The organism is Streptomyces sp. NPDC004658, from assembly GCF_040609555.1.
Taxonomy (GTDB): Bacteria; Actinomycetota; Actinomycetes; order Streptomycetales; family Streptomycetaceae; genus Streptomyces.
In genome coordinates this window covers 57,672-102,354 of the sequence record NZ_JBEXKG010000004.1, presented here as the reverse complement: position 1 = coordinate 102,354, position 44,683 = coordinate 57,672, and the positions used below count along the sequence as shown (strand labels likewise).

Below are 44,683 nucleotides of genomic sequence, written 5' to 3'. Positions count from 1 at the left end.
GTTTCCCCCCTGGGCGGCGGGACGCAATGGGGGCGCGTCGCTCATCCTCGGGTGGGGAGGAGTCGTCGCGGCATGTTGTCGGCCCCGGGCGGCGGGAAGCGGTGGCGGCACCTGGTTCCCCCCTGGGCGGCGGGACGCAATGGGGGCGCGTCGCTCATCCTCGGGTGGGGAGGAGTCGTCGCGGCATGTTGTCGGCCCCGGGCGGCGGGAGCGGTAGCGGCACCTGGTTCCCCCTGGACGGCGAGACGCATTGGCGGCGCGTCGCTCATCCTCGGGCGGCGAGAAGTCGTCGCCGCACGTCGCTTGCCCCCGGAGGTGAGAAGCCGTCGCGCCACGTCTGTCACCCCCGGACGCTGAACGGTGTTCGCCACACGCCTGTCACCCCTGAACGGCGAGGACCAGCGGCAGCACTCCGCGTGCCCCGGACGTCCGGAGCAGGCGCGCCGCGACCGCGAGCGTCCAGCCCGTCTCGGTGAAATCGTCGACCAGCAGCACCGGACCGTTCGCCTCGGCGAGCGCCGACGCCAGGTCGGGCGGCACTGTCAACGCGCCGTCGAGCGCTTTCAGCCGCTGCGCGCTGTTGCTGCGTGGCGACCGGGGAGCGTCCCCGGCGTACTCCACCGAGCCGAGCAGGGGGAGCCTGCCGACTTCGGCGATCCGGGTGCCCAGGGAGTGGATCAACCGGGGCCGGCTGCGCGAGGCCATGGTGACGACGCCCACCGGCCGGGGAGGGGTGTCGGACGCGCCGGATGCCCAGCCGCCAGGACCTCGCGACCAGTCGGCCAGGACGTCCACCACCGCTCGGGCCACGTCGTCCGGCACTGTCGTGTCCGGCGCCTGGGGCGTGAGCAGCGGACGCAGCCGGTTGCCCCAGCCGATGTCCGACAGGCGCCCCAGCGCCCGCCCGGGCGAGGCCTGCTGCCCGGCCGGGATGCGCCCCTTGAGGTCGATGCCGATGGCCGGCAGGCCGGTCGGCCACATGCGGCGGGGCTCCACTTCCACCCCGACGCGGTCCAGGTCGCTCCGTGCGGCGTCCAGAGCCGCCGGGGACAAATCGGAGACGAAGCGCGGTCCGGCGCAGTTGTCGCAGCGGCCACAGGGCTTGGCGCCCTCGTCGTCCAGCTGGCGCTGCAGGAACTCCATCCGGCACTCGGTGGTGGTCGCGTACTCGCGCATGGCCTGCTGTTCGGCCGCTCGCTGCCGGGCGACCCACGCGTAGCGCTCGGCGTCGTAGGACCACGGCTGTCCGGTCGCGATCCAGCCGCCCTTGACCCGGCGCACCGCTCCGTCGACGTCGAGGACCTTCAACATGGTCTCCAGGCGCGAGCGCCGCAGCTCGACCAGCGGTTCCAGGGCGGGCAGGGACAGGGGCCCGTCCGCACGGGCGAGGACGTCCAGGGTGCGGCGGACCAGGTCCTCGGACGGGAAGGCGAGCGAGGCGAAGTACTGCCAGATCGCCTCGTCCTCCTTGCCGGGCAGCAGCAGTACCTCCGCGTGGTCGACACCACGGCCGGCCCTGCCGACCTGCTGGTAGTAGGCGATGGGGGAGGAGGGCGAGCCGAGGTGGACCACGAAACCGAGATCCGGTTTGTCGAAGCCCATGCCGAGCGCGGAGGTGGCGACCAGTGCCTTGACACGGTTGGCGAGCAGATCGTCCTCGGCCTGCTGCCGTTCGACGTTCTCCGTCTTGCCCGTGTACGAGGCGACGGCGTGCCCGCGCTGCCGCAGGAAGGCGGTGACCTCCTCGGCGGCGGCCACGGTGAGCGTGTAGATGATGCCGGAGCCCGGCAGGTCGTCCAGGTGGTCGGCGAGCCAGGCCATTCGGTGCGCGGCGTCCGGGAGCCGCAGCACGCCGAGGCTCAGACTGTCCCGGTCCAGCGGCCCGCGCAGGACCAGCGCGTCGGACGTGCCGCCCGTGCCGAGTTGCTCGGCGACGTCCGCGGTCACTCGCGCGTTGGCCGTGGCCGTGGTGGCCAGCACGGGGACGCCGGGCGGGAGGTCGCCGAGCATGGTGCGCAGCCGGCGGTAGTCGGGGCGGAAGTCGTGGCCCCAGTCGGAGATGCAGTGGGCCTCGTCCACGACGAGCAGGCCGGTGGCCGCCGCCAGCTTGGGCAGCACCTGGTCGCGGAAGTCGGGGTTGTTCAGCCGCTCGGGCGAGACGAGCAACACGTCGACCTCTCCCGCGGCGATCTCGGCCTGGACGGTCTCCCACTCCTCGGTGTTGGCGGAGTTGATGGTCCGGGCGTGGATACCGGCCCGGCCGGCGGCGTCCACCTGGTTCCGCATGAGCGCGAGCAGCGGCGAGACGATCACCGTGGGCCCGCTTCCTCTGGCCCGCAGCAGCGAGGTCGCCACGAAGTACACCGCGGACTTGCCCCATCCCGTGCGCTGTACGACCAGGGCCCGGCGCCGGTCCGCGACCAGTGCCTCGATCGCCCGCCACTGGTCCTCCCGCAGCCGGGCCGCGCCCGTGGCATCCCCGACGAGCCGGGCGAGGACGGCGTCCGCCTGTGCCCGGAGATCCGCGTTGCTCGTGTGCTCCATGCGTCCCATACAACAGGACGGGACCGACAACCGGGCGGGCCCGGGGCGAGGGTGTGGACAACGTGAGCCGGCTTTGTCGTGTCCCTGATTCGAGTTATCCACAGGCTCAACCGGAATCTCAAGATCCGCGAGATCGTCGGCGCATGACGAATCACAGCGAAACCACCGGACCCTTCGAAGGCGACGACATCCCGGGGCAGGAGCCGCCGACCGGACCGGCCGACCACGCCACGCAGGTCACGCTGCGCACCCCGGCGGAGCTGGCGGACGCCCTGCCCTACCTCCTCGGCTACCGCCCCGAGGACAGCATGGTGCTCGTCGCCCTGCACGACCACGCGGGCCGCCGCGGCAGGTTCGGCGGCCGGGCCCGGCTCGGTATTCCCGCCAACGAGGAGGACTGGGAGGCCGCCGCCCGGCAGCTGGCCCGCGGTCTGGTCACGGGCAGCGAGCGGCGCGGCGCCCGTCCCGAGCGGATGGTGGCCTACGTCTGCCAGGAACCGGGTCCGGGGGAGTCCGGCCGGGACGTCAAACGACGGCTGGAGAGGCTGGCCCACCTGATGCGTACCGAGTGCGGCAACCTCGACGTGCCGGTCATCGAAGCCCTGTGCGTCTCCGACGGCCGTTTCTGGTCGTACTGCTGCCCGGTCGAGGACTGCTGCCCCGAGGACGGCTCACCGATGGGCCTCCCCGGGACCTCCGTGCTCGCCGCGGCAGCCACCTACGCCGGCATCCAGGTGCGTGGCACGCTGCGTGAGCTGCGCGCCAGGTTGCAGCCCTGGGAGACCACGGCGGCGCTGAAACAGGAGATCGCCCTGGATGCGGCCGGTATGAGCCTGGTGCCCCGCCTCCTGGACCAGACGGCCCGTCAGGAGGTTGCGGAGGAGACCCTGGACCTGGCCGAGCGGATCATCCGCCGCTACGCGACGTCGGCACCGGTCTCCGGCACCCACCCGGCCGACGCACGCGACGACAACCTTCTCTCGGACGACGAGGCGGCCACCCTGATCCTCGGGCTCCAGGACCGCACGACCCGCGACAAGGCCGCCGCCTGGATGGAGGGGGACGAGGCCGGTCCGGCGCTGCGGCTCTGGCGCGCCCTGGCCCGCCGCTGCGTCGGACCCTACGGCGAGCACGCCGCCGCGCCTTTGACTCTCGCGGGCTGGGTCGCCTGGTCCATGGGGGACGAACTGGAGGCGAGGGAAGCACTGGCCATGGCCCTGGCCGCCGATCCCGACTACCTCTTCGCACGCCTGCTGCACCAGGCCTGTAACGAGGGGCTCGACCCCGAAGCGGTCCGCCGCTGCCTGCGCACGGAGAGCGCGCGGCACACGCCGAAGGAGATCGCCGGGCGAACGGCCCCGGCGCCGCGGACCCCCGTCACCGAACCCCAGCAGGCCCCGGCCCCGGCACCCGAGGCCGGCAGCCAGGCGGACGACCCGAGCGCCGAGCCGGGCTCCCGGACGGGCAGGCAGCGACGGCGCCGTGCGCGCAACGCGGCCGGTGACGACGGGCGTCACACGACCCGCGCGAAGGAAGGCCGGCGGAGGCCGACCGACACCCGCCCGCGGCCGTCCGCCACCGACGCCTCCGGCCCCGGCGGCCCGATCACCACGCGCACGCGTGCGACGGAGACAGGCGACGCCACGACCACCGGCGCCCGCTCGGACACCGGGCGTCCGTATCCCGAGGAGAACGGATGAGCGCCGGCGGTGTGAGCCCAGCCAGGTACCGGCCCGGCCGGTGTGCGCCGAGCCGAGTACCGGCCCGCCGGGGAGAGGCCCCCGGTCCACCGCGCCGGAACAGAGGCATCTCCCGACACACCTGGCGCGCACTCCTGGCGAAGCCACGAGACCGACTGGTCACGGGTGCCCTGACGGCCACCCCGGCCGACCGGTCGCGCCCCCATTCGGTCGGCTTCATCCTGGCGAGCCGTGACCCGGACCAGTTCCCTTCCGTTCACCTGAGTGGCGGACAGCCCGGGCGGGCCCAGCCGCCGCACCTCTCCTGTCCTCCGGGGCGACCCACCGGCCGCCCAGCACGTCCGAGGCACACCGAGCGCAGAAGAAGCCAGCCCATGCACCAGCAGCCGACTCCGCCCTCCGCCGCCGGCCAACGTCCGCCCCGGAGCAGGCCCGAGCCGTTCCTGACGGACGGCGCAGGGCCCCGCACGCCGACGGCAGCCGCCTTCCGACCGGCCCCCTCGACGGATGTCCGTCGCCTCGCGCCGGCCGCCCAGGGCAGCCCCCTGTCCGCCGCCCCCGCCCGGCCACGCCGCCCCACCGTGGCCGGACCGCCCCGCACACCTCCTGTCAGCCGCCCGGTACCGGAGCTCCCGCCCACGCATACCGCGCTGATCTGCGTGGCCCTGCCCGGTCTCGCCATCTCCGGGGAGTCGGGGCAGTTGGACGGCCGGGGACTGGACGGGTTCTACCGAGGCGGCAGGCGGCTGCTCTCCCGGTGCCAGGTCCGTGTGGCAGGCCGGGAACCGCTGCCGGTGCAGGCCAGGATGACCGGAGCCGACAGCGCCCGCTTCGTGGCGACGCTGCGCACGTCACCGGCCGCCGGCCCCGACCCCGATGTCGTCGTCGAACGGACACGCCACGCCGACGGAAGCGAGACGATCACCTTCCGCAACGCGGTGCCGCGTCCGCTGCGCCTGCCCGTCGAGGTGGCCCTCGGCACCGACCTGGCGGAACTCGGCGCCATCGCCGCCGGGACGGCAGGCCCGGAACTCCCGGCCAGCGTCCACGACTCCGGTCTGCGCTGGGCCAAGGCCGACGCCGCCGCCGGCGTCACCGCGGACCCGCCGCCCGCCGACGCCCTGGCGTCCGCCGGACTGCTGCGCTGGGAGCTGGAACTGCCACCGGGCGGGACGGCAGCCCTGGAACTGCGGGTGCGGCCGGAGGGCGCCGGCCCCCTGCGGGCCGCCGGACACGCGGCCACCAGCCCTCTGGCCCGTGCCCGGGCGGCCGGCGACGACCCGAGGGTGGGCCCGCTGCTGCACTCGGCCGTCGCCGACCTCCACGCGCTGCTCCTGCGCGACCCCGCACACCCCTCCGACACCTACCTCGCGGCGGGCGCCCCATGGCGCTGCGGGATGGCCCCGGCCGAGGCGCTCGCCGCCGCCCGCATGACGCTGCCCCTGGGCACCCGCCTCGCCGCGGGCACCCTGCGCAGTCTTGCCCGTACCCAGCTCCGGGGCGCGGGCCCCCGGGCCGGCCTGATCCCCGGCCCCCGGCGCGACGCCGGCCCGCACCTCCCACCGAGCTGCACCGCAACGGAGGCCACCCTGCTCTTTCCCGTCCTGCTCGCCGAGGCCCGCCGCTGGGGGCTGCCCGAACAGGAGACACAGGAACTGCTCCCCACCGCCGAGCGCTGCCTGACCTGGTTGCGAACCACCGTCCGCGACGGCACCTATCTCGCCGACCCACACCCCGCGGGACCGGCCCGCTGCGAGACCCAGGCTCACGCGCATCGCGCCGCCCTGCTCGGTGCCGACCTTCTCGACGCCTTTCACAGACCGGGCGCCACGGAATTGCGCCAGTGGGCCGAGACACTGCGGTCGGCCTTCCGGGCCGACTTCTGGGTGGAGGACCGCGGCGGCGGACGCCCGGCCATGGCCCTGACGCCGGACGGCCGACCCGTGCCCCACCTGTCCGCCACCGCCGTCCACCTCCTCGACACCGGCCTGCTCGGCGCCGGGATGTTCGCCCCGGGCCTGCTCGACAAGGTGCACACCGCACAGCTCGCCCGGCTGCTCGGCACTCCCGTCATGGACGCGGGCTGGGGGCTGCGCGGTCTCGGCACCACGGAGGCGGGACACAATCCGTTCGGCCATCGGACCGGAGCCGTGCGCGTCCAGGAAACGGCACTCGCGGTCGCCGGGCTGGCGGCGGCCGGATACGAGAAGGAAGCGGCCGGACTGCTGTACGGGCTGCTGGAAGCGGCGGAACACTTCGGTCACCGCCTGCCCGAGATGTTCGGCGGCGAACAGCGTTCGGCCGGGACCGCGCCGCTCCCGCACCCCGCCGCCTGCCGTCCGGCGGCCACCGCCGCGGCCTCCGTGATCCTGCTGCTCACCGCCCTCGCCGGCATCCGTCCCGACGCCCCCGCCCGCACGGTCACCCTGCGTCCCCTGCGCAGCGCCCCGCTCGGCGAACTCGAACTCAGCGGACTGCGAGTGGCGGGCGCCGCTTTCGCCGTGCGGATCAGCCGACTGGGACTGGCCATGGTGGAAGAGGCGGCGGACGGCCTTCAACTGGGAGTGTGACACCCCAGGGACAGGGGTGACCTCGAACGACACCACGTGATCGACGAACGGAGAGCTGGTTCCGAGCCCGTGCCGGAACGCGGCGGAATCACCACCGGCGCCATCAGCGAAGGGAGTGTTTATCGTCAGGAAGACGACTATGATCGCGGCATGCCCTACGACCCGTCAGCCTTTCCGCCCTTCGCCGTCACCGTGGACCTGGTCGTGCTGACCGTGCGGCGCCATTCCCTGTGCGCGCTGGCGGTCCGCAGGGGCGAGCCCCCCTTCCAGGGGCGCTGGGCACTGCCCGGCGGCTTCGTACGGGCCGACGAGGATCTGTCCCAGGCGGCGGCGCGCGAGCTGGCCGAGGAGACCGGGCTGTGCGCCCACGACCCCTCTGCCCCGGCCCAGGACAACGGTGCCCACCTGGAGCAGCTCGCCACCTACGGTGACCCGAAGCGGGACCCGCGCATGCGGGTGGTCAGCGTCGCGCATCTGGCGCTCGCGCCCGACCTGCCCGCGCCGCGCGCCGGCGGTGACGCCAGCAACGCGCGCTGGGCGCCGGTCGAGGAACTGCTGCAGCAGGGTGGCTATGGCCGCGACGGCGAACCGGTGGCACCGCTCGCCTTCGACCACGCGCAGATCCTCGCCGACGGTGTGGAACGCGCCCGATCCAAGATCGAGTACTCGTCGCTGGCCACCGCCTTCTGCCCGCCCGAATTCACCGTCGGTGAGCTGCGCCGGGTGTACGAGGCCGTGTGGGGCGTGGCCCTGGATCCGCGCAACTTCCACCGCAAGGTCACGGGAACCCCCGGATTCCTCGTCCCCACGGGGGGTACGACCACACGCCAGGGCGGCAGGCCGGCCCAGCTCTTCCGAGCCGGCGGTGCCACCCTGCTCAACCCGCCGATGCTGCGCCCCGAGGTCTGATCCGAGGGGTGGCGGGACCGCCGGACGCACCGGCGGGCCCGCTGCCCGCACTGAGCCCCGGATCCATCGAACGGCGGACAAGATCGGGGCTAGACCACGCGGCATGTTTCCGCAACTCGCCTCATACCGGAAAAACGGGACATGTAGCGCTATCTTGCTGCAGGTGATCCAGGCCTTCGGACTGACCAGCAACCCCCGCAAGGCGCATCCGCCCGCCGTCGACGACGTTTCCTTCGAAGCGCGCGCCGGGCATGTCACCGCGCTCCTCGGGGCCGCGGGTGCGGGCAAGACGACGGCGCTCAAACTGATGCTTGAGCTCCAACCGGGGCGCGGCATCACCTACTTCAGGGGGCGGCCCCTGCATCGGATCGCGCATCCGTCGCGGGAAGTCGGCGTACTCCTCGGCGATGTCCCAGGCCACCCGTCCCGCTCGGTCCGAGGTCATCTGCGCATGCTGTGCGCGGCGGCGGGAGTTCCCGCCCGGCGGGCCGACGAGGTACTCGAAGTGGTCGGTCTCGTCAGTCTCCGCGAGGAGCGCCTCGGCACGCTCTCGCGTGGCATGGACCGCAGACTCGGCCTGGCCTGCGCCCTGCTGCCCGACCCGCACACGCTCGTCCTGGACGAACCCGCCGACGGCCTCTCCGCCCGCGAGGCCCAGTGGCTGCACAGCATGCTGCGGGCCCACGCCGCCCAGGGCGGCACGGTGCTCTTCACGACGGCCGACACCAAGGAGGCCGCGCGCAGCGCCGACAGGGTCGTCACCCTCGACGCCGGCAGAGTCGTCGCGGACCAGGAAGCAAGGGCGTTCGCCCGCACCCGGCTACGCCCCCGCGTGGCCGTCCGCAGCCCCCACGCCGTGCGCCTCGCGGCCCTGCTCACCAAAGACGCGCGTACCGCTCGCCGCTCCGTCGAGGTCGTACGCGAGGGCGGCAACCGCCTGTCGGTGTACGGCACCACGACCGCCGACGTCGGCGAGATCGCGTTCCGTCACGGCATCCTCGTTCATCAACTGGCCGACGAAGTCGGCGACATGGGGCCGGGAGCCGGTGCCGAGGGCGACGCGGCGGTGATCTCCACCGAGCCCCCGCAGGCCGTCCAGGACGCAGCGCCGGCGGACCGGAACACCTGGTCGGACCGCAGCCAAGCGGAACAGGAGCCGGCGGCGTCCGACGCCCCGTACGGGGAGCCGGAGCAGGCCTCGGCGGGTCCTTCGTGGGCGCGTCGCCGACGTACCGGGTCGGGCCGCGCGGCGCCGGAGTCCGCCCCGGGCTCGCCGCTGGGATCCGGCTCGGCCGCACTCGGAGGCTCACCGCAGAGCCCCAGCGACGCCAACGGCGAGTCGCCGACGGCGCCCGAACACGCGCGGCCGGTGTCCGAGGACATCACGACGCCTGCCCTTAACGCGGCGGACTCTCGCGCCGCGGAGCCGCCGGCGGAGTCACGCGTCCCGGCGACCGATCCGGCGACGGGCGAACCCCGCGCGACGGCCCCCGGTCGATCGGCACCCGCGCCGGACTCAGGGCCGCCGGAGCACTCCCCGCCCGACACGACCTGTGCCGGGCAGCCGTCGCGGCCCGGGGAACACGTCCTCGAGTCCTCGGCGCCGGCGCCCGAGCGGGCCACGGGAAGCCTCTCCCGGGCCGGTGAAGGGCGACGGGTCCCCGAACTTGCGGCGCGGGAACGCGGGGGAACCGCGGACGGGGAACGGACCGGGACCGGCGGCCGCGGTCCTGATCAAGGCAGCGCGGCAGAACGTCCGCTGATCGTCTCCAGCGCTACGACGCGCGACGCGCCGTCGGCCGGCGCAGCCGACGGCGGCACCCACGACGGAGTCACCGCATCCGGCGACAAGAAGACGGCCGGTCCTGACGCCGGTGATGCGCCCGCCAGGGCCGCCGACGGCCGGTCCACCCACGCGGCGGCCACCCCGGACACCGGCCTCGGTGAAATCGCCACGGTCTCCGAACCGCAGGCCGGACGTACCCGCACTCCCACAACGACCGTGGCCGGCCCCCGCACCCTCCTCCCCGGGGCCAGGAACCCCGCCGCCCGGCAGCAGCAGACCGGCCGCGCCGCCCTGCCCGACGGTGTCCGCGCCCTCCCCGCCCCCGCCCCTCTCCCGCCCCCCATCTCCGTCCGCCCCGCCCGCAGCCCCCTCCGCCCCCTGCGGTACGAGATCCGGCGCGCCGCCGGAATCGGCACCGGTTTCCTCACCTGCGGTGCCGTGCTGGTGGTGTCCGCGCTCACCGCCGTACTCCTGGCACGGCTCGGTCACACCCCGCAGGCGCGGCTGTTCGCTGCGTGGCCGCGGCAACTGCCGCTGCCGCCCGCGGCGCTCGCGGCGGGGCTGCTCGGTGCGCTGGCCTTCGGGGACGAGTTCCGCCACCCCGCCCTGGCGGCCGACCGTGGCACCGTCCCCCGCCGGCTGGGGCTGCTCACCGCGAAACTGCTCGTCTCCGGAGCCACCGCGGTGCTGCTCGCCTTCCTCACCGTGGGCTGCGACGCCGAAGTGCTCTACATCGTCTACGGACGGGAGCTGGCGCAGGTTCCCGCGGACTGGCTTTCGCTGACCGCGAGTTGGTTCGGGCTGGTCGTCGGTTGCGCCTGGGCCGGTGTGCTGGCGGCCGGTGTGTTCGGGTCCACCACGGCAGGACTGGCCGCCGTTCTCGCCGTACCCGTCCTCGTCGTGCCTGTCGTCCACAAGGCGCTGGAAGGCCCGGCCGTACGGATGGCGGCGGACTTCCCGGTGCGGATGCGGGAGGTCTTCCTGCTGCAGTGGCCCTTCGGAGGGGAGCGGTACCTGGTCGCGGCCGCGCGGATCCTCGCTCAACCTGTGGGGGGCGCGCTGGCGTTGTCGCTGGCGGCGCTGCTGTGTGCGTACCTGCTCACAGCGCTGCGCACCCGGTTCGGATGACAACCGTCCGCACGCTTCCGTTCTCGCTGTGTGCACAACTCCCCGAAGAAGGGCCATTTCTTTTCGATAAGGCGTCAATTGCGACGCCGTGAGCGATCACCCTTTCGTGTGCTTTTCACCAAAGACCTCAAGGGAGTTGAAGGCGGCGCCGACAAAGGATCCGTGAGTACCCTTGCGCACACCATGATGACCGCCGCCCGCTCCGCAGACTCAGGTCTGGCCGGCCCGGGCGAACTCGACCGCTACCCCTACGCCGAGGCCCCGGTGACCGACCGCGTCGGCGCTCCTGTCTGGGACGGCGGGGACCCCGAGCTGGGCCGTGTCAGCAGGCGGGCCTCGGGCAGCCGCGGACGCGGACTGCACGGCCAACTCGTCCAGCAGCTGGGACAGATGATCGTCTCCGGCGACCTGGGCGCCGACCGCCCGCTGGTGCCCGAGGAGATCGGCCAGCGCTTCGAGGTCTCCCGCACCGTCGTCCGCGAGTCCCTCCGCGTCCTCGAGGCCAAGGGCCTGGTCAGCGCCCGCCCGAACGTCGGCACGCGCGTGCGTCCCGTCAGCGACTGGAACCTGCTCGACCCGGACATCATCGAGTGGCGGGCCTTCGGGCCGCAGCGCGACGACCAGCGCCGGGAACTGAGCGAGCTGCGCTGGACGATCGAGCCGCTCGCCGCCCGTCTCGCCGCCGGGCACGGGCGCGAGGAGGTGCAGCAGCGTCTCTGCGACATGGTAGAGATCATGAGCCACGCGCTGGCCCAGGGCGACGCGCTCACCTACTCGCGCGCGGACACCGAGTTCCACACCCTGCTGATCCAGATCGCGGGCAACCGCATGCTGGAGCACCTGTCCGGCATCGTCTCGGCGGCGCTCCAGGTCTCCGGCGGCCCGGTCACCGGCTGCGACCGGCCGAACGAGGCGTCCCTCGCCCAGCACGCGCGGATCGTCGACGCGCTCGGCACCGGCGACGGCACGGCGGCGGAGACGGCCATGCGCCAGCTCCTCACCATCCACCCCGAGGTGGAGCGCGTGGTTCCCGCCCCGCGCGAGCACTGACCTCGCGAGGAACACGGTGCGGTCGCCGGTGTGCGGCGTTCTCTGGTACTCGCGGCGGCACCAGGCCCGGGTACCGGCCGCCGCCGGACCCGGCCGGACCATCCGCAGGTCCGGCCGGGTCCGGCGGTGACGGGAAACCCTGGTCGCGGGTGCGGCCGGTCCGAAGGCCAGCGATGATCTCATTTGCACATGTCTGACTGCCTTTGACCGCTTACGGGGTGTGACTCGGGCCACGCAGATTGGGCGTAACGCTCGTGGAGACAGCGCGATGACGTAAGAGGTGATAGCCGCGGAGGGAATACGGACGCCGAACGAGGCGCTGTGCATCTTCCCGGCCCCCGCCCGCGCCGTCGGCCCATCCCCAGGCCGGTGGTCGGCTCCTGTCCCCAGTGGACGGTGCCGGAAGCCGTTTTCCAACGTTCCGAGAGGTTGTTCGTGTCGGCCAGCACATCCCGTACGCTCCCGCCGGAGATCGCCGAGTCCGTCTCTGTCATGGCGCTCATTGAGCGGGGAAAGGCTGAGGGGCAGATCGCCGGCGACGATGTGCGTCGGGCCTTCGAAGCTGACCAGATTCCGGCCACTCAGTGGAAGAACGTACTGCGCAGCCTCAACCAGATCCTTGAGGAAGAGGGTGTGACGCTGATGGTCAGTGCCGCAGAGCCCAAGCGCACCCGCAAGAGCGTCGCAGCGAAGAGCCCCGCCAAGCGCACCGCCACCAAGACGGTCGCGGCGAAGACGGTGACCACCCGGAAGGCCACCGCGACCACGGCCGCCCCCGCGGCGGCGCCCGCCGCTCCGGCCGCAGCCGATTCCGCCGAAGAAGCCGCACCCGCCAAGAAGGCCGCCGCCAAGAAGGTAGCCGCCAAGAAGACGGTCGCCAAGAAGGCCGTCGCCAAGAAGACGGCCGCCAAGAAGACCACGGGCAAGAAGGACGACGTCGAGCTTCTCGAGGACGAGGTTCTCGAGGACACCAAGGTCGCCGACGAGCCCGAGGGCACCGAGAGCGCCGGCTTCGTCCTCTCCGACGAGGACGAGGACGACGCGCCCGCGCAGCAGGTCGCCGCGGCCGGCGCCACCGCCGACCCGGTCAAGGACTACCTGAAGCAGATCGGCAAGGTCCCCCTGCTCAACGCCGAGCAGGAGGTCGAGCTGGCCAAGCGCATCGAGGCGGGTCTGTTCGCCGAGGACAAGCTGGCGAACTCCGACAAGCTCGCCCCGAAGCTCAAGCGCGAGCTGGAGATCATCGCCGAGGACGGCCGACGCGCCAAGAACCACCTGCTGGAGGCCAACCTCCGACTGGTGGTCTCCCTGGCCAAGCGCTACACCGGCCGCGGCATGCTCTTCCTGGACCTCATCCAGGAGGGCAACCTCGGTCTGATCCGCGCGGTCGAGAAGTTCGACTACACCAAGGGCTACAAGTTCTCCACGTACGCCACCTGGTGGATCCGTCAGGCGATCACCCGCGCCATGGCCGACCAGGCCCGCACCATCCGCATCCCGGTGCACATGGTCGAGGTCATCAACAAGCTCGCGCGCGTGCAGCGCCAGATGCTCCAGGACCTGGGCCGCGAGCCCACCCCGGAGGAGCTGGCCAAGGAGCTCGACATGACCCCGGAGAAGGTCATCGAGGTCCAGAAGTACGGCCGCGAGCCCATCTCGCTGCACACCCCGCTGGGCGAGGACGGCGACAGCGAGTTCGGTGACCTCATCGAGGACTCCGAAGCCGTCGTCCCGGCCGACGCGGTCAGCTTCACGCTCCTGCAGGAGCAGCTGCACTCCGTCCTGGACACCCTGTCCGAGCGGGAGGCGGGCGTCGTCTCCATGCGCTTCGGTCTCACCGACGGTCAGCCGAAGACCCTCGACGAGATCGGCAAGGTGTACGGCGTGACGCGTGAGCGCATCCGCCAGATCGAGTCCAAGACCATGTCGAAGCTGCGTCACCCGTCGCGCTCCCAGGTGCTGCGCGACTACCTCGACTAGATCGCGGTCGTACGGCGGCGAAGGCCCGGCTCCCCCGTGGGAGCCGGGCCTTCGTGCTGCGCGCCCTCCCGGCGTGGATCACTCTGGGTGTCCCAGGAGGACCCAGAGTGAGGAGCATGCATGCGCCGTTCCGTTGTCCGGGCACTGGTCCGGCCGCTGGCCCTGGCGGCCACCGTGACCGCGATACCCCTGGTGAGCATGGCTCCCGCCGTCGCCGACAGCGTCGTGGTCGGAGGGTTCCCGATCGACGTCTCGCAGGCTCCGTGGACGGTGGCGCTGGCCAGCCGTGACCGATTCGGAGGTATGCGGGCGGGCCAGTTCTGCGGCGCCGTGGCCGTCGGGCGCACCACCGTGGTCACCGCGGCCCACTGTCTGTCCGAGGAGGTCCTCGGGACGCCGCCGAACCGTGTACGCGACCTCAAGGTCATCGCGGGCCGCACCGACCTGCTCTCGGAACAGGGGGAGGAGATCGCCGTACGGGAGGTCCGGATCAATCCCGCGTACGACGCCATGACCAATTCAGGAGACTTCGCGGTCCTCGGGCTCTCTGGGCCGCTGCCGCAGAGCGCCGTCGTCTCCATGGCGGCCACGGGCGATCCGGCGTACACGCCGGGCACGCAGGCCCTGGTGTCCGGTTGGGGGGACACGACCGGCGGAGGGGCCTACGCGCACCGGCTCCACGCCGCACGCGTACGCGTGCTGCCGGACGAGATGTGTGCCCGCGCCTTTCCGGGCGGCCCTGACGGCGCCTACCGGGCCGCCACCATGCTGTGCGCCGGTGAGCTCGCCGGAGGCCCCGACGCCTGCCAGGGGGACAGCGGCGGGCCTCTGGTGGCCGGGGGGCGGCTGATCGGCCTCGTGTCATGGGGGAGCGGCTGCGGTCGGCCGGGGCTCCCCGGCGTCTACACGCGCGTCTCCGAGATCGTACGAGCGCTGCGGCCGGCCACGGGGTCCCAGCCTTCCGGGGACTCGTGAGCACGCGTCCGCGGGCATGAGCACGGGCGGCCACTCCTGGCGAGGAGCGGCCGCCCGTTCACCGGCCTGTGCCGGGGCTGGCTCGTCGTGGTGCGAGATTCAGCGCTCTTCGTCGGAAGCGGTGTTCGGAACGGACGTCAGCCGCTCCGTCTCGTCCTGTATCTCAGCGGCGATCTTCTTGAGTTCCGGCTCGAACTTGCGACCGTGGTGGGCGCAGAAGAGCAGTTCTCCGCCGCTGAGCAGGACGACGCGCAGGTATGCCTGGGCGCCGCAGCGGTCGCAGCGATCGGCGGCCGTCAGGGGGCTCGCGGGGGTCAGAACAGTAGTCACGTCGCCTCTTCTCTAGCTCGACGAGCTGTCGTACCAGGGTCAACATCCAACCAGCCCGAAAACGTTCCCGCTCGTGGCTTTTCCTCGAAAAAATCTTTCCGGGGCGGCTGTCTGCTGCCGGTTGGCGGCGAAGGTGCCGTATTGCGTCTCTTGTATGCGTACGGGTTCGCGCTGTCTTGCTGTCTCGGTCCTCCCGGCCGGGTTGCCGGTTGTTCATGAGGACGTGCCCGGAGCCTAAATGGTTCATGCCTCGAAGGGAACGTGATGTGTGCTTCACTCCCACGAGGGATCGAACAGGCATACGAGTGTGGACTAGTGTGAGTTGCCGACGAGGGTGGCGTTACACCGGCTCTACCAGGGCTCGGTACCCTCTGTGCGGCGACCGAAGCCGCCCCCTTACCCAAAAGGGGGCCACCTGAAATTCAGCGAGGAGCGAACCGCGTGACCGCCGATACGTCCGTGCCGTCCACAGCGCTGCTGGCAGGAGCAGACCGCGACGGTTCCAACTACACCGCGCGGCACCTGCTCGTCCTTGAGGGTCTTGAGGCCGTGCGCAAGCGCCCCGGCATGTACATCGGCTCGACCGACAGCCGCGGTCTGATGCACTGCCTGTGGGAGATCATCGACAACTCCGTGGACGAGGCCCTCGGCGGCTACTGCGACCACATCGAGGTGATCCTCCACGACGACGGCTCCGTGGAGGTGCGCGACAACGGCCGCGGCATCCCCGTGGACGTGGAACCGAAGACCGGCCTGTCCGGCGTCGAGGTCGTCATGACCAAGCTGCACGCCGGCGGCAAGTTCGGCGGCGGCTCCTACGCGGCCTCCGGCGGCCTGCACGGTGTCGGTGCCTCCGTGGTCAACGCCCTCTCCGCCCGCCTCGACGTCGAGGTGGACCGCGGCGGCCACACCCACGCCATCAGCTTCCGGCGCGGCGTGCCCGGAGCCTTCGCCGCCGAGGGTGCCGACGCGAAGTTCGAGGCCAAGAGCGGGCTGCGCAAGGCCAAGAAGATCCCCAAGGCGCGCACCGGCACGCGCGTGCGCTACTGGGCCGACCGGCAGATCTTCCTCAGGGACGCCAAGCTGTCCCTGGAGAACCTGCACCAGCGCGCCCGGCAGACCGCGTTCCTGGTGCCCGGCCTGACCATCGTCGTCCGTGACGAGTTCGGGCTCGGCGAGGGCGGCAGCAAGGGCGAAGAGTCGTTCCGCTTCGACGGCGGTATCAGCGAGTTCTGCGAGTACCTGGCGAGCGACAAGGCCATCTGCGACGTCCTGCGCTTCTCGGGCAAGGGCACCTTCAAGGAGACCGTCCCGGTCCTGGACGAACACGGTCAGATGACCCCCACCGAGGTCACCCGTGAGCTGGGCGTCGACGTCGCGCTGCGGTGGGGCACGGGCTACGACACGACCGTGAGGTCGTTCGTCAACATCATCGCCACCCCGAAGGGCGGCACCCACGTCGCCGGCTTCGAGCAGGCCCTCACCCAGACGCTGAACGATGTGCTGCGTGCCAAGAAGCTGCTGCGCGTGGCCGAGGACAACATCGTCAAGGACGACGCCCTGGAGGGCCTCACCGCCGTCGTCACGGTCCGGCTGGCCGAGCCGCAGTTCGAGGGGCAGACCAAGGAGGTCCTCGGCACCTCGGCGGCCCGCCGCATCGTGAACAGCGTGATCAGCAAGGAACTGAAGGCGTTCCTCACGGCCACCAAGCGCGACGCCGCCGCCCAGGCCCGGGTGGTCATGGAGAAGGTGGTCGCGGCTGCCCGCACCCGGGTCGCGGCCCGTCAGCACAAGGATGCCCAGCGCCGGAAGACGGCCCTGGAGTCCTCGTCCCTGCCGGCCAAGCTCGCCGACTGCCGCAGCGACGACGTCGACCGCAGCGAGCTGTTCATCGTCGAGGGCGACTCGGCGCTCGGCACGGCGAAGCTGGCGCGGAACTCCGAGTTCCAGGCCCTGCTGCCGATCCGAGGCAAGATCCTCAACGTGCAGCGGTCGTCGGTCACCGACATGCTCAAGAACGCCGAGTGCGGCGCGATCATCCAGGTCATAGGAGCGGGCTCGGGCCGCACCTTCGACATCGACCAGGCCCGCTACGGCAAGATCATCATGATGACCGACGCCGACGTGGACGGCTCCCACATCCGCTGTCTGCTGCTCACGCTGTTCCAGCGCTACATGCGGCCCATGGTCGAGGCCGGCCGGGTCTTCGCCGCCGTGCCGCCGCTGCACCGCATCGAGCTGATCCAGCCGAAGAAGGGGCAGGAGAAGTACGTCTACACGTACTCCGACCGCGAGCTGCGCGACAAGCTCATGGAGTTCCAGAGCAAGGGCATCCGGTACAAGGACTCCATCCAGCGCTACAAGGGTCTGGGTGAGATGGACGCCGACCAGCTGGCCGAGACCACGATGGACCCGCGCCACCGCACCCTGCGCCGCATCAACCTCTCCGACCTGGAGGCCGCCGAACAGGTCTTCGACCTGCTGATGGGCAATGACGTGGCACCCCGGAAGGAGTTCATCTCCAGCTCGGCGGCGACGCTGGACCGGTCGCGCATCGACGCGTAGCCGCTGCGCTGGGCTTCGACCGGCGGGGGCGGGCTCTCGGCCGACGGGGCCGTTGTCCGGGGTGAGGGCTTCCCCGGGCAGGCGTGCCCCGTGGGCGGCGTCCGTTTCCGGGAGAGGCGGCGGTGGCGTGGGCGGGGTTCGCTGGAGCGCGCCTCGCCGCGCAGGGGACCAGGGGCGGGGATCAGGGGCTGTCGGGTGGCAGCCGAGTGGTCGTGTGCCGGGGCGTTCCGGGGTGAGCCGGGGGCGGCACGCCAGTGTGAGTGGACGGCCGGAAGGCAGGGTCACGGACGGCAGGGTCACGGACGGCAGGGGGCAGCGGCTGTGAGCTCGGAGCCCGCCAGCCGACCAACCGCCCGTCGGCCATCGTGCCCGGCGGTGATCCCCAGCGGCCACCTCCCGGTCTCCAGCGACATTCCACCGTGCGCAGGCCCGACCCGTGCGCAGCGGTCCCCTGGGGACGTGTCTCGCTTGACCAGCACCCACGCGGCTGCCCTGACCGGCCTGCCTGACCCCTCCGGCCTGACCGGCCTACTCTGACCCGCCTGCCCCGGCCCGCCTGCCCCGCGCCCCCGCTGACCACCTTCCACCCCGCCCCTTACAGCCACGCACCACTCGACCCCGACGGTCTCTCCACCCCTGGGTGGAGGCAGGCCGGTGCCAGGTTCCACCCGTGATCCACCCCGGCTCCGATCCCCTGGCCTGCCGACTTCCGTAGCTTCGAAGGCGTCGGCAGCGCTCGCTTCCGGCGCCGCCCTCTCGCTCACGGAGGTCCAGATGCCCGGGCTCGTCAACGCGCTGGTGATCGTGGTCGTCGTCGCCCTAGTGATCGCGCGGCAGTTCCGTGCGCGGGCGCTCGACACGGACCGGCGTTGGTGGCTGCTGCCCTTGATCCTGGCCGTCGTCGCACTGCGCGAGCCCGGCATCCTCGACGCCCACCACCGGGCCGAAGCCGCCGGACTGCTCGTCGTCGAGTTGCTCGTCGGCGTGGCCACCGGGGCCGGCTGGGGCTGGACCACCCGTATCTGGAGGGCGCCGGACGGTGTCGTATGGACCAAGAGCAGCAAGGCGAGCGGTGCCGTATGGGTCGTGGGCATAGCCCTGCGAGCCGGCGTCTTCGCCCTCGGCTCCGCTCTCGGTGTGCACCAGGACAGCTCCGCACTGATGCTCGGACTCGCCGGCACCCTGTTGGTCCGCGGCGGGATACTGGCCTGGCGGGCCCAGTCCGTCGGCGCCCCGAGCGCTCCCGTCCCGGCACACGGTGACGCCGAGCCGCTGGCGTGGAAGGAGCGCGTGTGACCGAGAACGTCTGGACGCGCTGGCCGTCGCGCGAAGCGCTCGGTCGCACGGGAACGACCCGCCCCCGGCGCCTGCTCGTCCGGGCCGTCCGACTGCTCCTCCTGGCCGTGCTGCTGTGGGGTGCCTTCCACCAGCGACAGGTCGGTCTCGGGGGAGGGCTCGCCGCAGCGGCGGCGATCCTCCTCGCCGGACTCGTCTCCTGGGCCTTCTACCGGACCACCTACGAGCACCGGCTCCTCCCCTCCCTGGCGCTCATGGGCATGCTCCTGGGCATCGCGGTCGCCGCCGAGGCGACGGGATTCAGAGGGCCGGCCCTCGTGATCTGGTGCGGCTGTGGAGTCGGCGCGCTGGAGCGGCTGCCGCTCGGGGCGGCGGTCCCCGTGGCAGCGGTGGCGCTGGCCTCCTACTCCGCGTTCACCAACGACGTCTGGCTGACCACGGCCGCCACCGTGGTCGGCCTGGCCCTCGCCGGGTACGCCATGCGGCTGGACGCGGAAGCCCGGGGCAGCGCGCAGCGGCTTCTCGCCCAGGAGCGCGCCGCGCGCGCAGCCGAGGCCGAGTCCGCGGCGCTTGCCGAGCGTGCCCGCATCGCCCGGGAGATCCACGACGTGCTGGCGCACAGTCTTTCGGCGCAGCTCGTGCACCTGGAGGCGGCCCGGCTGCTGATCGAGAGCGGCGCGGACCGGGACCGGATCCTGGAGCGGGTGGTGGCCGCCCGGGGCATGGCCCGCGACGGCCTCGCCGAGACCCGGCAGGCGCTGTCCGCGCTGCGGGGCGAGCTGACCCCGCTGGAGGAGTTCCTGGCCGAACTGGTCAGCACAGCCGGCGGCGCCGAGGTCACCGTCACAGGTGAACGCAGACCCCTCCCAGCCGAGGCGTCCCAGGCCGTGCGGCGGGTCGCCCAGGAGGCACTGACGAACGTCCGCAAGCACGCACAGGGCGCCAAAGTGACCGTGCGACTCGACTACGGCGAGCACGAGGTGACGTTGAACGTACGCGACTCGGGCGGTGAAGCGGGCGACCTGAACGGATCCGGGGGCGGGTACGGTCTGCTGGGCATGCGTGAGCGCGCCGAACTGCTGGGCGGTTCGCTGGACGCGGGACCGGACGAGGAGGGGTTCGTGGTGACGCTGAAGGTGCCCGTATGACGGAGACGGAGGGGGAGAGGAAGACCGCACGGGTAGTGGTGGCCGACGATCAGACCGTGGTCCGTGAGGGCATCGTGATGTTGCTCGGCCTGCTGCCCGGCGTGGAGGTCGTCGGGGCCGCGGGAGACGGGGAGGAGGCGGTGCGGCTCGTCGGGGAACTCGCTCCGGACGTCGTGCTGATGGACTTGAGGATGCCCCGCTGCGACGGCGTGGAGGCCACCCGGCGGATCCGTACGCTGTACCCGGGCACACAGGTGGTGGTGCTCACCACCTACGCGGACGACGATTCGCTGTTCCCCGCGCTGAAAGCCGGTGCCCGGGGTTACCTGACCAAGGACGCGGGCGGTGACGAGATCGTCCGTGCCGTGCACAGTGTGCTCTCGGGGGACGCGGGGCTGTCGCCGAGCGTCCAGCGACGGTTGCTGGAGCGACTGTCGCAGGCCGAGCCCGTGCCGGTGCCGGCGACCGGTGAGGCGCCCGACGGGCTGACCACGCGCGAGACCGAGGTCCTGGTGCTGATCGGCGAAGGTCTCAACAACCAGGAGATCGCTCGCCGGTTGCACGTGTCGACCGCGACCGTGAAGACCCATATCAACAACCTCTTCGCCAAGACGGGTCTCAAGGACCGGGCGCAGGCCGTGCGGTACGCCTACAGCAAGGGGCTGGTGCGGCCACCCACCGAGTGAATCACCTGATGGGGTGAAGAGCGGGAGGAAGAAGAGTCACGGATCCTCCCGTCCTGTCCATCCTTGGGCATGCAGTCAAGCAACGGTCGTCCGCGTGGAGTCGGGGACGGTCCCGAGAGACCGGCCGGGAACCAGGAAGGCGACGGCACGTCCTCCCGTGACGTGACGTACGAGGACCCCTGGTACGACACGTCGGCGTCGGGCTGGGGTGAGCTGGACGGTGCGGGCATGCCGGCGCCGGCCGTGCCGCCCGCACGCGCCGAGCCCGGAGCGTCGGCGGCGCGCGCCCGCGATGTGTACCTCGAGGTGCAGCGCAGTGAGGCGTTCCAGGAAGTGCGCGGCAGGTACCGGCGGTTCGTGGTGCCGGGGGTCGTGGCCTTCCTGGTGTGGTACGTGGCGTACGTGGTCGCGGCGACGACCGCGCCGGGACTCATGGCCCGGCCCGTGCTGGGGGCGGTGAACGTGGGGATGCTCGCGGGTCTCGGGCAGTTCCTCACCACGTTCCTGTTCACCTGGGCCTACGCCCGCCACGCGCGGCTGCGCCGGGACCGGGCCGCGCTGGAGTTGCGCTGGGACACCCAGGAGCTGGCCCGCGGAGCGCAGGGAGGGGCGCCGTGACCGGTGACCATCAGACGCCGGCGCTGCTGCTGTTCAGCGGGTTCGTGGTGGTCACCCTCGCGATCACGACGTGGGTGAGCCGCAGGCGGCAGGGTTCGGCGGAGGAGTTCTACGCGGGCGGGCGGCTGTTCTCCCCGATGGAGAATGGTTTTGCCATCGCGGGCGACTACATGTCGGCGGCCTCCTTCCTGGGGATCAGCGGGCTCATCGCGCTCTACGGGTACGACGGGCTCCTGTACGGGGTGGGGTTTCTCGTCGCGTGGCTGGTCGTGCTGTTCCTGGTGGCCGAACTGGTGCGTAACTGCGGACGGTTCACGCTGGCCGACGTGGTGGCCGCGCGGATGAGGGAGCGGCCGGTGCGGATCGCCGTGGGAGCCTCCTCGGTCACGGTGTCCGTGCTCTATCTCGTGGCGCAGATGGTCGGCGCCGGCAGTCTGGTGGCGTTGCTGCTGGGGCGGACGAGCGGAGTGGCCCAGGCCTGGACGGTCATCGGAGTCGGCGCGCTCATGGTGGTCTATGTGTCGTTGGGAGGGATGCGGGCCACCACCTGGATCCAGATCGTGAAGGCGGTCCTGCTGCTGAGCGGGACGGTCGTCCTGACCGTTCTGGTGCTGCTGCGCTTCCACGGCGATGTCGACCGGCTGCTGCTCACGGCGGCTGAGCGCAGTGGTCACGGGAGGGCGTTCCTGGCGCCGGGGCTGAAGTACGGCGGGGACTGGAACGCCCGGATCGACTTCATCAGCCTGGGGCTCGCGCTGGTGCTGGGCACGGCCGGCCTGCCGCACATCCTGTCCCGCTTCTACACCGTGCCGACCGCGCGGGCCGCCCGCCGTTCCGTGGTGTGGTCCATCGGTCTGATCGGCAGCTTCTACCTGATGACGATCGTCCTCGGCTTCGGGGCGGCGGCGGTGGTGGGGCCGCGGGCCGTGCGTGAATCCAACGCGGCCGGGAACACGGCGGTGCCCCTCCTCGCCCTCGACCTGGGCGGCGGAGCGGGCTCGACCGGGGGCACCGTGCTGTTCGCGGTGGTCGCCGCCGTGGCCTTCGCGACGATCCTCGCGGTGGTCGCGGGCATCACGCTGGCCTCCTCGGCATCGGTGGCCCACGACCTGTACGCGTCGCTGCGCACCCGGCGCGGCACGCCCCGCAGCGAGGTGGCCGTGGCCCGGTGGGCGGCGGTGGGCGTGGGCGTCGTGGCGATCGGGCTCGGTCTGCTGGCCCGTGATCTCAACGTCGCCTTCCTCGTCGGCCTCGCCTTCGCGGTCGCCGCCTCGGCGAACCTGCCGACCCTGCTCTACTCGCTGTTCTGGCGCGGCTTCACCACGCGGGGCGCGGTGTGGGCCGTGTACGGCGGGCTGCTCCCGGCGATCGGGCTCGTACTGTTGTCCCCGGTGGTGTCCGGCAGTCCGGATTCCCTGTTCCCCGGGGTCGACTTCCAGTACTTCCCGTTGGAGAACCCGGGCATCGTCTCCATCCCGCTCGGCTTCCTCGCCGGCTGGCTGGGCACGGTCACCTCGGACGAGGTCCCGGACGAGGGCAAGTACGCCGAGACGGAGGTGCGTTCGCTGACGGGGGCCGGAGCCGTGTAGCCGGGCCACCGCCCCGCTACGGCGCCACCCAGGCGTACCGGTGTTCCGGGCGGCCGGTGTCGCCGTACTTCAGGGAGAGGCGGAGGCGGCCCGCCTGTTCGAGGTGGCGGAGGTACCGCTGGGCGGTCGAGCGGCTCAGGCCCGTGCGGGCGGCCACCTCGTGGGCCGAGAGCGGATGGTCGGCGCGGTGCAGGACGCCGCAGATGAGGTCCGTCGTGGGCTCGGAGTGGCCGGTCGGCAGGCCGGGTGCGGAAGGGGCGGGGGCGGTGCGCAGGGCACCGAAGATCCGGTCGACCTGTTCCTGGCCCGTCAGGCCCCGGCCACCCACCCGGTCGACCGTGCGGCGCAGGGCGGCGTAGGAGTCCAGGCGGGTGCGCAGTGCGGCGAAGGTGAACGGTTTGACCAGGTAGTGCAGGGCGCCCAGGCGCATCGCCTGCTGGACGGTGGTCACATCGCTCGCTGCCGTGATCATGATGACGTCGGTGCCGTGGCCCTGCTCCCGCATGAGGTGCACGAGTTCCAGGCCGGTCCGGTCCGGCAGGTAGTGGTCGAGCAGGACCAGGTCGATGGAGCCGCGTTCCACGGCTGCCAGGGCCTGGGCGGCGCTGTGCGCGCGGGCGGCCACCCGGAAGCCGGGAACCTTTCCCACGTACTTGGCGTTGATCTCAGCGACACGGAAGTCGTCGTCGACCACCAGGACGTCAATCATCAGGCCTCTCCTTACAAGGCCGGCGAGCGTTAAGCCCGTGTTTCGGCTCCGCAGTTGTAGCGCGAGCAAAATGAGCACAACAGGTCCTTGCGAGCAAAAGAACGGCTTGTGCTCACAAGACTGCTGCTGTGGCCGGGGCCACACCTACCGTCCCGGCCCATGAGCGCACACACCAGCCCCGCCATCGAGCTGCGGGGCGCGAGCAAGACCTTCAGAACCCCGTCCGGGGGACTGCACACGGCGGTGCGCGGCCTGGACCTCACCGTGGAGCGCGGCGAGTTCGTGGCCGTCGTAGGACCGACCGGATGCGGAAAGTCCACCACGCTGACCCTGGTCAGCGGCCTGGAGGAACCCACCGAGGGCGAGGTGCTGGTGGCCGGGGAACCGGTTGACGGGGTCGGCGACAAGGTCGGCTTCGTCTTCCAGCAGGACGCCACCTTCCCCTGGCGGACGGTGCTGTCGAACGTCATGGCGGGCCCGCGCTTCCGGGGCGTACCCAAGGCGGAGGCCAAGCAGAGGGCCCGTGACTGGCTGGCCCGGGTGGGACTCGCGGCCTTCGAGGACCGCTATCCGCACCAGCTCTCCGGTGGCCAGCGCAAGCGGGTCGCGCTGGCGGCCACGTTCGTCAACGACCCCGAGATCCTGCTGATGGACGAGCCGTTCTCGGCGCTCGACGTGCAGACCCGGGCACTGATGTCGGACGAGCTGCTGGAGCTGTGGGAGGGCACCGGCGCCTCCGTCGTCTTCGTCACCCACGACCTGGAGGAGTCGATCGCGCTGGCCGACAAGGTCGTCGTGATGACCGCCGGACCCGCGACCGTGAAGCAGGTCTTCGACATCGACCTGCCCCGCCCGCGCAAGGTCGAGTCGGTGCGGCTGGAGCCGCGGTTCATCGAGATCTACCGCGAGATCTGGGAGTCCCTCGGCGAAGAGGTCCGCATCACCCGCGAGAGGGGTGCCGCCCATGTCGCCTGAGGTCCTCAGCACCCCGGTCGTCGACACCGTCAAGACACCCGACCGCGCGCAGACCCGGGCCCAGGCCGCCCGCCGGCGCAAGCTTTTGGTCAACACCGTGCGCGTGGTGCTCCTGGTGGCCGTGCTGGGACTGTGGGAGGCGCTGTCCCGTGCCAAGGTCATCGACCCGTTCAACTTCTCGATGCCCTCGAAGATCTGGGACCAGATCTGGACCTGGGTGACCCATGGGACAGCGCTCGGCTCCCTGGGCGAACAGATCTGGTACACGCTGTACGAGGCACTGCTCGGCTGGGTCATCGGCGTGGTCGCCGGTGTGCTGCTCGGCATCGCGCTCGGCCGGATCAGATTGCTCGCCGAGGTACTCGGTCCCTACATCAAGGTGCTCAACTCGATACCCCGGATCGTGCTGGCGCCCATCTTCCTGATCTGGTTCGGTCTCGGGCCCTCCTCCAAGGTCGCCTCGGCCGTGGTGCTCGTCTTCTTCCCGGTGTTCTTCAACGCCTTCCAGGGCGCCCGCGAAGTGGACCGCAACCTCGTGGCCAACGCCCGCATCCTCGGCGCGAGCGACCGCAGGGTCACCCTCCAGGTCGTCATCCCGTCGGCCACCTCCTGGATCTTCACCAGCCTGCACGTCAGCTTCGGCTTCGCGCTCATCGGCGCCATCGTCGGCGAGTACATCGGCGCGACCAAGGGCATCGGCCTGCTCGTCTCGCAGTCGCAGAACACCTTCAACGCCGCCGGCGTGTACGCGGCCATGGTCATCCTCGCCGTCGTCGCCCTCGTCGCCGAGGGACTGCTGACCTTCGCCGAGCGCCGCATCTTCCGCTGGCGGCCCACCGGTTCCGACAGCTGACCGGTCCTCCTCGCCACCCCCCGCTCCTTCCCGCACCGCCCTCTCACAAGGACGTGAACCGCCATGCGCAAGACCGCCAGATACGCCTCCCTGGCCGCCGCCGGACTGCTCGCCCTCTCCTCGCTCACCGCCTGCGCCAACGACGCGGCAAGCTCGACGGCCGACACCGGCAGTGGTGGGGGCGGCGGAAAGGGGGAGACCGTCAAGATCATGGTCGGCGGCCTGGACAAGGTCATCTACCTGCCCGCGATGCTCACCCAGCGCCTCGGCTACTTCCAGGCGGAGGGGCTGAACGTCCAGCTCCTCAGCGAGCCCGCCGGTGTCCAGGCCGAGACCGCGCTCGTCTCCGGCCAGGTGCAGGGAGCGGTCGGGTTCTACGACCACACCCTGGACCTCCAGGTGAAGGGCAAGTCGGTGGAGTCGGTCGTGCAGTTCTCGCACGCGCCCGGCGAGGTCGAGGTCGTCTCGAACAAGGCCGCCGGCGACCTCACCTCGCCCAAGGACTTCAAGGGCCGCAAGCTGGGCGTGACCGGGCTCGGTTCCTCGACCGACTTCCTCACCAAGTACCTCGCGGTCAAGAACGGAGTGAAGATCAGCGACTTCACGCCCGTCGCGGTGGGGGCCGGACCCACGTTCATCGCGGCGCTCCAGAAGGGCGCGATCGACGGCGGCATGACCACCGACCCGACCGTCGCGACGATCCTGGACAAGAAGGCCGGGAAGATTCTTGTCGACATGCGCACCCCCGAGGGCTCGCAGGAGGCGCTGGGCGGGCCGTACCCCTCGTCAAGTCTGTACATGCAGACGGACTGGGTGAACGGACACAAGGACACCGTCCAGAAGTTGGCCAACGCATTCGTCAAGACGCTCAAGTGGATGTCCACGCACAGCGCCGACGAGATCGCCGCCAAGATGCCCGCCGACTACTCCCAGGGCGACAAGGCGCTGTACGCGCAGGCCATCAAGAGCACCCTTCCGATGTTCACCGACGACGGCGTGATGCCCCAGGGCGGCCCCGAGACCGTCGAGAAGGTCCTCAAGGCGTTCAACCCCAACATCAAGAACGCGAAGGTCGACTTGAGCAAGACGTACACGACGGAGTTCGTCAAGGCGGTCAAGTGACCGCCGCCGCGTCGACGTGAGCGCGCTCAGGCGCGGGTCGCCCACACGTAACGGTGTTCCGGGCGGCCCGCGTCGCCGTACTTGAGCGTCAGCCGGGCCCGGCCGGTGCGCTCCAGGAGCTTCAGATACCGCTGGGCGGTCTGCCGGCTCACCCCCGTCCGCTCGGCGATCTCCTGGGCCGACAGGGGGCTTTCGGCGTTCAGCAGCGCCTGGCGCACCAGCTCGGCCGTCGTGGGGGAGTGTCCCTTGGGCAGCCCGGGCTCCGAGGGGGCGGACAGGGCGCCGAAGATGCGGTCCACCTCCGCCTGCTCGGCCTCGCCGCCGCCGTCCAGGGTGCGCCGCAGCTCGGCGTACGCCTCCAGCTTCGCCCGCAGACCGGCGAAGGCGAACGGCTTCACCAGGTACTGCAGCGCGCCCTGCCGCATGGCCGCCTGCACGGTCGACACGTCCCGCGCGGCCGTCACCATGATCACGTCGGTCTGGTGGCCGCGCCGGCGCATCTCCTGGACCACCGCGAGACCCGTGTCGTCGGGCAGGTAGTGGTCCATCAGCACGAGATCCAGCCGGGGCAGCGCCTCCACCTGGCGCAGCGCCTCGGCCGCGTTGTGCGCCTCGCCGGCGACGTGGAAGCCCGGCACCTTCTCCACGTAGGCCGCGTTGACCCGGGCGACGCGGGTGTCGTCGTCCACGACCAGGACCTCGATCATCGCGCCTCCTCCTCGGCGACGGCGGCGGTCCCGACGGACCGTTCGGGCACGGCCGGTTCCAGTTCCGGCTCGGTCAGCGCCTCGGGCAGGACCACGGTGAACTCCGCGCCGCCGCCGGCCGCCGTGCCCACGGCCGCGCTGCCGCCCTGCCGTTCGGCGAGCCGGCGCACCAGGGAGAGCCCGATGCCCCGTTTGCCGTGCGCGGGCGGCTTCTTGGTGGACCACCCCTCCGTGAAGACCAGTTCCCGCTGGTCCTCCGGGACCCCGGGGCCCGTGTCGCATACCCGCAGGACGACCGTACGGCCCTCCGTGCGCAACTCGACCTCCACGCGCGCGTGCGGTGTGCCCGCCACCGCGTCGAGGGCGTTGTCCACGAGGTTGCCCACGACCGTGACCAGCCCCCGGGGATCGATCAGCCGGTCCGGGAGCCGGGTGCGCTCCGACACCCACAGGGCGACCCCGCGCTCGGCCGCCACGGTCGCCTTGCCCACCAGCAGCGCGGCCAGCAGCGGGTCCTGGATCTTCTCCGTGACCTGTTCGGCGGTGGCGCGGTGGTCCCCGACCACCTCGCCGACGAACTCCACGGCGTCGTCGTACATCTCCAGCTCCAGCAGCCCCAGCAGGGTGTGCATGCGGTTGGCGTGCTCGTGGTCCTGGGCGCGCAGGGCGTCGATCAGCCCGCGCGTGGAGTCGAGTTCGCGTCCCAGCTGCTCCAGTTCCGTGCGGTCGCGCAGGGTCGCCACCGCGCCCCCGTCGTCGGTGGGCATACGGTTGGCGACCAGGACCCGGTGGCCCCGCACGGTGAGCAGGTCCGTGCCGGTCACGCGGCCGGCCAGCACGTCCGTCGTACGGCCCGCGCCCAGCGCCTCGTCGGGGGTCCGCCCGACGGCCTCGTCGCCGATGCCCAGCAGCCGCCGTGCCTCGTCGTTCAGCAGGCGGATACGGCCGCCCCGGTCGAGGGCGACCACGCCCTCCCGGATGCCGTGGAGCATCGCCTCGCGCTCCGCGAGCAGCGCCGAGATGTCGGAGAAGGCCAGGTCACGGGTCTGCCGCTGGACCCGGCGCGAGATCAGCCAGGCGGCCAGCGCGCCGACCGCGAGCGCGCCGCCGGCGTACGCGAACAGGCCCGGGATCGCGCTGATCAGCCGCGCCCGCACGCTGTCGTAGGCGATGCCGACCGAGACCGCGCCGACGATGCGGTGGTCGGCGTCGTACAGCGGCACCTTGCCGCGCGCCGAGCGTCCCAGGGTGCCCCTGTCGATCTCCATGACCTCCTTGCCGGCCAGGGCGTCGGTGGGGTCCGTGGAGACGCGCCGGCCGATCTCCGAGGCCGTGGGGTGCGACCAGCGCACCCAGTTCCGGTCCAGCACCACGATGTACTCGGCGTGCGTGGCCCGCCGGATCCGCTCGGCCTCCTCCTGCACGGGGCCGTTGCTGGTCGGCGGGGTGGTCAGGACGCCCTCGGCGATCTGCGGGTCCTGGGCCGTGGTCTCGGCGATGGCCAGCGCGCGGCGCATCGCCTCCTGGTCCAGCTGCTTGCTGAGCGGGGCGAGGAACAGCCCGGTCGCGAGCACCGCGACTCCCGCGGCGATCGCCACCTGCATCAGCAGCACCTGGGAGAACATCCGCCGCGGCAGACCGAGGCGCAGCCGGCGGGCGGGGGGAGTGGGGCTCATACCCACGACCGTACGTGGGGCGGCCGGACGCACCCCAGCGGGTGTGGTGCGGATCTCTTGATCCATGTGTTGATCAAGGGTTGACGGCATCCGAACCCCGCCGGTGTCCACGCCCGGTCAGCTCGCCAGCGCGGTCGGCCTCAGCTCGCGCACCTCGACCACGTCCATCCGGGCGGGCGCACCGAGCACCGTCGCGCCACAGCTCTCCGGGCGGGGCGGCAGCGACGTCCCCTGCGCCACGGTGACCCGCCACCGGCGGCCGTCGGCGTGCCGGACGATGACCTCCCAGCCCGAAGCGGTGCCGTCGGTCCGTACGACGCTGAGCACACCCGCCCGGTACTCGCCCGCGGCCGACCGGACGGCCAGCTCCGCGGCCTGGCCGGGTCGTTCCCACGCGGAGCACCCCCGGCACCCCTCCACGACCACGCGCCCCTCCCGGACGCCGTGCAGGGCCTCCTTGACGGTGTGCGCCTCGGCGCGGCCGTAGGCGTAGCCGTACGGCAGGACGAGCACCGTGGGCGCGAACCGATGTCCACCCAGATGGGTGACCTCCCAGACGCCGCGCACCCCCGAGGCGACCAGCTCCGTGGCGAGCGGGCGGCCCAGGAGGGCACAGCAGCGGTCGCGCTTGCCGTTGGTGCACACGAGCGCCAGCGGATCACCCCGGTGCGGCCGTCCGCCGAGCACCGCGCCGAAGGAACGGTGGTCGCCGGCCCCGAGGCCGGCGAGATCCAGGTCGAGCAGCCGCGACGGATCGCGCGTGGTGGCGCCGTGCAGCCACACGCGCCCGGGAACGGTGTGCGCGGCGTACACCTGCCGGATCGCGGGTGTACCCGGGTCGGCGTGGCGCCCCGGGCGCCGGATGAGCGCGATCCGCACGCCGGTTCCGTCGGCGGCGGCCTCCAGCGCCCGGCCCAGTGCGGGATCCAGGTGGCTGGACGTGAGCGCCTTGGCGCCCCATGGGCCCGGCTGTTCCAGCAGCAGCCACGTCGTCGCCGTGGCCGCCGTACCGGACACCGGCTCGTCGAGGCTCCGGGAGACGGTCGCACACCTACTCACAGAGGTGAGCCTAACCTGACTTCCCGCGGGGCGACTTCCGGCCCACCCGTGTCCTAGTCCGGGAGGGGCCGCGGCGGGCGCGGACCGACGTAGTGGCCGCTGGGCCGCATGCGCAGCGGACGCTCGCCGTACTCCTCCAGGGCATGGGCGATCCAGCCCGCGGTCCGCGCGACGGCGAAGATCGTCTCACCGGCCGTGGCCGGCATGCCGCTGGACGCGGTGAACACCGCGAGGGCCAGGTCCACATTGGCGTGCAGCGGGGTGTGCCGGGCGGTCGTCGCGACGAGGTCACGGGCCGCGAGCAGCGCGGACTCCGCGCGCGGGACCTGCTCCAGGAGGCCGAACAGCACCCGCGCGCGGGGGTCCTCGCCCGCATACAGCCGGTGGCCGAGACCGGGGATGCGGCGGCCCGCCCGCAGCTCGTCGGCGATCACCGGGACCGCCGTGCCCTGGTCGAGCACGTCCAGGAGCATCCGGTGGGCCAGACCGCTGGCCGCGCCGTGCAGCGGGCCCTCCAGGACGCCGAGCCCGGCCGAGACCGCCGCGTACGCGTGCGCCCGGGCGGACGCGGCGACCCGGACCGCCAGGGTGGACGCGGCCAGGTCGTGGTCGGCGAGCAGCCCGAGCGCGGTGTCCAGGACGCGCAGCGAGGCCTCGTCGGCCGGGTGGCCGGTCAGCCGCCCCCACAGGCGCTGCGCCAGCGGCCCGCCGTCCCTGTGGCCGGGACGGACCGGCGGGAGCGCGCCGACGAGGGTAGGGATGAGGACGCGCGCCGTGTTCAGCACCGCGTCCTCGGACAGGTCGAAGCGCAGCGGGTCCTCGGCCGCCGAGGCGATCGCGGCGACCCGCAGCCGGTCCACCGGGGAGGCGTGTTCGGACAGGGCGTCCACCGCGCGGCGGGCGACCGCGACGGTGGGCTCGGGCGCGGAGAACGTCACCCCGGGGGTCAGCCGGCCGGTCCACAGCCACTCCGCGACCTCCTCGTAGGAGCGGTGGGTGGCCAGCTCCACGGCGTCCACGCCCCGGTAGAAGTACCGGTCCTGGTCGATGAGCGTGATCCGGGTGCGGACGGACAGGTCTCCGCCGGAGCCGGGGCTCCCGGCCGCCTCCCGCCGGTTGCGGCGGGCCAGGGCCTCCACCTCCTTGGCCTCGAACGTGCTGGACCGGGCGCCGGGTTCGCGTCTGCTGCTGAGCAGGCCGCGGCTCACGTACGCGTAGACCGTCTCCGGCTTCACGCCGAGCAGTTCGGCGGTCTCCTTGGTGCTCAGCCGGCGCCCGGGACGGTGGGGAGCGGTGTCGGGATCGCGCATGGGGTCACCGTAGTCGCCTCTGCACATCTTGATAACGGTGAGTTGATTGAATCAACGTTGACAAGAAAATAGTCAAGCATGGACAGTCGGATCAAGCCGAGGCGCGAACGCCAGGCAGGAAAGCCAGGGAGGAAACCATGGCCGACAACGCGAGCGCCACCGCGCTCATCGACGCCCCGCGCGGTCTGGCCGGCGTCGTCGTCACCGAGACCGAGATCGGCGACGTCCGGGGCCGGGAGGGCTTCTACCACTACCGGCAGTACTCGGCCGTCGACCTCGCGCGGACCCGGACCTTCGAGGACGTCTGGCACCTCCTGGTCCACGGCACCCTCCCGGACACCCGGCGCGGTGCCGCCTTCGCCGCCGAGACCGCCGCCTTGCGGAGCCTGCCCGAGGACGTCCGCGCGGCCCTGCCCGCCATCGCCGCGGCCGGGCGGCGCTCCGGACCGCTGGCCGGACTGCGCACGGCCCTGTCCCTGTTCGGCGCGGCACAGGGCTTCCGGCCCGTGTACGACATCGACGCCGACCGGCGCCGCGCCGACACCGTGGCCGCCTGCGCCGCCGTACCCACCCTGCTCACCGCGCTGTACCGGCTCGGTCGCGGCCTCGACCCCGTCGAGCCGCGCCAGGACCTCTCCTACGCGGCCAACTACCTGTACATGTTGACGGGTTCGGAACCCGATCCGCGCCGGGCCCGTGCGGTCGAGCAATACCTGATCTCAACCATTGATCATGGATTCAACGCGTCAACCTTCACCGGACGCGTCATCGCCTCCACGGGCGCCGACGTGGCGGCCTGCCTGACGGGTGCCGTCGGCGCCCTGTCCGGGCCGCTGCACGGAGGCGCGCCCAGCCGGGCCCTGGACACCCTGGACGCGATCGGCACACCGGACCGGATCGACGCCTGGATACGCGAGCGGGTGCTCGCCGGTGACCGCATCATGGGCTTCGGGCACGCCGTCTACCGCACGGAGGACCCGCGGTCCCGCATGCTCCGCGAGATCGCCCTCGGCTTCGGCGGCCCGCGGGTGGACTTCGCGGTGGAGGTCGAGCGCCGCGTGGAGGCCATCCTCGCCGAGCTGAAGCCCGGCCGCGAACTCCACACGAACGTCGAGTTCTACGCCGGTGTGGTCATGGAACTGTGCGGCCTGCCCCGGGAGATGTTCACCCCCACCTTCGCGGCGGGTCGGGTCGTGGGCTGGAGCGCGAACATCCTGGAACAGGCCGCCGACTCGAAGATCATCCGCCCGGTCGCGCGGTACGTGGGCCCGGAGCCGAAGGCGGCGGTGCCCGCCGCCGAGTGAGCACGGCGGACCACCGCGTCCCGGGGCGAACGGCCATGTCCCGCCGCCGACGGCCGCGTCTTGGCGCCGACCGCCGTCGTGTCGCTGCGGCGACCGTCGTGTCCCGGCGTCGACCGGTCGCCGCGTCCTGCTGCCGGCCACCGTGCCCCAGTGCCGGCCACCGTGCCTCCACGCCGACTGCCGTGCCCCGTGCCGACCGCCGTACCCCCTGCCGACGGCAGTGGCCTCCGCCACTGCCGTGTCCCCGCGCGGACCCCGTGTCCCCGCGCGGACCCCCATGTATCCGAGGGGACCCCGTGCCCCACCGCCGACGGCCGCGCCTCTCGGGCTCCGTCCCGCTCGTATCCTGGACGGGCGTGGACGGGCAGTCCACGCCCGTCCACGCCCGTTCGCGCATCGGGGCGCGAACCGGTGCGCTCAGGTACGTCAGAGAGGTCGCCCGTTGGGGAACAGCCTGGCACGCAGCGGCAGTCCGCAGCAGATCCCGGTCGTCGTGCTCGCCGGTTTCCTCGGTTCCGGAAAGACCACGCTCCTCAACCATCTGCTGCACCGCAGCGGAGGCAGCCGGATCGGGGCCATCGTCAACGACTTCGGGGCCATCGAGATCGACGCGATGGCCGTCGCCGGCGCCCTGGGCGACTCGACCGTCTCGCTCGGCAACGGCTGCCTGTGCTGTGCCGTCGACGCGAGCGAACTCGACCTCTACCTGGACCGGCTCGCCGCGCCCGGCACCGGGATCGACGTGATCGTCATCGAGGCCAGCGGGCTGGCCGAGCCCCGGGAACTGGTGCGCATGGTGCTCGCCAGCCAGCACCCGGGCATCGTCTACGGCGGTCTCGTCGAGGTCGTCGACGCCGCCGAGTTCGACGACACGCGGGCGAAGCACCCCGAGATCGACCGGCACCTGGCCCTCGCCGACCTGGTCGTCGTCAACAAGCTGGACCGCACCGACGACGCCGAGCGGATCCTGGGGGCCGTCCGTTCGCTCACCGACCGCGCCGCCGTCGTCCCCGCCGCCTACGGCCGGATCGACCCCGAGTTCCTCTTCGACTGCCGGCCGAGCGAGGAGCGCCTCGGACAGCTGTCCTTCGACGACCTGGCCGACCACGGCGCCGACGACCACGCCGGGCATCTGCACACCGGCTACGACAGCCTGTCCTTCACCTCCGACGTGCCGCTGGAGCCCCGTCGGCTCATGCGGTTCCTGGACAGCCGACCCGAGGGGCTGTACCGGATCAAGGGGTACGTCGACTTCGGGCCGTACGACCCGCTCAACCGCTACGCCGTGCACGCCGTCGGCCGGTTCCTGCGCTTCTACCCGGAGCCCTGGGCCCCCCGCGAGGACCGCCTCACCCAACTGGTGCTGATCGGCGCCGGCATCGACGCGGACACCCTCGGCAAGGAACTGGAGGCGTGCAGGGACGACGCGCCGCACGCCGACGAACACGGCATGTGGGGCGTCCTGCGCTACGTACAGGGCCCGGACGAGGCGGACGTCGACGTGGAGGATCCGCCCGCCTAGAGCCATCGGGCGGGCCTCACCGGGCGAGCCCCGGGGGGCCCGCCCGGAGCCCGGCTACAGCACCGGCCCCGCCACCACCGCCACCGTCTTCGGCAGCGACGTGCCCGAGCCGTCGCGGCGCGGGTCCGGCTCCGGCAGATCCGCAGGGGTGCCGTTCTTCTGCGCCGCGCGCGCGGGTGCCGGGCCCGCCCAGGCCAGCGACAGGCAGTCCTCGCCCTTCAGGAACCGCTGGCAGCGCACGCCGCCCGTGGCCCGGCCCTTGCGCGGGTACTGGTCGAACGGGGTCAGCTTGGCCGTCGTCTGCACCGAGTCGTCCAGCGTGCCGCGCGAGCCCGCCACTGTGAACACCACCGCGTCGACGGCCGGGTCGACCGCCGTGAACGAGATGACCTTCGCGCCCTCGGTGAGCTTGATGCCCGCCATGCCGCCCGCCGGGCGGCCCTGCGGGCGGACGATGGAGGCCTGGAAGCGCAGCAGCTGCGCGTCGTCCGTGATGAACACCAGGTCCTCCTCGCCGGTGCGCAGTTCCACCGCGCCGACGATCCGGTCGCCCTCCTTGAGCGTGATGACCTCCAACTCGTCCTTGTTGGACGGGTAGTCGGGCACTACACGCTTGACGACGCCCTGCTCGGTGCCGAGGGCCAGACCCGGGGACGACTCGTCCAGCGTGGTCAGGCAGACCACCGTCTCGTCGTCCTCCAGCGAGACGAACTCCGCCAGCGGGGCCCCTCCGGAGAGGTTCGGCGTGGTCGCCGACTCGGGCAGCTGCGGCAGGTCGACCACGTTGATCCGCAGCAGCCGGCCCGCCGAGGTCACCGCGCCGATCACCCCGCGCGCGGTCGCCGGCACCGCCGAGACGATCACGTCGTGCTTGACGCGCTTGGCGCCCGCCGCCTCCGGGAACGGCTCGTCGGTCGCCGTACGGGCCAGCAGACCCGTCGAGGACAGCAGCACCCGGCACGGGTCGTCGGCCACCTGCAGCGGGACGGTGGCCGCGGGGGCGCCCGCGGACTCCAGCAGAACCGTGCGCCGGTCGGTTCCGAACTTCTTCGCCACGGCGGCGAGTTCGGCCGAGACCAGCTTGCGCAGCTCCGCGTCCGACTCCAGGATCCGGGTCAGCTCCTCGATCTCCGCGGTGAGCTTGTCCTTCTCCGCCTCCAGCTCGATCCGGTCGTACTTGGTGAGCCGGCGCAGCGGCGTGTCGAGGATGTACTGCGTCTGCACCTCGCTCAGCGAGAAGCGCTCGATCAGGCGCTCCTTGGCCTGCGCGGAGTTCTCGCTGGACCGGATGATCCGGATGACCTCGTCGATGTCGACCAGCGCGGTCAGCAGGCCCTCGACCAGGTGCAGCCGGTCCCGCTTCTTGCCGCGGCGGAACTCGCTGCGGCGCCGGACCACGTCGAAGCGGTGGTCCAGGTAGACCTCCAGCAGTTCCTTCAGGCCCAGGGTGAGCGGCTGGCCGTCGACCAGGGCGACGTTGTTGATGCCGAAGGACTCCTCCATGGGGGTCAGCTTGTACAGCTGCTCCAGGATCGCCTCCGGCACGAAGCCGTTCTTGATCTCGATGACCAGGCGCAGGCCGTGCTCGCGGTCGGTGAGGTCCTTGACGTCGGCGATGCCCTGGACCTTCTTCGCGTTGACCAGGTCCTTGATCTTCGCGATGACCTTCTCGGGCCCGACCGTGAAGGGCAGCTCGGTGACCACCAGGCCCTTGCGGCGGGCGGTGACCGTCTCGACCGTGACGGTGGCGCGCATCTTGAAGGTGCCACGGCCGGTCGCGTACGCGTCGCGGATGCCGTCCAGGCCGACGATCCGGCCGCCGGTGGGCAGGTCCGGGCCCGGGACGTGCTTCATCAGCGCGTCCAGGTCCGCGTTCGGGTTGCGGATCAGGTGGCGGGCGGCGGCGATGACCTCGCGCAGGTTGTGCGGCGGCATGTTCGTCGCCATGCCGACCGCGATGCCCGAGGAGCCGTTGACCAGCAGGTTCGGGAAGGCGGCGGGCAGCGCCACCGGCTCCTGCTCCTGGCCGTCGTAGTTCGGCGCGAAGTCGACCGTGTCCTCGTCGATCGACTCGGTCATCAGGCTCGTCGCCTCGGCCATGCGGCACTCGGTGTACCGCATGGCGGCCGGCGGGTCGTCGTTGCCCAGCGAGCCGAAGTTGCCGTGGCCGTCGACCAGCGGCACGCGCATGGAGAAGGGCTGCGCCATGCGCACCAGGGCGTCGTAGATCGACGCGTCGCCGTGCGGGTGCAGCTTGCCCATGACCTCGCCGACGACGCGCGCGCACTTCACGTAGCCGCGTTCGGGGCGCAGGCCCATCTCGTTCATCTGGTACACGATCCGGCGGTGCACCGGCTTCAGGCCGTCACGGGCGTCCGGCAGGGCGCGCGAGTAGATGACCGAGTACGCGTACTCCAGGTAGGAGCCACGCATCTCGTCCACGACGTCGATGTCGAGGATCCTCTCCTCGAACGAATCGTCGGGCGGCGGGGTCTTCGTGCTGCGGCGGGCCATCGCTGCCGGCTCCTTGCTGAAAGGATGGACGGAACTGACGCCGACCATTGTGGACCGACGCACCGACAACCCGTGCCACGACCCGGGTCCCGAGGACCTGGCGGGAGCCGGGGGCCCGGTTCCCCAGGTGCCGCCGGGAGCCGGGGAGGGTCGCGGGCGGGCCGCGGGATCCGCTGTGGGCGTACGTCCCGCGGGAACTTCGCCGAGGCCCCGCACGCTTTGCATACAGTGGCAGGAACGGCAGGAAAACCGCGGTTTCCATCAACCGCCTCCGCTCGCGAAGGGACGTACATGCCCATGGGTCACACGACCACAGCCGAGGCAGGCTCCGGGGGCCTGACAGCGACCGAGCACCGCCTGGCCAACGGTCTGCGCGTGGTGCTCTCCGAGGACCACCTGACCCCGGTGGCGGCGGTCTGCCTCTGGTACGACGTCGGCTCCCGCCACGAAGTCAAGGGGCGTACCGGCCTGGCTCACCTTTTCGAGCACCTGATGTTCCAGGGCTCGGCGCAGGTCAAGGGCAACGGCCACTTCGAGCTGGTGCAGGGCGCCGGCGGCTCGCTGAACGGCACCACCAGCTTCGAGCGGACCAACTACTTCGAGACGATGCCCGCCCACCAGCTGGAGCTGGCGCTCTGGCTGGAGGCCGACCGCATGGGCTCGCTGCTGGCCGCCCTGGACGACGAGTCCATGGAGAACCAGCGGGACGTCGTCAAGAACGAGCGCCGCCAGCGCTACGACAACGTGCCGTACGGCACCGCCTTCGAGAAGCTGACCGCGCTCTCCTACCCGGAGGGCCACCCCTACCACCACACGCCGATCGGCTCGATGGCGGACCTGGACGCGGCCACCCTGGAGGACGCCCGCCAGTTCTTCCGCACCTACTACGCGCCGAACAACGCGGTGCTCTCCGTGGTCGGCGACATCGATCCGCAGCAGACCCTCGCCTGGATCGAGAAGTACTTCGGCTCCATCCCGTCCCACGACGGCAAGCCCGCCCCCCGCGACGGCTCCCTGCCGGACATCATCGGCGAGCAGAAGCGCGAGGTCGTCGTGGAGGAGGTCCCGGCGCGCGCCCTGATGGCCGCCTACCGGCTCCCGCACGACGGCACGCGCGCGTGCGACGCGGCCGACCTCGCCCTGACCATCCTCGGCGGCGGCGAGTCCTCCCGCCTGTACAACCGGCTGGTGCGCCGGGACCGGACGGCCGTCGCGGCCGGCTTCGGCCTGCTGCGCCTGGCCGGCGCGCCGTCCATGGGCTGGCTGGACGTGAAGACCTCCGGTGACGTCGAGGTGCCGGTCATCGAGGCCGCCATCGACGAGGAGCTGGCCCGGTTCGCCGCGGAGGGCCCCACGCCCGAGGAGATGGAGCGCGCCCAGGCCCAGCTGGAGCGCGAGTGGCTGGACCGGCTCGGCACGGTCGCCGGCCGCGCCGACGAACTGTGCCGGTACGCGGTCCTCTTCGGCGACCCGCAGCTCGCCCTGACGGCCGTCAAGCGGGTCCTGGCGGTGACCCCGCAGGAGGTCCAGGAGGTCGCCAAGGCACGCCTGCGGCCCGACAACCGCGCGGTCCTCGTCTACGAGCCGAAGTCCCCGGAGGCCGTCGAGGACGCCAAGATCCCCGAGGACCCCGAGCAGGAAGCGACCGTAGAGGCGGGCCGCGACGAGACCGAGAACGAGGAGACGGCCCAGTGACCGAGCTCGCCACCATGGACTTCCACCCCCAGCCGCAGCCCGGCGAGGCCAAGCCGTGGGCGTTCCCGGCGCCCGAGCGCGGCACCCTCGACAACGGTCTGACCGTGCTGCGCTGCCACCGCCCGGGCCAGCAGGTCGTCGCCGTCGAGGTGCTGCTGGACGCCCCGCTGGACGCCGAGCCGGCCGGCCTGGACGGCGTCGCCACGATCATGGCGCGGGCCTTCTCCGAGGGCACCGACAAGCACTCCGCCGAGGAGTTCGCCGCCGAGCTGGAGCGCGCGGGTGCCACCCTCGACGCGCACGCCGACCACCCCGGCGTGCGACTCAGCCTGGAGGTCCCGGCCTCCCGCCTGGCCAAGGGCCTCGGCCTGCTCGCCGACGCCCTGCGCGCGCCCGCCTTCGCGACGAGCGAGGTGGAGCGGCTGGTCCGCAACCGCCTGGACGAGATCCCGCACGAGCTGGCCAACCCCTCCCGCCGGGCCGCCAAGGAACTCTCCAAGGAGCTGTTCCCCGCGAACTCGCGGATGTCCCGTCCGCGCCAGGGCACCGAGGAGACGGTCGAGAAGATCGACGCGGCGGCGGTACGCGCCTTCTACGACCGTCATGTGCGGCCCGCCACGGCCACCGTGGTCGTCGTCGGCGACCTGACCGGCGCCGACCTGGACGCGCTGCTGGGTGACACCCTGGGCGAGTGGACCGGCACCCCGGGCGAGCCCCGGCCGGTGCCGCCGGTGACCGCCGACGACACCGGGCGCGTGGTCATCGTGGACCGGCCCGGCGCGGTGCAGACCCAGCTGCTCATCGGCCGGATCGGACCCGACCGGCACGACCGGGTGTGGCCCGCCCAGGTGCTCGGCACGTACTGCCTCGGCGGCACCCTCACCTCCCGCCTGGACCGCGTGCTGCGCGAGGAGAAGGGCTACACCTACGGCGTGCGGGCCTTCGGGCAGGTCCTGCGGTCCGCGCCGGACGGCACGGGCGCGGCGATGCTCGCCATCAGCGGCTCCGTGGACACCCCGAACACCGGTCCGGCGCTGGACGACCTGTGGAAGGTGCTGCGCACGGTCGCGGCGGACGGCCTGACCGACGCCGAGCGGGACGTCGCCGTGCAGAACCTGGTCGGTGTGGCGCCGCTGAAGTACGAGACCGCGGCGGCCGTCGCGAGCACGCTGGCCGACCAGGTCGAGCAGCACCTGCCCGACGACTTCCAGGCGACGCTGTACCAGCGGCTGGCGGCCACGGGCACGGTGGAGGCCACCGCGGCCGTCGTGAACGCCTTCCCGGTGGACCGCCTGGTGACCGTCCTCGTCGGTGACGCGTCGCAGATCAAGGCGCCGGTGGAGGCGCTGGGCATCGGTGAAGTGACCGTGGTGGCGGCCGAGTAGACGCGGCCGTGGCGGCGGCCGGCCGACGGCACGCGCGCGTGGGGCCCTGACGACCTACGGGTCGTCAGGGCCCCACGCTGTTCCACTCCCTCCCTCAGATGCCCGTTTTGGGACGGAGGTTGCCTGTCTGCCCTGTGGGATGCGCTACAAAAGCCGGGTTGCGTTTGAGGATTGACAGCGTGCCTGCGTAGCTTCGTCCGGGCTGTTCGTCAGGCAGTGCGCCGCACCCGCGGCAGCGGACAGTCATCGCCGAGTCCCCGTACGGCGCGAGCCAGGGGAGCCGGGGACCCACCGTCCCTGGGGTGAATCGGGCGCCCGCGCGGTTGCGAGGGGGCCCGTAGGAGACCTTCCTGCTCCGAACCCGTCAGCTAACCCGGTAGGCGAGAGGGAAGGAAAGGACCAGCCACTTCATGGCGTTCATGTGCGCCACCGGTAAGCACCGCAAGCCCGGCCGGGTCAAGCGGACGACCGTTCAGGCGGCCGGCGTCGCGGCCCTCACCACCACCGGTGTGATCGGCACCCTCGCCGCCTCCCCGGCGCTCGCCGCGGAGAACTCCACGGAGCAGACCGGCCTCACCCCGGTCGTCGCCGTGTCCGACGACGTCGCCGACGAGATCGGCGCGCAGGCCGCCGCGCAGCAGCAGGCCGCCGAGCAGAAGGCGGCCGAGGAGGCCGCGGCCAAGGCGGCGGCCGAGCGGGCCCAGGAGATCCGCGCCGCCAAGGCCCGGGCCGCCCGTGAGGCCGAGCGCAAGCGGCTGAACGCCTTCGTCCCCCCGATCGCGCACTCGTACGTCTCCACCGCCTACCGGGCCAGCAGCTCCCTGTGGTCCTCCGGTGCGCACACCGGCGTCGACTTCCACGCGGCGAGCGGCACGGCGGTCCACGCGGTGGGTTCCGGCACGGTGGTCTCCACGGGCTGGGGCGGCGCGTACGGCAACCAGATCGTGATCCGCATGGCCGACGGCATGTACACCCAGTACGGGCACCTGTCGTCCATCGGGGTCACGGTGGGCCAGAAGGTCGTCCCGGGCCAGCAGATCGGCCTGTCCGGCGCCACCGGCAACGTCACGGGCCCGCACCTCCACTTCGAGGCGCGCACGACCCCCGACTACGGCTCGGACGTCGACCCCGTCGCCTACCTCCGCAAGCACGGCGTGCACCTCTGACACCGACCGCACGACTGTGCGAAGCCCCGGCTCACCGAGCCGGGGCTTTCGTGTTTTTCGCGGTGTCCGCGGGTCCGTTGTCCAAAAAATAGCCATGGATTAGGGGCTGCCGTCGGAAATTCTGGCTCATTGGAATAGAGTCACGGAACACACGTCCATCGTCGACGTTTCACGGGGATTAAGACGGAGGTCGGTCATGCGTATTCCGGCGCACTCGGTGTGCACGGCCATCCGGGACGACATCGTCGCGGGTGTCTACGAGCGCGGCAGCCGCCTGACCGAGGAAGTCCTGGCCCGCCGCTACGGCGTCTCCCGCGTCCCCGTGCGCGAGGCCCTGCGCACCCTGGAGGCCGAGGGCTTCGTGGTGACGCGCCGGCACGCGGGCGCGTGCGTGGCCGAGCCGACCGAGCAGGAGGCCGCCGACCTCCTGGAGATGCGGACGCTGCTGGAGCCGCTGGGCGCCGCGCGGGCCGCGCAGCGGCGCACCGAGGCCCATCTGAAGGTGCTGCGGGGCCTGGTCCGGCTGGGCCAGGAGCGGGCCCGCAGGGGCAGCAACGAGGATCTGCGCTCGCTGGGCGGCTGGTTCCACGAGACGCTCGCCCAGGCCTCCGGCAGCCCCTCGCTGACCTCGGTGCTCACCCAGTTGCGGCACAAGATCGCCTGGATGTACACGGTGGAGGCGCCGGCCGGTCCGGTGGAGTACTGGACGGAGCACGGCGCCATCGTGGACGCGGTGGCGCGTGGCGACGCCGAGCGCGCGCGGGCGCTCACGGCGCTGCACGCCGAGCGCGCGACGGGCGCGCACCGGCTGCGCCTTTCCTCCGCCGCGGAGCGCGTGAGGACTTCGCAACACGTCGTAAACATGTCGGGCCCGCGGCATTAACAAGCGCACCGTATACAAAGAAGAGTGATTTCCGGGCGGGGTATTTCGTGCTGCCCGAATTCCTCGTGCCTGAATTCCCCGGAGTTCGCCGGGGAGGCGGTGGGTCCTTAAATCGAGGGCCCATCGTGCCGACTGCGCCCGCATACGGCGAAGCCGCGCCGCCCCGAAAGGCGAACGCGGCTCCGGCGCTCTGTGCGGTGGGCGCTCAGACGGTCTCGGGCAGCTCTTCCAGGCCCTCGGAGACCAGCTTGGCCAGACGGTCCAGGGCGGCGTCCGCGCCCTCGGCGTCGGAGGCGAGGACGATCTCCTCGCCGCCCTGGGCACCCAGGCCCAGGACGGCCAGCATGGAGGCCGCGTTGACGGGGTCGCCCCCGGCCTTGGCGATCGTCACCGGGACGCCTGTGGCCGTGGCGGCTCGGACGAAGATGGAGGCGGGGCGGGCGTGGAGGCCCTCGGCCCAGCCGACGTTGACGCGGCGCTCAGCCATGTGTTGCTGCCCTTCGGTGTTCAGGGTTGTCTAGACCAGTTTCCCATATCGTGAAGCGTGTCCGGAGCGGACCTTTCGTCCCCTCCGGTGTGGCACCGGACCGCGGCCTCGGTCCGGCTTCCCGTCCTCCACAGACTGCCTCGCGCCGTTGTCCGACGCGAGCCGTACTCTGGGGCCCATGCAGACCTCGGCGGACCGGCAGGACCGGCACCAGTACCCCGCCCACTGGGAGGCGGACGTGGTGCTGCGCGACGGTGGCACCGCGCGCATCAGGCCCATCACCGTTGATGACGCCGACCGCCTGGTCAGTTTCTACGAGCAGGTCTCGGACGAGTCGAAGTACTACCGCTTCTTCGCGCCGTACCCACGGCTCTCCGCCAAGGACGTCCACCGCTTCACGCACCACGACTTTGTGGACCGGGTGGGACTCGCGGCCACCATCGGCGGCGAGTTCATCGCCACCGTACGCTATGACCGCATCGGCACCGACGGCATGCCCGCCTCCGCGCCCGCCGACGAGGCCGAGGTCGCCTTCCTGGTGCAGGACGCCCACCAGGGCCGCGGGGTCGCCTCCGCCCTGCTGGAGCACATCGCGGCCGTCGCGCGCGAGCGGGGCATCCGCCGCTTCGCCGCCGAGGTGCTGCCCGCCAACAGCAAGATGATCAAGGTGTTCACGGACGCGGGCTACACCCAGAAGCGCAGCTTCGAGGACGGCGTCGTCCGCCTGGAGTTCGACCTCGAACCCACCGACCGCTCCCTCGCCGTCCAGCGCGCGCGGGAACAGCGCGCCGAGGCCCGTTCCGTGCGCAGGCTCCTCGCGCCCGGCTCCGTCGCGGTCGTCGGCGTCGGCCGCGCCCCCGGCGGGGTGGGCCGCGGCGTCCTCGGCAACCTCCGCGCGGCCGGCTACCCCGGCCGCCTGCACGCCGTGAACAAGGCCTTCCCGGAAGACCTCAAGGAGGTCGACGGGGTGCCCGCGCACCGCTCGGTGCGGGACATCGACGGGCCCGTCGACCTGGCCGTCGTGGCGGTACCGGCCGCGCACGTGCCCGCCGTGGTCGCCGAATGCGGCGAGCACGGCGTCCAGGGGCTGGTCGTGCTCTCCGCCGGATACGCCGAGAGCGGGCCCGAGGGACGCGAGCGGCAGCGGGCCCTCGTCCGGGCCGCGCGCGCGTACGGCATGCGGATCATCGGCCCGAACGCCTTCGGCGTCATCAACACCGCTCCGGACGTCCGGCTGAACGCCTCGCTCGCCCCGCAGATGCCCCGCCCCGGCCGCATCGGGCTGTTCGCCCAGTCCGGCGCCATCGGCATCGCCCTGCTGTCCCGGCTGCACCGGCGCGGCGGAGGCGTCACCGGGGTCACCGGCGTGTCCACCTTCGTGTCCGCCGGCAACCGCGCCGACGTCTCCGGCAACGACGTCCTCCAGTACTGGTACGACGACCCCGAGACCGACGTCGTCCTCATGTACCTGGAGTCCATCGGCAACCCCCGCAAGTTCACCCGCCTCGCCCGGCGGACGGCGGCGGCGAAGCCGCTGGTGGTGGTGCGGGGCACCGGCACGGCACCGCAGGGACACGCCGTACGGGCCACCCGGCTGCCGTACGAGACCGTCTCCGCGCTCCTGCGGCAGGCCGGCGTGATCCGGGTCGACACGATCACCGAGCTGGTCGACGCGGGCCTGCTGCTCGCACGGCAGCCGCTGCCCGCCGGGCCCCGCGTGGCCATCCTCGGCAACTCCGAGTCGCTGGGCGTGCTGACCTACGACCGCTGTCTCGCCGAGGGACTGCGGCCCGCCCGGCCGGTGGACCTGACGACCGGGGCGACGGCGGAGGACTTCCACCGGGCGCTCGCCGCCGCGCTGGCCGACGGCACCAACGACGCCGTCGTCGTCACGGCGATCCCCGCCATCGGGGAGGGCTCGCCGGGGGACCCGGAGCTGGCGGAGGCGCTGCGGTCGGCGGCGGCGACGGTGCCGGGCAAGCCGGTCCTCGTGGTGCACGTGGAGCTGGGGGGACTGGCGGAAGCGCTCTCGGCGGCGGCGAGCACCGCACCGGGCGCCGCCGAGAAGGTGCCCGGCACCGAGGGAGCGGCGGCCCCCGCCCCACTGGCCACCCCGCCCGAAGGCACCCACCTGATCCCCGCCTACCCGGCCGCCGAACGTGCCGTCCGCGCCCTCGCCGAAGCCGTGCGGTACGCGCAGTGGCGGCGGGACGCGGCCGATCCCGGGAAGGTGCCGGAGTACGACGACATCGACGAGAAGGGGGCCGCCCGGCTGATCGGCGAGCTGCTCGCGCGCGGGCAGGGGCTCACCATCTCCGACGCGGAGACCTGTGAGCTGCTCGCCAAGTACGGCATACCCGTGCGCCGCGCCCTGCCCGCGCTCACCCCGGACGCCGCCGTCGCGGCCGCCCGCACGCTCGGCTACCCGGTCGCCCTCAAGGC

The 44,683-nt window shown here is 72.2% G+C and carries 32 protein-coding genes and 1 riboswitch (1 of these 33 running past the window's edge); of the genes, 23 read left to right on the top strand and 9 right to left on the bottom strand.

Annotation, left to right across the window (positions count from 1 at the left end; genetic code table 11):
* Positions 1-378: 378 nt before the first annotated feature.
* Positions 379-2,544, bottom strand: a complete 2,166-nt coding sequence (locus ABZV94_RS03395) for a RecQ family ATP-dependent DNA helicase (RefSeq protein WP_356336686.1) — start codon at positions 2,542-2,544, stop codon at positions 379-381.
* A 143-nt stretch (positions 2,545-2,687) separates the two neighbouring features.
* Between ABZV94_RS03395 and ABZV94_RS03390 the strand changes: the two genes are divergently transcribed.
* The 7 genes from ABZV94_RS03390 (at position 2,688) to ABZV94_RS03360 (ending at position 14,642) form a co-directional block, all read left to right on the top strand.
* Positions 2,688-4,244 carry a DUF4192 domain-containing protein gene (locus ABZV94_RS03390; protein ID WP_356336684.1) on the top strand — a complete coding sequence of 519 codons (1,557 nt, stop codon included), beginning with the start codon at positions 2,688-2,690 and terminating at the stop codon, positions 4,242-4,244.
* 659 nt (positions 4,245-4,903) lie between these two features.
* On the top strand, positions 4,904-6,814 hold the full coding sequence (locus tag ABZV94_RS03385; protein ID WP_356336682.1) for a glycogen debranching N-terminal domain-containing protein: 1,911 nt from the start codon (positions 4,904-4,906) through the stop codon (positions 6,812-6,814).
* Positions 6,815-6,964: 150 nt separating this feature from the next.
* Positions 6,965-7,723, top strand: coding sequence for an NUDIX hydrolase (locus ABZV94_RS03380; protein WP_356336680.1), 759 nt, complete (start codon positions 6,965-6,967; stop codon positions 7,721-7,723).
* Positions 7,724-7,886: 163 nt separating this feature from the next.
* Positions 7,887-10,637, top strand: a complete 2,751-nt coding sequence (locus ABZV94_RS03375; RefSeq protein ID WP_356336677.1) for an ATP-binding cassette domain-containing protein — start codon at positions 7,887-7,889, stop codon at positions 10,635-10,637.
* Between the two features lie 162 nt (positions 10,638-10,799).
* Entirely contained in the window at positions 10,800-11,687 is an 888-nt protein-coding gene (locus tag ABZV94_RS03370) for a FadR/GntR family transcriptional regulator (protein ID WP_356336675.1), read from the top strand.
* A 435-nt stretch (positions 11,688-12,122) separates the two neighbouring features.
* On the top strand, positions 12,123-13,667 hold the full coding sequence (locus ABZV94_RS03365; RefSeq protein WP_356336673.1) for an RNA polymerase sigma factor: 1,545 nt from the start codon (positions 12,123-12,125) through the stop codon (positions 13,665-13,667).
* Positions 13,668-13,787: 120 nt separating this feature from the next.
* Positions 13,788-14,642: a serine protease gene (locus tag ABZV94_RS03360; protein WP_356336671.1), complete on the top strand. Its 855-nt coding sequence runs from the start codon at positions 13,788-13,790 to the stop codon at positions 14,640-14,642.
* Between the two features lie 99 nt (positions 14,643-14,741).
* Here the strand turns inward: ABZV94_RS03360 and ABZV94_RS03355 are convergent, their stop codons facing one another.
* Positions 14,742-14,972, bottom strand: coding sequence for a hypothetical protein (locus ABZV94_RS03355; RefSeq protein WP_014675476.1), 231 nt, complete (start codon positions 14,970-14,972; stop codon positions 14,742-14,744).
* Between the two features lie 441 nt (positions 14,973-15,413).
* Between ABZV94_RS03355 and ABZV94_RS03350 the strand changes: the two genes are divergently transcribed.
* From ABZV94_RS03350 to ABZV94_RS03325, 6 genes are all read left to right on the top strand, one after another.
* The gene (locus ABZV94_RS03350) at positions 15,414-17,537 is read left to right on the top strand and encodes a DNA topoisomerase IV subunit B (protein ID WP_356336669.1); all 2,124 of its coding nucleotides are present in this window, start codon (positions 15,414-15,416) and stop codon (positions 17,535-17,537) included.
* Positions 17,538-18,311: 774 nt separating this feature from the next.
* Positions 18,312-18,833 carry a DUF1453 domain-containing protein gene (locus tag ABZV94_RS03345; protein ID WP_356336667.1) on the top strand — a complete coding sequence of 174 codons (522 nt, stop codon included), beginning with the start codon at positions 18,312-18,314 and terminating at the stop codon, positions 18,831-18,833.
* Positions 18,830-19,981 (top strand): histidine kinase, encoded by a 1,152-nt coding sequence (locus tag ABZV94_RS03340; RefSeq protein WP_356336665.1) that lies wholly within the window; start codon positions 18,830-18,832, stop codon positions 19,979-19,981. Before ABZV94_RS03345 ends, ABZV94_RS03340 begins: the two co-directional genes overlap by 4 nt.
* Positions 19,978-20,667 (top strand): response regulator transcription factor, encoded by a 690-nt coding sequence (locus ABZV94_RS03335; RefSeq protein WP_356336663.1) that lies wholly within the window; start codon positions 19,978-19,980, stop codon positions 20,665-20,667. Before ABZV94_RS03340 ends, ABZV94_RS03335 begins: the two co-directional genes overlap by 4 nt.
* Before the next feature lie 69 nt (positions 20,668-20,736).
* Positions 20,737-21,285, top strand: coding sequence for a DUF485 domain-containing protein (locus ABZV94_RS03330; protein ID WP_356336661.1), 549 nt, complete (start codon positions 20,737-20,739; stop codon positions 21,283-21,285).
* Positions 21,282-22,874: a cation acetate symporter gene (locus ABZV94_RS03325; protein WP_356336659.1), complete on the top strand. Its 1,593-nt coding sequence runs from the start codon at positions 21,282-21,284 to the stop codon at positions 22,872-22,874. Before ABZV94_RS03330 ends, ABZV94_RS03325 begins: the two co-directional genes overlap by 4 nt.
* Positions 22,875-22,890: 16 nt before the next feature.
* Here ABZV94_RS03325 and ABZV94_RS03320 read toward each other — a convergent pair whose 3' ends face one another.
* Complete coding sequence (locus ABZV94_RS03320; RefSeq protein ID WP_356336657.1) at positions 22,891-23,583, bottom strand: response regulator; 693 nt, start codon at positions 23,581-23,583, stop codon at positions 22,891-22,893.
* A 159-nt stretch (positions 23,584-23,742) separates the two neighbouring features.
* On the opposite strand from ABZV94_RS03320, the gene ABZV94_RS03315 reads away from it, so the two are divergent.
* From ABZV94_RS03315 to ABZV94_RS03305, 3 genes are all read left to right on the top strand, one after another.
* On the top strand, positions 23,743-24,558 hold the full coding sequence (locus ABZV94_RS03315) for an ABC transporter ATP-binding protein (RefSeq protein ID WP_014675484.1): 816 nt from the start codon (positions 23,743-23,745) through the stop codon (positions 24,556-24,558).
* Positions 24,548-25,411: an ABC transporter permease gene (locus ABZV94_RS03310; RefSeq protein ID WP_356336655.1), complete on the top strand. Its 864-nt coding sequence runs from the start codon at positions 24,548-24,550 to the stop codon at positions 25,409-25,411. Before ABZV94_RS03315 ends, ABZV94_RS03310 begins: the two co-directional genes overlap by 11 nt.
* Before the next feature lie 63 nt (positions 25,412-25,474).
* Positions 25,475-26,533: an ABC transporter substrate-binding protein gene (locus tag ABZV94_RS03305; RefSeq protein ID WP_356336652.1), complete on the top strand. Its 1,059-nt coding sequence runs from the start codon at positions 25,475-25,477 to the stop codon at positions 26,531-26,533.
* Positions 26,534-26,559: 26 nt separating this feature from the next.
* Here ABZV94_RS03305 and ABZV94_RS03300 read toward each other — a convergent pair whose 3' ends face one another.
* From ABZV94_RS03300 to ABZV94_RS03285, 4 genes are all read right to left on the bottom strand, one after another.
* Positions 26,560-27,240, bottom strand: a complete 681-nt coding sequence (locus tag ABZV94_RS03300; RefSeq protein ID WP_356336650.1) for a response regulator — start codon at positions 27,238-27,240, stop codon at positions 26,560-26,562.
* Complete coding sequence (locus ABZV94_RS03295) at positions 27,237-28,916, bottom strand: sensor histidine kinase (protein WP_356336648.1); 1,680 nt, start codon at positions 28,914-28,916, stop codon at positions 27,237-27,239. The genes ABZV94_RS03300 and ABZV94_RS03295 overlap by 4 nt, the downstream gene beginning before the upstream one ends.
* Positions 28,917-29,033: 117 nt before the next feature.
* Entirely contained in the window at positions 29,034-29,975 is a 942-nt protein-coding gene (locus ABZV94_RS03290) for a sucrase ferredoxin (RefSeq protein ID WP_356336646.1), read from the bottom strand.
* 53 nt (positions 29,976-30,028) lie between these two features.
* Positions 30,029-31,285, bottom strand: a complete 1,257-nt coding sequence (locus ABZV94_RS03285; protein ID WP_356336643.1) for a citrate synthase — start codon at positions 31,283-31,285, stop codon at positions 30,029-30,031.
* Positions 31,286-31,422: 137 nt separating this feature from the next.
* Here ABZV94_RS03285 and ABZV94_RS03280 point away from each other — a divergent pair, with 137 nt between their 5' ends.
* Positions 31,423-32,589 carry a citrate synthase/methylcitrate synthase gene (locus ABZV94_RS03280; protein WP_356336641.1) on the top strand — a complete coding sequence of 389 codons (1,167 nt, stop codon included), beginning with the start codon at positions 31,423-31,425 and terminating at the stop codon, positions 32,587-32,589.
* Positions 32,590-33,031: 442 nt separating this feature from the next.
* On the top strand, positions 33,032-34,111 hold the full coding sequence (locus ABZV94_RS03275) for a GTP-binding protein (protein ID WP_356336639.1): 1,080 nt from the start codon (positions 33,032-33,034) through the stop codon (positions 34,109-34,111).
* Between the two features lie 54 nt (positions 34,112-34,165).
* Here the strand turns inward: ABZV94_RS03275 and ABZV94_RS03270 are convergent, their stop codons facing one another.
* Positions 34,166-36,625, bottom strand: a complete 2,460-nt coding sequence (locus ABZV94_RS03270; protein WP_356336636.1) for a DNA topoisomerase IV subunit A — start codon at positions 36,623-36,625, stop codon at positions 34,166-34,168.
* A 291-nt stretch (positions 36,626-36,916) separates the two neighbouring features.
* Between ABZV94_RS03270 and ABZV94_RS03265 the strand changes: the two genes are divergently transcribed.
* The 4 genes from ABZV94_RS03265 (at position 36,917) to ABZV94_RS03250 (ending at position 41,754) form a co-directional block, all read left to right on the top strand.
* A complete protein-coding gene (locus ABZV94_RS03265; protein ID WP_356336634.1) occupies positions 36,917-38,320 on the top strand; it encodes a pitrilysin family protein in 1,404 nt (467 codons plus the stop codon).
* Positions 38,317-39,705, top strand: a complete 1,389-nt coding sequence (locus ABZV94_RS03260) for a pitrilysin family protein (protein WP_356336632.1) — start codon at positions 38,317-38,319, stop codon at positions 39,703-39,705. Before ABZV94_RS03265 ends, ABZV94_RS03260 begins: the two co-directional genes overlap by 4 nt.
* 237 nt (positions 39,706-39,942) lie before the next feature.
* Positions 39,943-40,103: riboswitch (cyclic di-AMP (ydaO/yuaA leader) on the top strand.
* Positions 40,104-40,115: 12 nt separating this feature from the next.
* Entirely contained in the window at positions 40,116-40,871 is a 756-nt protein-coding gene (locus ABZV94_RS03255; RefSeq protein WP_356336630.1) for a M23 family metallopeptidase, read from the top strand.
* 196 nt (positions 40,872-41,067) lie between these two features.
* Positions 41,068-41,754, top strand: coding sequence for a GntR family transcriptional regulator (locus tag ABZV94_RS03250; RefSeq protein WP_356336627.1), 687 nt, complete (start codon positions 41,068-41,070; stop codon positions 41,752-41,754).
* Between the two features lie 205 nt (positions 41,755-41,959).
* Here the strand turns inward: ABZV94_RS03250 and ABZV94_RS03245 are convergent, their stop codons facing one another.
* Positions 41,960-42,241, bottom strand: coding sequence for an HPr family phosphocarrier protein (locus tag ABZV94_RS03245; protein ID WP_356336625.1), 282 nt, complete (start codon positions 42,239-42,241; stop codon positions 41,960-41,962).
* 178 nt (positions 42,242-42,419) lie between these two features.
* On the opposite strand from ABZV94_RS03245, the gene ABZV94_RS03240 reads away from it, so the two are divergent.
* On the top strand, positions 42,420-44,683 hold the 5' portion of the coding sequence (locus ABZV94_RS03240; RefSeq protein WP_356336623.1) for a GNAT family N-acetyltransferase. The gene runs 547 nt beyond the window's last position; 2,264 of the gene's 2,811 nt are visible here — the first part of the coding sequence; it begins with the start codon at positions 42,420-42,422; its stop codon lies off the right edge, out of view.

Excerpts from the sequence above, each read along its gene's own strand:
- ABZV94_RS03395 (WP_356336686.1), bottom strand. The coding sequence starts at position 2,544 with ATGGAGCACACGAGCAACGCGGATCTCCGGGCACAGGCGGACGCCGTC.
- ABZV94_RS03390 (WP_356336684.1), top strand. The coding sequence starts at position 2,688 with ATGACGAATCACAGCGAAACCACCGGACCCTTCGAAGGCGACGACATC.
- ABZV94_RS03380 (WP_356336680.1), top strand. The coding sequence starts at position 6,965 with ATGCCCTACGACCCGTCAGCCTTTCCGCCCTTCGCCGTCACCGTGGAC.
- ABZV94_RS03360 (WP_356336671.1), top strand. The coding sequence starts at position 13,788 with ATGCGCCGTTCCGTTGTCCGGGCACTGGTCCGGCCGCTGGCCCTGGCG.
- ABZV94_RS03345 (WP_356336667.1), top strand. The coding sequence starts at position 18,312 with ATGCCCGGGCTCGTCAACGCGCTGGTGATCGTGGTCGTCGTCGCCCTA.
- ABZV94_RS03335 (WP_356336663.1), top strand. The coding sequence starts at position 19,978 with ATGACGGAGACGGAGGGGGAGAGGAAGACCGCACGGGTAGTGGTGGCC.
- ABZV94_RS03330 (WP_356336661.1), top strand. The coding sequence starts at position 20,737 with ATGCAGTCAAGCAACGGTCGTCCGCGTGGAGTCGGGGACGGTCCCGAG.
- ABZV94_RS03320 (WP_356336657.1), bottom strand. The coding sequence starts at position 23,583 with ATGATTGACGTCCTGGTGGTCGACGACGACTTCCGTGTCGCTGAGATC.
- ABZV94_RS03315 (WP_014675484.1), top strand. The coding sequence starts at position 23,743 with ATGAGCGCACACACCAGCCCCGCCATCGAGCTGCGGGGCGCGAGCAAG.
- ABZV94_RS03310 (WP_356336655.1), top strand. The coding sequence starts at position 24,548 with ATGTCGCCTGAGGTCCTCAGCACCCCGGTCGTCGACACCGTCAAGACA.
- ABZV94_RS03305 (WP_356336652.1), top strand. The coding sequence starts at position 25,475 with ATGCGCAAGACCGCCAGATACGCCTCCCTGGCCGCCGCCGGACTGCTC.
- ABZV94_RS03300 (WP_356336650.1), bottom strand. The coding sequence starts at position 27,240 with ATGATCGAGGTCCTGGTCGTGGACGACGACACCCGCGTCGCCCGGGTC.
- ABZV94_RS03295 (WP_356336648.1), bottom strand. The coding sequence starts at position 28,916 with ATGAGCCCCACTCCCCCCGCCCGCCGGCTGCGCCTCGGTCTGCCGCGG.
- ABZV94_RS03285 (WP_356336643.1), bottom strand. The coding sequence starts at position 31,285 with ATGCGCGATCCCGACACCGCTCCCCACCGTCCCGGGCGCCGGCTGAGC.
- ABZV94_RS03280 (WP_356336641.1), top strand. The coding sequence starts at position 31,423 with ATGGCCGACAACGCGAGCGCCACCGCGCTCATCGACGCCCCGCGCGGT.
- ABZV94_RS03270 (WP_356336636.1), bottom strand. The coding sequence starts at position 36,625 with ATGGCCCGCCGCAGCACGAAGACCCCGCCGCCCGACGATTCGTTCGAG.
- ABZV94_RS03265 (WP_356336634.1), top strand. The coding sequence starts at position 36,917 with ATGCCCATGGGTCACACGACCACAGCCGAGGCAGGCTCCGGGGGCCTG.
- ABZV94_RS03255 (WP_356336630.1), top strand. The coding sequence starts at position 40,116 with ATGGCGTTCATGTGCGCCACCGGTAAGCACCGCAAGCCCGGCCGGGTC.
- ABZV94_RS03250 (WP_356336627.1), top strand. The coding sequence starts at position 41,068 with ATGCGTATTCCGGCGCACTCGGTGTGCACGGCCATCCGGGACGACATC.
- ABZV94_RS03245 (WP_356336625.1), bottom strand. The coding sequence starts at position 42,241 with ATGGCTGAGCGCCGCGTCAACGTCGGCTGGGCCGAGGGCCTCCACGCC.